Source organism: Salipiger marinus (assembly GCF_900100085.1).
Taxonomy (GTDB): domain Bacteria; phylum Pseudomonadota; class Alphaproteobacteria; order Rhodobacterales; family Rhodobacteraceae; genus Salipiger; species Salipiger marinus.
This window is the reverse complement of sequence record NZ_FNEJ01000009.1, coordinates 171,389-228,053: the sequence shown is the minus strand read 5'-3', so window position 1 is coordinate 228,053 and position 56,665 is coordinate 171,389. Positions and strand designations below refer to the sequence as shown.

The window sequence follows — 56,665 nt, the reverse complement described above, 5'->3', positions numbered from 1 at the left end:
ATCGACGAGATGAAGTCGAGCTACCTCGATTACGCGATGAGCGTGATCGTCAGCCGCGCGATCCCCGATCTGCGCGACGGCCTGAAACCCGTGCACCGGCGCATTCTTTATACGCTGTGGGAAAACGGGCAGACCAAATCCAAGTCCTACCGCAAATGCGCCACCGCCGTCGGTGACGTCATGGGCCGCTATCACCCCCATGGCGACAGCGCGGTCTATGACGCGCTGGTGCGGATGGCGCAGGACTTTTCCATGTCGCTGCCGCTGATCGACGGTCAGGGCAATTTCGGCTCCATGGATGGCGATCCGCCCGCCGCCTATCGATATACCGAGTCGCGGCTGGAGCGCACCGCCGAGGCGCTGCTGGAGGATATCGACAAGGACACGGTCGATTTTGTCGCCAACTATGCCAACGAGCGGATGGAGCCCACCGTCCTGCCCGCGCGCTATCCCAACGTGCTGGTCAATGGCGCCGAGGGCATCGCCGTCGGCATGGCGACGCGGATCCCGCCGCACAATCTGGGCGAGGTGGCCGATGCCACGCTGGCGCTGATCGAGAATCCCGATCTCAGCTCCGAACAGCTGATCGAGTATGTCCCCGCCCCGGACTTTCCCACGGGCGGCGTGATCCTTGGCCGGTCGGGGGCGCGCAAGGCCTATCTGGAGGGGCGCGGCAGCGTCATCATCCGCGCCAAGACGCGGGTGGAGGAACTGCGCAAGGACCGCTACGCCATCGTCATCGACGAGATCCCCTATCAGGTGAACAAGGCCACGATGATCGAGCGCATCGCGGAATGCGTGCGTGACAAGAAGATCGAAGGCATTGCCCATGTGCAGGACGAAAGCGACCGGTCCGGCGTGCGGGTGGTGGTGGAGCTGAAGCGCGACGCGACCCCTGATGTGGTGCTGAACCAGCTGTTCCGCTTCACCCCCATGCAGGTCAGCTTTGGCTGCAACATGCTGGCGCTGAACGGCGGCAAGCCGGAACAGCTGACGCTGCGCGCCTTCCTGACCGCTTTCCTTGATTTCCGCGAGGAGGTCATCGCCCGCCGCACCGCCTATCTGCTGCGCAAGGCGCGCGAGCGGTCGCATGTGCTTTGCGGTCTGGCCGTGGCGGTCAGCAATGTCGACGAGGTGGTGGCGACCATCCGCGGCTCCGCCGATGCCTCCGAGGCGCGCGAGAAGCTGATGACCCGGCGCTGGCCCGCAGGCGACATCCTGCCCTATATCGCGCTGATCGACGATCCGACCCACAAGGCCAACGAGGACGGCACCTATAACCTGTCCGAAATTCAGGCCCGCGCCATTCTGGATCTGCGCCTGCAGCGCCTGACCCAGCTTGGCGTCAAGGAGGTCACCGACGAGCTGGAGGATCTGGCGGGCAAGATCAAGGAATACCTTGATATCCTTGGCTCGCGCGAGCGGATCATGGAGATCATCTCCAACGAGCTCAAGGCCGTGCGCGACCAGTTCGCCGTGCCGCGCCGCACCGAGATCGCCGACTGGGCCGGCGACATGGAAGACGAGGATCTGATCGAGCGCGAGGACATGGTGGTGACCATCACCCAGTCCGGCTGGATCAAGCGCACGCCGCTGTCGGAATTCCGCGCGCAGCGGCGCGGCGGCAAGGGCCTGTCGGGCATGTCGACCAAGGATGACGACGTGGTGACCCAGCTGTTCGTGGCCAATACCCACACGCAGCTGCTGTTCTTCACCACCGACGGCATGGTCTACAAGCTGAAATGCTGGCGCCTGCCGCAGGGGGGCCGCACCTCCAAGGGCAAGGCCATCGTCAACATCCTGCCCATGCCCACGGGCGTGTCCATCGCCGCGATCATGCCGGTGGACCGCGACGAGGCCGACTGGGCCGATCTGCAGATCGTCTTCGCCACCTCCAAGGGCTCGGTGCGCCGCAACCGGCTGTCGGATTTCACCAATGTCATGCGCAACGGCAAGATCGCGATGAAGTTCGAGGGCGAGGATGCCGAGACGCGGCTGATCAACGCCCGCATCTGTTCGGAAAGCGATGACGTGATGCTGGTCACCAATTCGGGCCGCGCCATCCGCTTCCCGGTGCCGGAGGTGCGGGTGTTCAACTCGCGCAATTCCACCGGCGTGCGTGGCGTGAAGCTGTCCAATGGCGACGAGGTCGTGTCCATGTCGGTGATCCGGCATTTCGAGGCGGAGGCGGATGAACGCGCCTCCTATCTCAAGATGCGCCGCGCCATGGCGGGGCTGGCGGATGATGTCGACGCCGTCGAGGCACCCGAAGAGGACGAGGGCACCGAGGGCAATGCCAACAGCCCGCTGCCGCCCGAACGTTATGCCGAAATGTCGGCGGCAGAGAACCTGATCCTGACCATCACCGCGCGGGGCTTGGGCAAGCTCAGCTCCAGCCACGATTATCCGGTGCGCGGACGCGGCGGCATGGGCGTCACCGCGTGGGAGAAATCCATGCGCGGCGGCGAGATCGTGGCCTCTTTCCCGGTGGAAATGGACGACCAGATCATGCTGGCCACCTCCACCGGCCAGTCGATCCGGGTGCCGGTCGAGGGCATTTCCTTCCGCTCGCGCAGCGCGGGCGGGGTCCGGGTGTTCAACACCCGCGAGGGGGAGACCGTGGTCTCGGTGGCATGGATCGCCGATCAGGGCGACGAGGCGGAGCCGGAGCCCGAAGCCTGATCCGGTGCCGACAGGTGCGTAACGACAGGAAAGGCCGGACCGCAGGGTCCGGCCTTTTTGCATCCGGGGCGGCCTGCCTTACGGCCTCTCCGGTCGCGGCAGACGGTAGACGGTGACCGCGCGCCCGCAGCTTGGATCGATGGTCCTGCGGTCAAGGCGCATCCCGAGCTTCTGCATGATGCGCTCTGACGCGGCATTGCCGGTCTGGCAGATGCTCACGAGGTCTGTCATGCTCAGATCGGTGACCCCGAAGGCCAGCGCGGCGGAGGCGGCTTCGGTGGCGTAACCCCTGCCCCAGCTTGCCTTGGCGAACCGCCAGCCGATTTCGACGGAAGGCAGGATTTCGGGCAGGAACTGCGGCGATGAGAGGCCCGCAAAGCCGATCAGACCGCCGCTCCGCTTGTCGGCGACCGCAAACAGCCCGTAGCCGCGCGTGGACCATCCCCGTTCGAACGACCGGATGGCGCGCGCCGCCTCCTCCGGGCTGCGGGTGGCGCCGCTGCCGATATGGCGCATGACATCCGGATCCGCACAGAGCGCCGCAAAGGGCGCGTGGTCCTCTGGCCGCCAGCCTCTGAGCCGGAGCCGCGCGGTTTCGATCTCGGGCCGGGTCATGCGGGGGTTTAAGCACGGTTCGTGATGCCGGAACAGCCCCCGCGCGCGCGCCTCCGCACAAGGCGGGCTGCGCGGCTTTTTTCGACATCGCCGCTTCCCTCGCTGGCGCAGAACCCCCATATCTGAGCCATGCTGCGTTTTGCCCCCATCCTGCTTGCGATCCTTTATGCCGTGGTGGCCTATCACTTCTCCGCATGGCGGACGAAGCGAGAGCTGGACGCGCGGTCGACGGAGCTTGCCGATCCCAAGCTGAAGGCGCTGACCGACCGCATGGCGAAAGCGCTCGATCTGCCGCGCATCCGGGTCAACATCTATGAAATCGCCCCGGTCAACGGGCTTGCCGCGCCGGATGGCCGCATCTTCATCACGCGCGGTTTCTTCAACCGCTACAAGGCGGGCGAGGTGACGGCGGAGGAACTGGCCTCGGTCATCGCGCATGAGCTGGGCCATGTGGCGCTGGGGCATTCGCGGCGGCGCATGATCGACTTTTCCGGGCAGAATGCCATCCGCACCGCGTTGGCCATGGTGCTGGGCCGGTTCATCCCCGGCATTGGCCCGATGCTGGCGGGGCTGGTGACCTCGCTTCTGGCGGCACGGCTGTCGCGCGGCGACGAATACGAGGCCGATGCCTATGCCGCCGCCCTGCTGGCCAAGGCGGGCATCGGCACCGCGCCGCAGAAATCGCTGTTCCGCAAGCTGGGCGCGCTGACCGGCGGCGCGGGCGGCGGCACGCCCGCATGGCTGCTGTCGCATCCCAAGACCGAGGAGCGCATCGCCGCCCTCGAAGCGCTGGAAGCGCGCTGGACCCCGGCGCCCCGCACCTGACCGCTGCGGGCCCGTCCCTGCCCGCGCGACATCATCGAACTGTCATCAAAGCAAAACGGAACCGTCAAGAAGCGGGTCTATGCGTCGCGCGAAACGCATCGCCAAGGGACAAGCGACATGATGAAGACCGCAACCACGACACTTGCCTTCGCCCTGATGGGCACCACGGTCATGGCGCAGACCGAGATCAGCTGGTGGCACGGCATGGGCGGCCGCAACGGCGAGGTCATCAACGAGATCTCGCAGATGTTCAACGACGCGCAGTCCGAATGCGTGCTGACCCCGGTGTCGCGCGGCACCTACGAAGAGGCGCTGTCCTCGGGCATCGCCGCCTTCCGGTCGGGCGAACAGCCGAACATCCTGCAGGTGTTTGACGCCGGCGCGGCCACCATCATCGCCGCCGAAGGCGCCACCGTCGCCGCCGAAGACCTCATCACCGCCGCAGGCGAAGAGTTCGACCGCGAAGCGTTCATCGCGGGCGTGCGCAACTTCTACGCCGACAGCGACGGCAAGTTCATCGGCATGCCGTTCAACTCCTCGGCGCCGATCATGTATTACAATGTCGAAGCCTTCGAGAAGGCCGGGGTCGAGCCGCCGAAGACCTGGGAAGAATTCGAAGCCGTGGCCCCCGCGCTGAAGGAAGCCGGGTATCTGCCGCTCACCGCGTCGCAGCTGACATGGATGATGGTGGAAAACTTCAAGTCGCGGAACAACCAGCAGTTCGCCACCAACAACAACGGCTATGACAGCGTCGAAGGCACGCAGATCCTCGTGACCGACGAAAATCAGGTCATGATGTTCGAGAAGCTGAAGGAATGGGCCGATGCCGGTCTGTTCGGCTTCTACGGCGCAGGCTGGGCCGACAACCAGAAGCCGTTCGAGCAGGGCGAATCCGCGCTGTGGATCGGCTCCTCGGGCTCGTTCGGCGGTCTGCAGCAGACGGCCAATTTCGAATTCTCGGCCGATTTCATGCCCTACTGGGACGCCATCGAAGGCGCTGGCACCCAGAGCTTCATCGGCGGCGCCGCGCTGTTCGCCATGTCCGGCAAGCCTGAGGCCGAAAACACCTGCACCGCGAAGTTCTTCTCCTTCCTGACCTCGCCGGAAACGCAGGTGTTCTACCACAAGGCCACCGGCTATGTGCCGATCACCGAAGCCGCCTATGAGCTGGCCAAGAGCGAAGGCTATTACGACGAGAAGCCCGTGGCCGAAGTCGGCATCCAGCAGCTGATGCTGGAAGGCGGCGAATGGTCCAAGGGCTATCGCATGGGCTTCTACCCGCAGATCCGCACTGTGATGGAGCGCGAGTTCAACCGCATCTTCTCGAACGAAGTCAGCGTGCCGGACGCCTTCCAGACCATCGAGGACGAAGGCAACCAGCTGCTGGAGCGTTTCTCCAAGACCGCTGGCTGACCGCTTCACCTGCCCTGATGGCGGGGGCCCGGGCATCTGTCCGGGCCCCCGTTTGCCATAGGCGCGGCAGGCCTGCCCTGCCCGCCCGCCCCTCCGGAAAGATCGGGTTGCCTCGTGACCGACACATCGCTTCGCACCGCCGCAAGCCACCGTTCCCTGCTGGACCGCCTGCGCGCCTGGCACAGCGCCGAAACCCCGAACCCCGCCAAGCGCGTGCAGTTCGACGCGCCGCTGACGCCGTGGCTGTTCCTGCTGCCGCAGTTGGCGGTGGTGGTGGTGTTCTTCTACTGGCCCTCGGTGCAGGCCGTCACCTCCTCGTTCTATCTGGAGGATCCGTTCGGCTTTGGCGCCACTTTCGTGGGCACCGACAATTACGCCGACGCGCTGCAGTCCAGCCAGTATGCCAGCACCGCGCTTTTCACCGCCTTTTTCTGCCTTGTGGTCACCGCGCTGTCGCTGGGGCTGGGGCTGCTGCTGGCGGTCAAGGCCGACAAGGTGATCCGGGGCGCGTCCAGCTACAAGACGCTGCTGATTTCGGTCTATGCCATCGCGCCGCCGGTGGCGGGGCTGATCGGCATGATGATCTTTGACCTGCATATCGGCCCGCTGACCGATCTGGCCGCCTTCTTCGGCTATGATTTGCAGGTGGGCATCAATTACTGGGATACGGCCATCGCGCTGATCACCATCTCTGTCTGGAAACAGATCCCCTATAACTTCATCTTCTTCCTGTCGGGGCTGCAATCCGTGCCGGTTTCGGTGCGCGAGGCGGCACTGATCGACGCGCGCTCCGGCTGGCGGCGGTTCCGCGACGTGACCCTGCCGCTTCTGGCGCCCACCGCGTTCTTCCTGCTGGTCATCAACATCACCTATGCGATGTTCGACACCTTCCCGATCATCGACGTGGTGGTGAAGGACAAGCCCGCCAACAACCCGATCACGCTCGTCTACAAGGTCTATCTGGACGGCTTCAAGGGCAACGACATCGGCGGGTCTTCCGCGCAGTCGGTGATCCTGATGGTGGTGGTGGCGGCGCTGACCGTGCTGCAGTTCCGCTTTCTCGAACGCCGCGTTCATTACGGGTGACATGATGCAACGCACAAAACCTCTGGATCACCTGATCCTGATCCTTGGCACGCTGTTCCTGATGGCGCCGGTGCTGATGGCGCTGATGTCGTCGACCCACAGCGCGGTCGAGATCCACAGCAACGGCGTCTATCTCACCCCCGGCAGCGACGCGCTGGCCACCTATACCAAGGTGCTGACCCATCGCGGCGGCTTTACCGGCGACGTGACCGGGCTGCGGATGCTGACCAACTCGCTGATCATGGGCATCGCCTTTGCCGTGGGCAAGATCGTGCTGTCGATGATGGCGGCCTATGCGCTGGTCTATTTCCGCTTCCGCTTTGCCACGCTGCTGTTCTGGATGATCTTCACCACGCTGCTGCTGCCGCTGGAGGTGCGCATCATGCCCTCCTATCAGGTGATGTCGACGCTGGGCCTGCTCAACAGCTATACCGGGCTGGTCGTGCCGCTGCTGGCCTCGGCCACGGGCACGTTCTTTTTCCGGCAGTTCTTCCGCTCTGTCCCGGACGAGCTGCTGGAGGCGGCGCGCATCGATGGCGCGGGGCCGCTGAAATTCTTCATCGACATCCTTGTGCCGCTGTCGCGCACGATGATGGCGGCCATCTTCATCATCATGTTCATCTATGGCTGGAACCAGTATCTGTGGCCGCTGTTGATGACCACCGATGAAAGTTTCTACACGCTGATGCGGGGCATCAAGTCGATCCTGCAGGTCTGGATCGGCAGCCAGATCCCCGATTACAACGAAGCCTTCGCCCTTGCCGTGCTGGCCATGCTCCCCCCCGTTGCGGTGGTGGTGATCTTCCAGCGCATGTTCATCAAGGGCCTGACGGAAAGCGACAAGTGATGGCGAACCTAACCCTCAAGAATGTCGGCAAGACCTATGCGGGCGGGGCGCAGGCCGCCGTCTCGGGCGTGAACATCGATATTGCCGATGGCGAATTCATCGTGCTGGTCGGGCCTTCGGGCTGTGGCAAATCCACGCTGCTGCGCATGGTGGCGGGGCTGGAAACCATCTCCGAAGGCGAGATCCACATCGGCGACCGGCTGGTGAACCAGCTTGACCCCGCCGAGCGCGACATCGCTATGGTGTTCCAGAATTACGCGCTTTATCCGCATATGACCGTGCGCGACAACATGGCCTACGGTCTGAAGAACCGTGGCGAATCCAAGGCGGTGATCGCGGAACGGGTGGCCGAAGCCGCGCGGATGCTGGAGCTTGGGCCCTATCTGGACCGCAAGCCGCGCGCCCTGTCGGGGGGCCAGCGCCAGCGCGTCGCCATGGGCCGGGCCATCGTGCGCCAGCCCGCCGCGTTCCTCTTCGACGAGCCGCTGTCCAATCTGGATGCCAAGCTGCGCGTGTCGATGCGGATGGAAATCCGCAAGCTGCAGAAACGGCTGGGCACCACCTCGCTTTACGTCACCCATGACCAGCTGGAGGCGATGACGCTGGCCGACCGGCTGGTGGTGCTGAACGGCGGGCGCATCGAACAGATCGGCGCCCCGCTGGACATCTACCGCCGCCCCGCCTCGACCTTTGTCGCCTCCTTCATCGGGGCGCCCGCCATGAGCCTGCTCGACGCGGTCGTGACCGACGGCGCGGTGATGCTGGACGGGCACCCGCTGGGCCCCGTGGGCCGGGCCGCGGGGCCGGTCACGCTGGGCCTGCGCGCCGAGGATCTGCGGCTGGCTCCTGCAGGCGTGCCCATGGTGGTGGAGCATGTCGAGGAACTGGGCGCGCAGCGCATCGTGCATGGCAGCATCGGCGGCCAGTCGCTGGCGGTGATCGACACCGGCGACCAGCGTGTGTCGGGCGCGGTACATGTGGCGATTGATCCCGCGCGGCTGCATCTGTTCGACACCGCCACCGGGCGGCGGCTGGAGAACGCCCACCAGCGGCAGCCGGAAGCCGTGCTCTGATGTTCCGCGCCACCACCCCCGAACTGCCCGTGCCCACAGCCGCCGATCTGGCGCTGCACGACCTGCCCCGCACCATCGCCGCGCATGATGCGCATATGGCGCAGGTGCCGGGGATGTCGCTGATCGAATCCGGCGGCACAGCGGGCGCTGGCGCGCTGGCGCTGCCGGTGCGGGTGGCGGCATGGAACCTTGAACGCTGCCTGTTCCCCGAACCTGCCGCCCGGCATGTCGCCGATTGCGACGTGGTGCTGGTGTCGGAGATGGATCACGGCATGGCCCGCAGCAGCCAGCGCAACACCAGTCGCGACATGGCCGCCTCGCTGGGCATGGGCTATGCCTATGCGGTGGAGTTTCTGGAACTGGGTCTTGGCTCTCCGGTGGAGCTGGAATTCTGCACCGACGACCACAACACTCGCGGCTATCACGGCAACGGGCTGATGGCGAAGACGGCGCTTGAGGCGCCGTTTGCGCTACGGCTCTGGGGGCGGCGGCAGTGGTTCGAAGATGCCGAACAGCCGCGCCTTGGCGAACGCATCGCCGTAGGCGCGCAGGTCCAGACCGAGGCCGGGCCGGTGCTGATGGTCTCCACCCATCTGGAAAGCGCCTGCGGCCCCGATCACCGCGCGACACAGGTCGCGGGGCTGCTGGCGCAGATCGAGGCGGAATTTCCCGGCCTGCCCTGCCTGATCGGCGGCGATCTGAACACCGGCAACCATAACAATGGCGACTGGCGCGCCGAGGGGCTGTTCGATCATGCCCGCCGCGCGGGCTTCACAGCCCATGGCGGACCGGAGGAACAGACCACCACCCGGCCCAGCCTGATCACCCGCTGGCCCGACCGCGCCATGAAGCTGGACTGGTTTCTGAGCCGGGGCCTGCGCATGGGCGAGACGGTGATCCGGCCCTCACTGGATGCAGACGGGCGCCCGCTGTCGGATCACGACGCGCTGGTGACGGAAATCCTCGGCCTCGAGTAACGCATGGGGGGGGCGGTGACGCCCCCCGCCATGGATCAGCTGCAGCCGGAGGTCGCGCCGCAGGTGTTGCATTTCAGGCAGGTGCCGTTGCGGACCAGCGTGTAATTGCCGCAATCGCCGCAGGCCTCGCCCTCATAGCCCTGCATCCGCGCCTTGGTCCGCGCATCCAGCGCCATGGCCGAGCTGCTGCCTGCCAGCGTGGTGACATTGCCCGCCGCCGCGCGGGTTTCCGGCACCAGCGTGCCGAGTGCTGCCATCGGATCGGCACCGCCGCGCAGCACCACCAGTTCCTGCGGCAGCCGCTTGCGCAGATAGCCGGTGGAGCTAATCTGCTTCAGCACCTGCAGCGACCGCGACGCCGCGCCTTCGGACAGTTCGCGCAGGTTCGACACGCCCTCTTCCTCGCCCCGGCCCAGATCGTCGAAGCTTGCCCCTTCGGGCTTCACATGCGCCAGATCGGTGCGGTCCAGATAGGACACGGCCAGTTCGCGGAAGATGTAGTCAAGGATCGAGGTGGCGTTCTTGATGCTGTCATTGCCCTGCACCACGCCCGCCGGTTCGAACTTGGTGAAGGTGAAGGCATCGACAAACTCTTCCAGCGGCACGCCATATTGCAGCCCCACCGACACCGCGATGGCGAAGTTGTTCATCATGGCGCGGAAGCCCGCGCCTTCCTTGTGCATGTCGATGAAGATCTCGCCAAGGCTGCCATCGGCATATTCGCCGGTGCGCAGATAGACCTTGTGCCCGCCGATGATCGCCTTCTGGGTATAGCCCTTGCGGCGGTCGGGCATCTTTTCGCGATGGGAGCGGATGACCTCGCGGATCACCACCTTTTCCACGATCTTCTCGGCCAGCACCTGCGCCTTCTGCGCGGGCGTGCCGGTCTCCATGACCTCGGCGGCCTCGTCATCCTCCTCCACCAGCACCGAGGCCAGCGGCTGCGACAGTTTCGATCCGTCACGATACAGCGCATTGGCCTTCAGCCCCAGCGACCAGCTCAGGTCATAGGCGCGCTGGCAGTCCGCGATGGTGGCGGTGCCGGGCATGTTGATGGTCTTGGAAATGGCGCCCGAGATGAAGCCCTGTGCGGCGGCCATCATCCGGATATGCGCCTCCATCGACAGGACGCGCCGCCCGTGCTTGCCGCAGGGATTGGCGCAGTCGAAAACCGGGTAATGCGCCGGATCCAGATGCGGCGCGCCTTCCAGCGTCATGGTCCCGCAGACATGGATGTTCGCGGCCTCGATGTCGGACTTGGAAAAGCCCAGATGGCGCAGCAGGTCGAAGGTGGGATCGGCCAGTTCCTCCGCCGGGATGCCCAGCACCTCGCGGCAGAACTCCGCCCCCAGCGTCCACTGGTTGAAGACGAAGCGGATGTCGAAGGCGCCGCGCAGGGCGGTTTCGATCCGGTCGATCTGCGCCGCGCCAAAGCCATGGCCGATCAGCGCGGTGTGGTTGACGCCCGGGGCGGTGGCCAGCGTGCCATAACCCACGGCATAGCCCGCGATGTCTTCGATCTGCGCGGGCGTATAGCCCAGCCGGTCCAGTGCAGCGGGCACCGCGCGGTTGATGATCTTGAAATAGCCGCCGCCCGCCAGCTTCTTGAACTTCACCAGCGCAAAATCCGGCTCGATCCCGGTGGTGTCGCAGTCCATCACCAGCCCGATGGTGCCGGTGGGGGCGATGACCGACACCTGCGCGTTGCGGAAGCCATGGCGCTGCCCCAGCCGCAGCGCCTCGTCCCAGCTGCTGCGCGCCAGCGCCACCAGCCGCGCATCGGGGCAATTGGCGTGATCCAGCGGCACCGGCGGCACGGCCAGCCCCTCGTAACCCTCAGCCTGCCCCTCTGCCGCGCGGGCGTGGTTGCGGATCACCCGCAGCATGGCGTCGGCATTGCGGGCATGACCCGGGAAGGCGCCCAGCTCCGCCGCCATCTCTGCCGAGGTGGCATAGGTCACGCCGCTCAGGATCGCGGTCAGCGCGCCGCAAAGCGCGCGGCCTTCGGCGCTGTCATAGCCATGGCCCAGCGTCATCAAGAGACCGCCAAGGTTGGCATAGCCCAGCCCCAGCGTGCGGAAGTCATGCGACCGCTGCGCGATCTCGCGCGACGGGAACTGCGCCATCAGCACCGAGATTTCCAGCGTCAGCGTCCAGAGCCGGGTGGCATGCACGAAGCTGTCGGCATCGAACCGGCCCTCGGTCAGGAAGGCCAGCAGGTTCATCGAGGCAAGGTTGCAGGCGGTGTCGTCCAGAAACATGTATTCCGAACAGGGGTTCGATCCCCGGATCTCGCCATCCGCCGGGCAGGTGTGCCATGCGTTCACCGTGTCGTGGAACTGGATCCCCGGATCGGCGCAGGCCCAGGCCGCATGGCCGATCTGGTCCCAGAGATCGCGCGCCTTGACGGTCTTGGCCACGCCGCCATCGGTGCGGCGGATCAGCGCCCAGTCGGCATCCTCGCGCACCGCGCGCAGGAAGGCATCGGTCACGCGGATGGAATTGTTGGAATTCTGCCCCGACACGCTGGCATAAGCCTCTGAATCCCAGTCGGTGTCATAGACGGGGAATTCGATGCTGTCATACCCCTGCCGCGCGTAATCCAGCACGCGCTTCACGTAGGTTTCGGGGATCGCCAGCTTCTTCGCCTCGCGCATGGCCTGTTTCAGCGCGGGATTGGCGGCGGGATCATGGGCGCCCTCGGCGCTGCCGTCAAAGCTCCGGATCGCCGCAAAAAGACCGTTGAGCATCTTTTCATGCATCTTGGACCCGGCGACCAGCGCCGCGACCTTCTGCTCCTCGGTCACCTTCCAGTTGATGAAGGCTTCGATATCCGGGTGGTCGGCATCGACGATGACCATCTTGGCCGCGCGCCGCGTCGTGCCGCCCGACCGGATCGCCCCCGCCGCGCGGTCGCCGATCTTGAGAAAGCCCATCAGGCCGGAGGACTGCCCGCCGCCCGACAGCCGCTCGCCCTCGGCGCGCAGGCCCGAGAAATTGGTGCCGGTGCCGGATCCGTATTTGAAGAGCCGCGCCTCGCGCACCCACAGATCCATGATGCCGCCGTCATTCACCAGATCGTCGGAGACGCCCTGAATGAAGCAGGCATGCGGCTGCGGACGTTCATAGGCGGAGCGGGATTTGACCAGATCGCCGGTGACGTGATCGACGTAATAATGGCCCTGCCCCGGACCGTCGATGCCATAGGCCCAGTGCAGCCCGGTGTTGAACCATTGCGGCGAATTGGGCGCGGCCATCTGCCGGGCCAGCATCACGCGCATTTCGTCATAATAGGCCTGCGCATCGGCTTCGGTGCTGAAATAGCCGCCCTTCCAGCCCCAGTAGGTCCATGCCCCCGCCAGCCGGTCAAAGACCTGCCGGGCAGAGCTTTCGCCGCCCGTGGGCGTGTCGGCCTGCGCAGGTTCGGACCGCCACAGGAAGTCGGGCACACCCGCTTCGGGCACCGGGCGCAGCGCCTGCGGCACCCCGGTGCGGCGCAGGTATTTCTGCGCCAGCACGTCAGAGGCGACCTGACTCCAGCCAGCGGGCACCTCCAGCGCGTCGAGCCGGAACACGGTGCTGCCGTCGGGGTTGCGGATTTCCGAACTCGTGGTGACAAATTCGATCCCGGCATAGGCATCCTTGCCCGCCGTGGTGAATTTCCTCTCGATCTTCATCGCTGCCTCGCCTCAGAAATCGCACTACACCCGGACCTGCCAGCCATCCCGCAGGGCGCGGCGCGCGCCCCGGGTCATCGGATGATCTGCTGGTCCGTCCTGTCCCCGCCGAGCCCCGCCAGACAAGGCGGGCGCTGATCCGGCAGGGTCAAACTGACGCAGATCGGCAGAGAGGGTCAACGGGATTTTGAACCGCGCCTGCGATATATTTGGTAGGTCATAACCCCCTCGACCACTAGGGATATGGGTTATCCGGCGGCTATCCCCGGTTAGTCCCGGTTTCATCCACATCCCCTGCACACCCCAAGCAGGCGGCAAATCCTCACAATTCCGCCCCCGGTGCCCGGCTTATCCACAAGCCCCCCGGCCCGCGCGCGACCCGCGCCAAGGGTGCTGATCCGCGCTGCAGCAATGCCACAGCGGGTTTGCGCATTCCGACGCAAAAAAGGGGCAGCGGTCGCCCGCTGCCCCCCGGTCCCGCGCGACGTGAGTCGCGATCAGGATCAGACGATCATGAAATCGTCGGCTTCCAGCATCGCCCCGTTGGAGATGCGGGCGAACAGCATCTGGTCCATGCCACCCGCGCCATCGGCGTCGTAATAGACATTGCCCAGCTCGGCGTCGTAGATGATGCGGTCATCTGCATCCATGGCCATGCTGCCCATGGCGAACTGGTCCGCCATCAGCGTGCCGTCCATTTCGGCATCAAGGCCCGAGAAGACCTTGCTGCGCAGCACGATCATGTCGTCGCCCACACCGAAGTCGGCGATGATGTCGACGTTGGACTCGGCATTCGGGGTCATGTCGAACACGAAGCTGTCGGCACCGGCGCCACCGCGCAGCCAGTCATTGCCGCCCCGGCCCGCCAGAACGTTGTCGCCGGAATTGCCGGTGATCATGTTGTCCATGGCGTTGCCGATACCGTTGAGATCCGCTGTGGTCTGCAGCGCAAGGTTCTCGACATTGTCGGCCAGCAGGTAGTTGTTGAAGGCAAAGACGCTGTCGGTGCCCTGGCCGTCCATCTCGACGATGGTTTCGGCACCGTTGCGCACACGGTAGATGTCATCGCCCATGCCACCCACGAGGGTGTCAAGGTTGCCCATGCCGTCCAGCGTGTTGCTGCCCGCATTGCCGGTGATGACATTCGCAAGGCCGTTGCCCACACCGGTCAGATCCGCCGTACCCGACAGGGTCAGGTTTTCGATGTGCTGACGGCCCATCGCAAAGTCCACGGTGGAGATGACGGTATCGGTGCCTTCCCACTTGCGGCTTTCCATGACCATCGCCGCCGCGTCATCCACCAGATAGGTGTCCGACCCTTCGCCGCCGATCAGCGTGTCAGCGCCAAGACCACCGCCGATATTGTCATTGCCGGTGCCGCCATGCAGGTAGTCATCGCCATTGGCGCCGCGCAGGATGTCATTGCCCGCTTCGCCATAGGCCACGTCGCCCATCATGCCGGTAGAGACATTGGCCAGACCCTGATCGCCATCGGCCCAGCTGCCGGTGTGGATCTCGTCATTGCCCGCACCACCAAAGATGGTGTCGGCGCCATCAGCCATGGCATCAAAGGCGCGGCCAGTCACGGCCTGCACGCGGCTGTCATCGTCGCCGGTGATGATGTCATCGCCGTCGCGCCCGCGGATCAGGTCATTGCCCGCCCCGCCGGTCAGGCCGTTGTCATATTCCGACAGCGGCAGGTTGCCAGCAGCGGCGCCGCTTGCGGCATCCATCTGGTTGTCATCGGCGACGCTGGCATCGATGGTGTCATTGCCCAGCCCGCCATCAACGGCATCGCGGCCCGACCCGGCGATGAGCCGGTCATTCCCGGCACCGCCGGAGATCACGTCATCATCGGCGCCGCCATTCAGGAAGTCGTCGCCGCCATTGCCGAAGACCGTGTCATCACCCGGCCCGGCACCAAAGGTGTCGTTGCCGTTGCCAAGGTTGAACATATCGCTGGCGATGTCGCGCTGCACGCCCAGAAGGCGCATGGCTTCGGCCATGTCGATGGCCTCGATCTCGCCCGCAGCGGCGGGAAGGATCGGGATGAAGCCGTTTTCACCGCCATTCACCTCGCCCATCGTGCCCTCGCCGATGCCATCCGGCACGGTGACGCCGTGCAGAACGATCTCGCGCAGGGCCAGCGGCATGATGTCGGACGCTTCATACTGCGTGCCGGTCACCGGGCTCATGAACTGGCTGTCATCACCCAGATCGTAGGACTGGAAGAAGCTCAGCTGCCCCATGGCATCGCTGGGGGTGAATTCGCCGTCAGCGTCCTGCAGCGTCAGCAGCACGTCGCCATACTGCCCCACGCCTTCCAGAACCTCGACCATGCCGTCGCGGTCGGTGTCATTGGCCAGCGTCGGCGAGACCGAATTGATCGGATTGCCCGCCTCGTCGAACCGGCCATGAATGTGCTGGATATGGCCGATGCCGGGCGTCAGCCCCTCGGCGGTGATCGCGACGTTCAGATATTGGGTGCCATCCTCCTCGGTGGCCGTGGCCAGGATTGCGGTTCCGGAGACGCCGGAACTGTTGAGCGCATCGAAGTCGACTTTCCAGAACGCATCCGCCCCTTCAAGGAAGGCCGCGTAAGACGTGTAGCTGTTCGCAAGATGTGCCATGAGTCCTCCTGTAGCAACGTGGCCCCGTAGGCACGGATGGCACGCGACAGGAGTTTCAGAAGCTTTTTCAGCGCCCATGCGAAATTAGCCCAAGCCCCTGACGGGCCACGGCTTTTTCTGATACACGAAGCTGTGAACTGGCAATCCGCCTGCCGTGTCGCCCGCATGACCCCCTCTGTCCGGAGGACCGCAGGCTGCGGCAGGGAAGAAAACTGGTCGGGGCGATAGGATTCGAACCTACGACCTACGGTACCCAAAACCGTCGCGCTACCAGGCTGCGCTACGCCCCGACGCGGACCCGCTTACAACCGGGAACGCGGATTGGAAAGACACGAAATCACTCGCAGGGCCAAACAGGCTCGGCAATCGCCGGATGGCGCATCTCGCTGCCCGGCACGATGCCCAGCTGGTCCGCGAGCCCGCCGTTGATTTCCAGCACGAACTGCGACGGCGCCCCGCTGGGGATGGGGGTCAGATCGCCCGGCACCGCACGGTCATGCACGGACACCACGCGGCCCTGCGCGTCGGCAAACACCATATCCAGCGGGATCAGCGTGTTCTTCATCCAGAACGACACCGGCGCCTCGCGCTCATAGACAAACAGCATCCCCGCGCTGGCGGGCATCTCTTCGACATGCATCAGCCCCTGCGCGCGGGAGGCGGCATCATCGGCGATCTCCACGCGGAAGCTGGCAGAGCCCCAGTCGCCGCGCAGCCAGACGGTATCGTCCCGGCACGCGGCCTGCGCCCCCTGCCCGATCAGTGCCAGCGCAAGCGCGCTCAGACAGAGACGGAAAGTGCCGTTTCCCATGCCGAAACCTCCGTTGCCATCTGGCCGCGGCGCCCGTCGATCACGCGGATCGCCAGCGCTTCGCCGGGCTGCAGATCCGCCAGACCCGAGCGGCGCAACACTTCAATGTGAATGAACACGTCCTCGGATTTGCCGAAGATATTGGCAAATCCAAAGCCCTTGGCCTTGTCGAACCACTTCACCCGCGCCGGTTGCAGCGGTGCGGCGCGCATCACTTCGGGGTCGATCCCTTCGAAATCGGCCAGAGGCGCCCCCGGGGGCGCTTCGGGCGGCTCGATCTTCAGAACCTCGGTGGCCTGAATCCCGCGTTCGGTCTTTTGCACGCCAATTTCGATCCGCGCCCCGTCGGCCACCGAGCTTTGGCCGAAATTGCGCAGCACATTCGCATGCAGCAGGATGTCCGGACCACCCTCGTCCGCGATGACGAAGCCGAAACCCTTGACGGGATCGAACCACTTCACGCGGCCAAGTACGCGGCGCGTCTCGCTCTCGTTCTGTGTCAAATGCGTTTCCACTGGTAGTCTGCGTATCCCCGTCCCTCTTTCGCCAAGCGGATGCGGGAATGCAAGTCATTGCAACCTGTATTTTCTGCCTGCCAGCCGTTCACGCGACGTGAAATTCATGGATTTAACCTGTGGATAGCCCACGGATCGGCCTCGGAATTCCTACGCCAGACAAAGCGATCGTGCAACCTGAAGGCGCCGTCCGCCCAAAATTCAATCTCCGTCGGCGTCACGCGAAATCCGCCCCAGAATGGCGGCCTCGGCGGGTTCGGACCTTTGGTCGCGGTGACCTTCGCCACCTCCGCCATCAGCGCCGCGCGGGAGGACAGGGGCTGCGACTGCGCCGAGGCCCACGCCCCCAGCCGCGACTTCATCGACCGCGACGCGTAATAGGCATCCGCCTGCGGCCCCTCTTCGCGCACAACCGTGCCGCGAACACGGATCTGGCGGCGCAGCGACTTCCAGTGCATCACGAAGGCGGCCTTGCCCGCCTGCTCGATCTCCCGCGCCTTGGTGCTGGTGTAATTTGTGTAAAAGACGAAAGCTGCGGCCTCGATCTCTTTCAGCAGCACCATGCGCGCATTGGGCATGCCATCGGCATCCACGGTGGACAGCGCGATGGCATTGGGGTCGTTGGGCTCTGTCGCCTCCGCCTCGGCCAGCCAGCGGCGCGCGATGGCAAAGGGGTCGTCCCCGGCAAAAATCCCGTCCCGGTCGGTCATGATCCTGCTCCTTCTGCCTCTGGGAAGAGGCTGCTCTTGATGCCCCCCCGGCAATCGCCTAAAGGGTTCGAGAATTTCAATGCCGGGTGGAGATGCGGGATGTCAAACACTCTGATGGCGGGCAAACGTGGCCTGATCATGGGACTTGCCAATGACAAGTCCATTGCCTGGGGCATCGCCAAGGCGCTGCGCGGGGCCGGGGCCGAGCTTGCGTTCTCCTATCAGGGCGAGGCGCTGAAAAAGCGGGTCGGTCCGCTGGCGGCGGAAATGGGCTCTGACATCGTGCTGCCCTGCGACGTGGGCGACGAGGCCTCCATCGACGGGCTGTTCGACGGCCTGCGCGACCGCTGGGACAGTCTCGATTTCATCGTGCATGCCATCGGCTTTTCCGACAAGAACGAGCTGCGCGGGCGCTATGTCGACACCAGCCGCGGCAACTTCACCATGACCATGGACATCTCGGTCTACAGCTTCACCGCCGTGATGCAGCGCGCCGAAAAGATGATGACGCGGGGCGGCTCCGCCCTGACGCTGACCTATTACGGCGCCGAACGCATCATGCCGCATTACAACGTGATGGGCGTGGCCAAGGCGGCCCTGGAAGCCAGCGTGCGCTATCTGGCCGAGGATCTGGGCAAGGACGGCATCCGCGTCAACGCCATCTCGGCGGGTCCGATCAAGACGCTGGCCGCCTCCGGCATCGGCGATTTCCGCTACATCATGAAGTGGAACGAATACAATTCGCCGCTGCGCCGCAACGTGACCATCGAGGATGTCGGAGGCTCCGCGCTTTATCTGCTGTCCGATCTGGGGTCGGGCGTCACCGGCGAGACGCATCACGTCGACGCTGGCTACCACGTTGTCGGCATGAAGGCCGTCGACGCCCCCGACATCACCAAAACCTGAGCCGGAGACACGCGCATGGACCGTCTGCCCCACGAAAAAGGTTTCCACGTCAGCTGGGACCAGCTGCACCGCGACAGCCGCGCGCTGGCGTGGCGGCTGCAGGGGCAAGGCGACTGGCGCGCCGTGATCGCGATCACCCGGGGCGGCATGGCCCCGGCGATGATCGTTGCGCGCGAGCTGGACATCCGCATGGTCGATACGATCTCGGTCAAGAGCTATGACCACCAGACCCAGTCCGAACCGCGCGTCATCAAGTTTCCCGACATGGAGGTGATGGGCGATGGCGAGGGTGTGCTGATCGTCGACGATCTGGTGGATACCGGGCGCACGCTGGAAGTGGTGCGCGCCCATCTGCCCAAGGCGCATGTCGCCACCGTCTATGCCAAGCCCAAGGGGCGGCCCATGGTCGACACCTATGTGACCGAGGTCAGCCAGGACACGTGGATTTTCTTCCCGTGGGACATGGCCCTGCAATATGTGGAACCCTACCGGGGCGCCTGAGCGCCCCGGCCTTGCCCGCGCCTACAGCGCCGCGCTCAGCGTGTCGCGCCACGGTGTGGTGGGGCGCCCGATCAGCCGCGACAGCGTGTGGTCGTCGCTGTAAAGCCCGCCCTGCGCCGCGCCCGCATCGCTGTCCGCAAGCATCTCGGCCAGCGGCGCGGGCAGCCCCGCCCCGGTCAGCGCCGCCGCATAGGCCGCTTCGGTCATGTTGACGTAAGGCACGGGCTTTCCCGCCAGATCGGACAGCGCTGCGGCAAAGTCGGACAGGGTGTAGCTGTCATCCCCCGCCAGTTCATAGACCGTGCCGGACGCGGGCTGCGGCCCGGTCAGCACCGCCACGGCGGCGGCGGCGTAATCCGCCCGCGCGGCAGAGGAGATCCGCCCCTCGCCCGCCGCGCCGATCAGCGCGTCATGGGCCAGCGCGGGGGCGGCGCTCATCACGTAGTTCTCGGTATACCAGCCATTGCGCAGCACGGCATGGTCAAGCCCCGAGGCGGCAAGCGCGCGCTCCGTTTCCAGATGTTCCGGCGGCAGCACGGTCAGCGGCGAGCTGTCGGCGCGCAGGATCGAGGTATAGGCGACAAAGCCCACGCCTGCGGCCATGGCGGCCTCGATCACGCGGCCATGCTGTGCCGCGCGTTTGCCCACCTCGCTGGAGGAGACCAGCAGCAGCTTGCCCACGCCCTGCAGCGCCGCCTGCAACGCCGCGCTGTCGTCATAAGAGGCAAGCCGCACCTCAAAGCCCTGCGCCTCCAGCGCCTCGGCGGTCTCGGGGCGGCGCACCAGCGCGCCGATCCGCGCGCCGGGCTCTGCGGCGCGAAGCCCGGCCAGCACCAGCGCGCCCAGCTGTCCGCTGGCGCCGGTGACGAGATAGTCAAGCGAAGAGGTCATGGCAGCATCCTTGCATATGGTCTGCGGTTCACAGACGGTCTATGGTCTCTGATCTAGACCACCCCCGGCGATCCGTGAAGGAGGCACCTTTTGATGACCAAGGCACAGCAAGGGAACCTTGTGGCGGTGCGCGGGATGCTGGACAGCGTCGCGCAATGGACGGGGGCGCCCGCCGATGCCGGGCAATGCCCGGTGCGCGACGTGCTGGACCGGGTCGGCCAGAAATGGACGCTGCTGATCCTTGTGGCGCTGGAACCCGGTCCGCGCCGGTTTTCGCAGCTGCACCGGCAGGTCGGCGACATCTCCAAGCGGATGCTGACCCAGACGCTGCGGCAGCTGGAACGCGACGGGATGGTGGCGCGGCAGGTGTTTCCGACCAAGCCTCCTGCGGTGGAATACAGCCTGACCGATCTGGGCCGGTCGGCGCTGGATCCGATCGGTCTGCTGCTGGTCTGGGCCGACCGGCATCATGGCGCGATCCGCGCCGCCCGCGCCCGCTTTGACGCCGCCGAAGGGTGACCCCCCTTTTCCCCGCCCCCTCCCGCTGCTAGCGTCCGCCGGCATCGACAGGGAGACCACCACATGAGCCGCATGAGCCGCACCCAGACCACCTTTGCCCCCCCGGTGATGGAGGCGCGGCGCTGGCTGGCCGGGGTGGAGTTTCCCGCCGACCGTCCGCTTATCAACGTAAGCCAAGCCGCCCCGGTGGAGCCGCCGCCCGCGCCGCTTGTCGCCGCGATGGCGGAGGCACTGGCCGACCCCGCCACCCATCTTTACGGCCCGGTGCTGGGCCTGCCCGAGCTGCGCGCGGAGCTTGCCGCTCATTGGTCGGCCCATTACGGCGCGCCGGTCGCCGCCGAACAGGTGGCCATCACCGCAGGCTGCAATCAGGCCTTTGCCGCGACCATTTCGGCGATCTGCGGCGAAGACGACGAGGTGCTGCTGCCGACGCCGTGGTATTTCAACCACAAGATGTGGCTCGACATGGACGGCGTGCGCGCCGTGCCGCTGCCCGCCGATGACCACCTGATCCCGCAGCCCGAGACCGCCCGCGCCCTGTTGACCCCGCGCACCCGCGCCATCGTGCTGGTCTCGCCCAACAATCCCGGCGGCGCGGAATATCCCGCCGAGGTGCTGCGCGGCTTTCTGGATCTGGCGCGCGAGGCGGGGCTTCACCTGATCGTTGACGAAACCTACAAGGATTTCGACAGCCGCAGCGGCGCGCCGCATGACCTGCTCGCCGATGCGGGCGACACGCTGGTGCAGCTTTACAGCTTTTCCAAGGCCTACCGGCTGACCGGGCATCGGGTGGGCGCGGTGATCGGCCCCGTCTCGCTGCTGCCCGAAATCGAGAAATTCCTTGATACCGTGACCATCTGCGCGCCGCAGCTGGGCCAGCGCGCAGCCCTCTGGGGCCTGCGCAACCTTGGCGACTGGGTGGCGGGCGAACGGGCCGAAATCCTTGACCGCCGCGCCGCCATCGCCGAACACATGCCGCAGCTGGAGGCGCAGGGCTGGCGCCTGCTGGGCCTTGGCGCCTATTTCGCCTATCTGGAACATCCCTTCGCGGAAAGCTCGGCGCAGCTTGCCCCCCGGCTGGTGGCAGAGGCGTCGGTGCTGGCCCTGCCCGGCACCATGTTCATGCCCGTGGACGACCCGCGCGGCGCCCGGCAGTTCCGGCTGGCCTTCGCAAATGTGGACCGCGCGCAGATCGCCACGCTCTTCGACCGGCTCGCAGCGCTTGACTGGGCTCTTGCGACCCCGGGTCCGGCCAAGTAGACCACGCCAGAACCAAGACAACACGAGGCTTCCATGGCACGCGGCAAAAGCAGCATCACCAAGACCCTTGTCTGGGGCCTTCTGATCCTTGTGGTGATGGGCTTCGGCGCCTTCGGCACGGTCAGTTTCTCGGGCGGCGTGCGGGGACTGGGCGATGTCGGCCAGACCGAGATCACCTCCGACGCCTATGCGCGGACGCTGCAGAATGAAATGCAGGCGCTGCAGGCCCAGACCGGCCAGCCGGTCACCATGGCACAGGCGCAGCAATGGGGCGTGACCGACCGCGCGCTGGCGCAGGTGGTCACCAGCGCCGCGCTGGACGAGGAAGCGCGCCGCATCGGCCTGTCGGTGGGCGACGCGCAGGTGGCCGAGGAACTGGCGGCAATCTCTGCCTTTCAGGGCCCCGATGGCAGCTTCAGCCGCGACGGCTACGCCATGGCGCTGCGCAATGCCGGGCTGAGCGAGGCGGAATTCGAAGAGGATCTGCGCCGCGAAAGCGCGCGCTCGCTGCTGACCGGCGCGATCCTGTCCGGCACCGCCCTGCCCGACACCTATGTGGACACGCTGCTGGCCTGGGCGGGCGAGACCCGCAATTTCACTTGGGCCCGGCTTGGCCGCGACAGCCTGACCACCGGCCTGCCCGTGCCTACGGAGGCGGATCTGCAGGCGTGGTATGAGGAAAACATCGACCTCTTCACCCTGCCCGAAGCCAAGGCCCTCACCTATGCATGGATCACGCCGGACATGATCCTCGATACGGTCGAGGTGGACGAGGACACGCTGCGCGCCGCCTATGAAGAGCGGATCGCCGAATACAACCTGCCGGAGCGGCGGCTGGTGGAACGTCTGGTCTTTGGCAACGAGGCCGAGGCACAGGCGGCGCTGGACCGCATCACCGCAGGCGAGACCGATTTCGAAACCGTGGTCGACGAGCGCGGACTGGCGCTGTCGGACATCGATCTGGGCGATCTGCCCGAGGGCGCGCTGGACGAGGCGGGCGCTGCGGTCTTTGCCGCAGAGGTCGGTCAGGTCGTCGGGCCGCTGCCCTCCGATCTGGGGCCCGCGCTTTACCGCGTAAACGGCGTGCTGGAGGCGCAGGAAACCCCCTATGAGGATGCCGTGCCGCAGCTGCGCGACGAACTGGCGCTGGACCGCGCCCGCCGCGTGATCGCGGGCATGGCGCAGAGCCTTGACGACGAACTGGCGGGTGGCGCCACGCTGGAGGATCTGGCCGAGGAGACCGAGCTGGATCTGGGCCAGATCGACTGGACCGAAGCCAGCGACAGCGGCATCGCGGGCTATGACGCCTTCCGCGAGGCCGCCGCCGCGATCACCGCCGAGGATTACCCCGAGATCCGCGATCTGGGCGATGGCGGCATCTTCGCGCTGCGGCTCGACGAGATCCGCCCGCCCGCCCCGCAGCCGTTTGACGCGGTGCGCGATCAGGTCGGACAGGGCTATGACGCCGAACAGGCCACCGAGGCGCTGCTGGCACAGGCCCGCACGCTGGCGGACCGCATCGCCGCCGGGGAAAGCTTTGCGGATCTGGGGCTGGAGCCCGTCACCGAAGAGGGTCTGACCCGCGATGCCCGCATCGAAGGCCTGCCCGACGCGCTGCTGCCCGAAGCCTTCACGCTGGAGCCCGGCACCACCGCCACCCTGCCCGGCGATGGCAGCGCGCTGATCCTGCGGCTGGATGCGGTGACCCCGGTGGACCGCACCACCCCCGAGGCCGAGGCGCTGGCCGGGTTGCTGCGCGACCGCGCCGCCTCCGCCGTGGCCAATGACCTTTACCGCGCCTTCACCACCGACATCCAGAACCGCGCCGGGGTGCGGATCGACCAGCAGGCGGTCACCGCCGTCCACACCAGCTTCCAGTGATCGCCATGGCCAGCCTGTTTCCCACCTTCAACGACTTCGCCCGCGGCTACGAGGCCGGCCAGAATCAGGTGGTGCATGCCCGGCTGGCCGCCGATCTGGACACGCCCGTGTCGCTGATGCTGAAGCTGACGGGGGCCGCCAAGGATGCCTTCATGCTGGAATCGGTGACCGGCGGCGAGGTGCGCGGGCGCTATTCCATCATCGGCATGAAGCCCGACCTGATCTGGCGCTGCGACGGCACGCGGTCACGGATCAACCGGCAGGCGCGGTTTGACCCCGACGCGTTCGAGGATCAGGACCGCGACCCGCTGACCGAACTGCGCGCGCTGATCGCCGAAAGCCGGATCGCGCTGCCCGAGGATCTGCCGCAGGCGGCGGCGGGGCTGTTCGGCTATCTCGGCTATGACATGATCCGGCTGGTGGAACATCTGCCGCATGTGAATCCCGATCCGGTCGGCCTGCCCGATGCGGTGATGCTGCGCCCGTCGGTGGTGGCGGTGCTGGACGGCGTCAAGGGCGAGGTGACCGTGGTCGCCCCGGCATGGGTGCAGTCGGGGCTGTCGGCCCGCGCCGCCTATGCGCAGGCCGCCGAACGGGTGATGGACGCGGTGCGCGATCTGGAGCGCGCCCTGCCGCAGGCGGGCCGCGAACTGGGCGAGGCGCATGAAGCCGCAGCCCCGGTGTCGAATTTCACCCGCGACAGCTACAAGGCGGCGGTGGAGAAGGCCAAGGATTACATCCGCGCCGGTGACATCTTTCAGGTGGTGCCCGCGCAGCGCTGGACGCAGGAGTTTCCGCTGCCGCCCTTCGCGCTTTACCGCTCGCTGCGGCGCACCAACCCCTCGCCCTTCATGTTCTATTTCAACTTCGGCGGGTTTCAGGTGATCGGCGCCAGCCCGGAGATCCTCGTGCGGGTTTTCGGCAATCAGGTGACCATCCGCCCGATCGCGGGCACCCGCCCGCGCGGCGCCACCCCCGAGGAAGACCGCGCGCTGGAAGCCGACCTGCTGTCGGACAAGAAAGAACTGGCCGAACATCTGATGCTGCTTGATCTCGGCCGCAACGATGTGGGCCGCGTCGCGAAGATCGGCACGGTGCGCCCGACCGAAAAATTCATCATCGAACGCTATTCCCACGTCATGCACATCGTGTCGAACGTGGTGGGGGAGCTTGCCCCCGAACATGACGCGCTTTCGGCGTTTTTTGCGGGCATGCCCGCAGGCACCGTGTCCGGCGCGCCCAAGGTTCGCGCCATGCAGATCATCGACGAGCTGGAGCCGGAAAAACGCGGAGTCTATGGTGGCGGGGTCGGCTATTTCAGCGCGGGCGGCGACATGGACATGTGCATCGCCCTGCGTACCGCCATCGTGAAGGATGAAAAGCTCTACATCCAGGCGGGCGGCGGCATCGTCTATGACAGCGATCCCGACGCGGAATATATGGAAACCGTCCATAAATCGAACGCGATCCGCCGCGCCGCCGCGGATGCCGCCCGCTTCACCGGCAACGGCTGACCCTTGCCCCGGCGGGGCACGGTCGGCTCGGGCCGGCCTGCCTCCGGCGGGGATATTTGGGGTCAGAAGAAACGGCAGGTTCTGCTCTGCAGCGTCTTCTGACCCCAAATATCCCGGGGGTGAATTGGCCGCAGGCCAAGAGGGGGCAGCGCCCCCTCCCTCGCAGCCCCCAAGCCCTCAGGCATGCACGGTGGTATAGGTGCCCTCGCCGCAGAGGATGCCGCGGAAGCCGCCGGGCTCGTCCAGCGAGAACACGATGATCGGCAGGTCATTGTCGCGGGCAAGTGCGATGGCCGAGGCGTCCATGACTTTCAGGTGCTTGGCCAGACAGTCGTCATAGCTCACCCGGTCATAGCGCACCGCATCCGCATGTTTCATCGGATCCTTGTCATAGACCCCGTCCACCTTGGTGCCCTTGAAGATGACCTCGCAGGCCATTTCATTGGCGCGCAGCGTGGCCGCGGTGTCGGTGGTGAAATAGGGGTTGCCGGTTCCTGCGGCAAAGATGCAGACCCGCTTCTTTTCCAGATGGCGCACGGCGCGGCGGCGGATATAGGGTTCGGCCACCTCGTCCATGCGGATGGCGGAAATCACCCGGGTGAAGACGCCCATTTCTTCCAGTGCCGACTGCATGGCCAGCGCGTTCATCACCGTTGCGAGCATGCCCATGTAATCGGCGGTGGTGCGCTCCATGCCCTGCGCCGATCCGGCGAGGCCGCGGAAGATGTTGCCGCCGCCGATGACCATGCAGATCTCGACCCCCATGTCATGCACGGATTTGACTTCGCGGGCGATGCGCTCGACGGTGGGCGGATGCAGGCCGTAGCCTTGGTCGCCCATGAGCGCCTCGCCAGAAATTTTCAGCATCACGCGCTTGAAGGTGGTCTGCGGCTGATCGGCCATGTTGCGCTCCGTTCCGGCAGGGTTCAAAATCGCGCGCATAGATGACGGAAAACCCCCGGCGCCGCAATGGTGCACAGGCACGACAGGAAAGAACAGGCGTGACGGATCCGCTTTACAGGCTTGCGCCCGATCCCGATGCCCCGATCCTGATCGCGGGCCCGACGGCCAGCGGCAAATCGGCGCTGGCGCTGCGGCTGGCCGAGGCCACGGGCGGCGTGATCGTCAATGCCGATGCGATTCAGGTCTATTCCGACTGGCGCGTGCTCACCGCCCGCCCCTCCGCCGCCGAAGAGGCGCGCGCCCCCCATGCGCTTTATGGCCATGTGCCGGGGGCTGTCGCCTATTCTGTGGGCGACTGGCTGCGCGATCTGGCGCCGCTGCTGCGCGCGGGGCCCCGGCCCATCATCGTGGGCGGCACCGGGCTCTATTTCGCCGCGCTGACCGAGGGGCTGGCCAGCATCCCCGCCACGCCGCCTGCGATTCGCGCCACTGCCATGGCCCGGCTGGAGGCGGGCGAACGCCCCGACATGGTGGCGGAGCTTGACCCCGCCACCCGCGCCCGCATCGACGTGCTGAACCCGATGCGGGTGCAGCGCGCGTGGGAGGTGCTGCAGGCCACCGGGCGCGGCCTCGCCTGCTGGCAGGCCGACACGCCGCCGCCGATGCTGCCGCTGGCGCAGGTCCAGCCGGTGCTGGTGCAGGCGGAGCGCGACTGGCTCAACACCCGCATCGCCGACCGCTTCCGCCAGATGGTCGAGACCGGCGCGCTGGAAGAGGCGCAGGCCAACCTGACGCACTGGCGCCCCGACCTGCCTTCGGCCAAGGCCATCGGCGCGGCGGAGCTGATGGCGCATCTGCGCGGCACCCTGCCGCTGGAAGAGGCGATCGACCGCGCCAGCATCCTGACCCGGCAGTTCGCCAAGCGGCAGCGCAGCTGGTTCCGCGCCCGGATGGCCGACTGGCCCCGGATCAGCCCGGCGGATCTGCGCTGAATGACCGCGCCCGCCGGGATCAGGCTTGTCTCTCCCGGCCAGCTTCCGCCCTGGCACTACGGCCTGCTGCACGACCGGCCCGCCATGACGCTGCTCTGGCTCACGCGCGGACAGGGGCGCATCACCGTCAACGGCATCCGGCGCGGGCTTGGCACGCATAACGCTGTGTTCGTGCCGCCGGGTGTGCTCTTCGCCTTTGATCCCGGCCCGCAGGCGCTGACGCTGGTCCTGCATGCGCCCGCGTCCGAAGATGCGCTGTTCCCTGACGAGCCGCTGCATCTGCGCATCCGCGATGCCCGCGCGCAGGCCGAGCTGACCGGACTGCTGGAGGGGATGCAGCGCGAGATCACCCAAAACCGCCCGCATCTGGCCGAGGCGCTGTCCGCGCAGGTGCAGCTATCAGGCGTCTGGCTGCGCCGTCAGGAGGCGGCGGGCGCTGCCGACCATCCACCCGACTGCGCCGCATTGCGGCTGGCGGTGGCCTATGCCGGGTCGGTATCCGCCCGCTTCCGCAGCGCCGCAGGGCCCGGCGATCTGGCCGCCGAGCTGGGGGTGACCGGCACGCATCTGACCCGCGCCTGCCGCACCGCCTGCGGGCGCAGCGCGCTCGACATCCTGTCCGAACGCCGCCTGCACGAGGCACGGCGCCTGCTGGCGCAGCCTGCCCCGCCCATTGGCCAGATCGCGCGGGATCTGGGCTTCAACAGTGCCGCCTATTTCACCCGCTTCATCCGCCGCCTGACCGGACAGTCGCCCAGCGACCTGCGCGCGCTGGCGCAGCAGTCGCCCGGCACGCGGCCCGGCGGGCCTGCCCGGCTGCCACCCGCGCCGGTGCGGCGCATCTTGCGTTGACGCGGATGGCGCTTCCATGCGCAATACGCGCAGCCGATGCCCCATCACCGCAGGAGGCCACGATGACCCCATGCCATGATCCGCACTGGATCCATCCCGCCGCGCGGGCCGAGGCTGTGGCGCTGGCGCGGGGCCAGCAGAGCCGCCGCGATTTTCTGACCCGTGTCACCGCGCTGGGGGTGGGGGCTGGCGCAGCCTATGCGCTGGCGGGCCTGCCCCGCCCCGCCATGGCCCAGACCGACCCCACAGGCCCCGGACCCACCACGCTGCGCATCCAGATGGAGGTGCGCCCGCTTCGGGATCCGCGCACCTTCGACTGGTCCGAGATTGCGAATTTCACCCGGGGCTGGCTGGAATATCTGGTGGAATACAGCCATGACGGCAGCCTGCGCGGCATGCTGCTGGACAGCTGGCAGGCCAATGACGATGCCACCTCCTATCTGCTGCGGGTCCGCCCCGGCGTGGTCTGGACCACGGGCGAACCCTTTGGCAGCGCCGATGTGGCGCGCAACTTCGACTACTGGTGCGACCGCAGCGTCGAGGGCAATTCGATGGCCAGCCGGCTGCAGGCGCTCATCGATCCCGAAACCGACCGGCTGCGCGCCGGAGCTGTGGAGGTGCTGGATGACCTGACCCTGCGCCTGCACCTGTCGCAGCCCGATGTGGCGCTGATGGCGGGGCTGTCGGACTATCCCGCCGCCGTGGTGCATATGCGGCATGATCCCGCCTCGATGCTGACCGATCCGGTGGGCACCGGCCCCTATCTGCCCGAAAGTCTGGACCCCGCCCGCCGCGCCGTGCTGGTGCGCAACCGCGCGCATCGCTGGTGGGGCGACGCCGCCGAGGGCTGGGGCGGCGCCACGCTCGACCGGATCGAGTTTCTGGATTACGGCACCGATCCCGCCGCATGGCTCGCCGCCGCCGAGGCGGGCGAGATCGACATGCTCTATGAAAATGTCGGCGATTTCATCGACCTCGCCGACCAGATGGGCTGGACCCGGTCCGAAGTGCAGACCGGCGCCACCGTGGTGCTGCGCGGCAATCAGGACGCGCTGGTGGACGGGCGCGCCATCTATGCCGATCTGCGGGTGCGCCGCGCGCTGCAGCTGGCCATCGACAACGCGGTCTGTCTGGAACTGGGCGATGCGGGCCGTGGTCAGGTCGCCGAGAACCACCATGTCGCGCCGATCCATCCCGATTACGCCCCGGTGGGCGGCACCGAATATGATCCCGCCCGCGCCCGCGCGCTGATCGAGGAGGCGGATCTGGCCGGGGTCGAGCACGAGATCGTCACGCTGGATGACGGGCTGACCCGGCGCACCGGCGATGCGGCGGCGGCGATGCTGCGCGATGCGGGCATCAAGGTGCGGCGCCGGGTGCTGCCGGGATCGGCCTTCTGGCAGGACTGGCGCAGCTATCCGCTGTCGATCACCGAATGGAACCACCGCCCGCTTGGCGTGCAGATCCTCGCGCTGGCCTATCGCTCGGGCGAGGCATGGAACGAGACGGGCTATGCCAATCCGGAGTTCGACGCGCTGCTGGCCCGCGCCCTGACCATCGCCGATGCCGAGGAACGCCGCAGCCTCATGGCCGAGATCGAGCAGATGCTGCAGGACGATGCCGTGATCGTGCAGCCGTTCTGGCGCTCGCTCTACCGGCACAGCCGCCCGGGCGTCACCGGGGCGGACATGCACCCGTCCTTTGAAATCCACCTTTACCGGCTTGGGATCACCGCCTGACGCCGCCTTTTCGGGAGCCTGCCCCATGCTGATCCTGCACCACGCGCCACAGTCCCGGTCCACCCGGATCGTGCAGCTGATTGCCGAAATGGGCATCGAGGCGGAGGTGGAGCTGCGCCTGACGCAGATCCCGCGGATGGACGGATCGGGCGGGCGCGATCCCGGCAACCCGCATCCCGAAGGCAAGGTGCCGCTGCTGGAGCATGACGGCGCGCAGATCAGCGAAAGCAATGCGGTGATGCTGTATCTGACCGATCTTTATCCCGACACGGCGCTTGGCCGCCCGGTGGGCCATCCGTCGCGCGGCGCCTATCTGTCGTGGCTGGCATGGTATGGCAACGTGTTCGAGCCGGTGCATCTGCTGCAGTTCGCGCAGCTGAGCCATCCGGCGCTGAGTGCCAGCCTGCGCGACGTGCCCGCCGCCGTGGCGCGCCTGCAGGCCGCGCTGGCGGAGCGCGACTGGCTGGTGGATGACCATCTCAGTGCGGCGGACATCCTTGTCAGTTCCACCTATGGCTGGCTGCCGCAGCTGATGCCCGACGATGCCCGCATCCGAGACTGGGTGGACCGCTGCCTGTCCCGCCCCGCGATGAGGCGCGTGAGCGCGGAGGACAAGGCCCGCGCCGGCGCCTGACTGGCACGGCTGGGGCAGGCTCAGCTGCCCCAGATCACCTTGACGTAATTCTTGGTCTCGGCATAGGGCGGCACGCCCTTGTGCTTTTCCACCGCACCCGGCCCGGCATTATAGGCGGCCAGCGCCAGCCGCCACGTGCCGAATTTCTGGAACTGCTGCTTGAGATAGCGCGCCCCGCCTTCAAGATTCTGTTCGGGATCATGCGGATCCACACCCAGAAGCTGCGCGGTGAAGGGCATCAGCTGCGCGAGCCCGATGGCCCCCTTGTGCGACAGCGCGCCGGGGTTGAAGCCGCTTTCCTGCTGCACCAGCCGCAGGAACAGATCCTCCGGCACGCCATGGCGGCGCGCGGCGATGCGGGCCATATCGGCATAGACGCCGCGATATTTGCCGCGATAGGCGGGGGCTGTGCCCTCCTCCGCGCCCATCGGGCCCCATTTGGTGGGGGTGACCACGCGGGCAGGCTGCAGCTTGATGGAATTGCGATACTGCTCGGAAGCGCGGCTGTCCAGAACGCTGGTCTGTCTGGAAAACAGCATGACCCGGTTCTGGGTCGACACGACCTCGGCCAGCGCGGGGATGCCCCCGGTCGCCAGCAAAAATACGGCGCCCGAAAGCACGCGCGTTGTGATCCTGCGCATGATGTCCCTGTTCCGTTTCCTGTCCCTTGGGGCCGGACTATACATAAATTAGCGGCCGGTTCCAGCCTTCCCGCCCGCCTTGCTGCCGGGTTAGGCTTTTGTTCAGCCTGATCCTGTGGTGTAGGGTCTGCCAACCCCCGGTTCCGGGGATTCGCGATTGGACGATCAGAGAGGACGACATGGCCGGTTCCGTGAACAAGGTGATCCTGGTGGGCAACCTGGGCGCAGATCCCGAGGTGCGCACATTCCAGAACGGCGGCAAGGTCTGCAACCTGCGCATCGCCACTTCGGAGACCTGGAAAGACCGCACCACCGGGGAGCGCAAGGAGCGCACCGAGTGGCATTCGGTGGCGATCTTTTCCGAACCGCTGGCCCGCATCGCAGAGCAGTATCTGCGCAAGGGCAGCAAGGTCTATCTTGAGGGCCAGCTGGAAACCCGCAAATGGCAGGACCAGTCCGGCGCTGACCGCTACACCACCGAAATCGTGCTGCGGCCCTATCGCGGCGAACTGACCCTGCTCGACAGCCGCGCAGGCGGCGCTGGCGGCGGCGGCGGTGATTTCGGCGGCTCTGGCGGGGGCGATTACGGCTCGGGCGGCGGGCGCGATTATGGCGGCGGCTCTGGTGGCGGGCGCGACTACGGCGGCGGCTCCGGTGGTTCGGGCGGCGGGCGTCCCCCGGCCCGCGATCTGGACGACGAAATCCCGTTCTGAGCACATCCGCCCCGGCGGAAATGGCAAAGGGCCGGTCCGCGGGGACCGGCCCTTTTTCCTGCGCCGCGACCCGCTGCTAGAACAGCGCAAGCTGGTCGCCGGGCTGCGGCGGCGGGCGGAACAGGTCGCAGCGCAGCGGCGGCTGCGCGTGGTCCAGCCCCAGCCGCCGCGCCGCAAGGTCAAAGCGCTGCGCGATCAGCGCGGCATAGGCGCCCTCGCCGCGCATCCGGTGATGCCAGCGCGCGGAATAATCGGCGCCGTCATGCATCTCGCGCAGCCGCGCCATGATCCGCCCCGCCCGGTCGGGGTAATGTTCCGCCAGCCAGTCCCGCCAAAGCGGCGCCACCTCCAGCGGCAGGCGCAGCATGATCCAGCTTGCGGCACAGGCCCCCGCCTCGGCCCCGGCGGCAAGGATATGCTCCAGCTCCGGATCGGTCAGCGCGGGCACCACCGGCGACACCATCAGCCGCACCGGGATGCCCGCTTCCGACAGGCGGCGGATGGTGGCAAGGCGGCGCGCGGGCGACGGCACGCGCGGTTCCATCCGCCGGGCCAGATCGCGGTCCAGCGTGGTGACAGAGATGCCGACGCGCGCGAGGCCAAGCGCCGCCATCTCCGACAGGACGTCGATGTCGCGCTCGACCAGCGTGCCCTTGGTAACGATGGCGACCGGGTGCCGAAAGTCGCGCAGCACATCCAGACAGGCGCGCATGATGCCCCGGTCCCGCTCCACCGGCTGATAGGGGTCGGTATTGGTGCCGATGGCCAGCGGCGCGGGCTGATAGCGGCGGGCGCGCAGTTCGCGGGCCAGCACCTGCGGGGCCTGCGGGCGGGCGACCAGCCGCGTTTCGAAATCCAGCCCCGGCGACAGGCCCAGATAGGCATGGCTGGGGCGCGCGAAGCAGTAGATGCAGCCATGTTCGCAGCCGCGATAGGGGTTGATCGACCGGTCAAAGGGCAGATCGGGCGAGCGGTTATAGGTGATGATGCTGCGCGGACGTTCTTCGGCCACCTCGGTGCGCAGCGGCGGCAGATCCTCGGGAATGTCCCAGCCATCGGACACATCCGCATAGCTCAGCCGTTCGAACCGCCCGCTGTCGCGGGAGGCGGCGCCGCGTCCGGGGCGGCGGTCAGCGGTCAGGGGGCGGTCACGCTCGGGTCGGGTCATGGCGCGCAGCATACGAACAAAAAGGGAACTTATGCAACCCCTGCCGCGCCGCAGCGCAGGGGCGGTGTCGGGAGCCCGCGCGGCGGTCTTCACCAGCCGTTAGCGCTGTGTCCAGCCAATCCGGCAAATACCGGATTTCTCTTTGCCTTTGGGGGGCAGCCACCCTATCTTTATCCCAAGCGAAAGGAGACGATCATGCCGGTGACAACCTTCGTGGCGCTCATCATTGCCGTTCTCGCGTCGGCGGGTCTGACCGTCTGGGCTTTTGTCGCCTGGGGTGCGGGCAAGGTGATTCCGCTGCTTCTGGCCTTGGCCCTGCTGGGACGCTGGGCGCTGTCGAGCGCGCCTGCGGATGATGGCCGCGCCTGAGCCTCTGGCTCTGTTCCAACTATGATGCCGATGTGGCGCAGCTGACGTGGTGGCCCTGGGGGCTCTGCCCCCCTTGGCGCGTGCCGCGCCAATTCCCCCCGGAGTTTGCCAGGCAAGATGAAGACGGGCTCAGTCCTCGTTCTGGTCAGTCCGCGGTCTGGGCGGCCTGCAGGATATGCGACACCGGCACCAGCGCGACACTGGCCGCGCGGTCCTGCAGCCCCCAGAGCAGCAGCGCCGACACCGTATCGGCGCGAAGCCGCCCCAGCATCACCACAGCGCCTTCCTGCCGCGCCTTGAACGCCGCCTGATCCAGAAAGCGCCGCATCACCTCTGGCGCCTGCCCCGATCCGTCAAAATCCCGGAAGACCAAGGCCGCGCCCACACCGTCGCGCTGCGCAAAGCCAAGCGCGGAGCTGAGCCCGCCCGGCATCAGCACCAGCCCATGACCGGAAGCCGCCAGAAATCCCGCCGCCTGTTCGGCGGTGGCGCGGCTGGCCTGAAGCCCGCCCCCCGGCGCCTCCAGCACCGCGACGGCCTCGGGCACCGCCTGCAGCGCGCCTTCGAGCGTCACCTCGACATCGCTGGCACTGGCGCCTTCGGGGAGGCTCGCCAGCGCCAGCACCTCGAAGCCGCGGGCGCGATAGGCGGCGGCGGCCTCCGCCGCGCGGGGATGCGAGGGCGGGATGGCGAAACTGACCGGGAAGGGAAAAGCCTCTACCGTGTCGGGACCAAGCGGGCCTGCGCCTTCGTCCAGCAGCACCACCGACAGTTCCGGCTCGCCGTCGGTCAGATCGCCCGGATCGGCGGCAAAGCGGCGCAGCGGCGGTATCTCGGCGGCGGGCGCGGCATCTGCATCGGGGCTGGGGCTGTCGCCGTCGCGGTCCAGCAGCGACAGGCCGGGCGTGCCGATGGCGGGGCCGGAGGGGGCCGCTTCGGGCGCGGCGGCGGGATCGGGGATGCGCAGCGTGACGCGGGGGGTGTCGTCTTCCGGCTGTGGCTCTGGCTGCGGTGTGTCGGCGGCGGGCGGGGCTTCCGGCTCTGCGACAAGGCCGCTCGGCTCCGAGGGCAGCGGCGGCTGGGGCGGCTGCGCGGGATCGGTGGCAAGCGCGGGCTTTTCTTCGGCCAGCGGCGCCTCGGGCGGCAGGGCCGGGGTGCCGGGCTGCACCGGCGCCTCGCCGACCCCGCTGAGCGTGGCCGCCGCCTCGGGCGTGCCGGGCGCCTCCGGAGCCGTGGCGCGGGTTTCGGCCTCGGGCCGGGCGGCGGGCGCCGTGTCGGGGCGGCTGCCGCCGGCGGGCACGGGCGGCTCTGACAGGCCGGGCGCGGGGGCGGGCGCGGGCTGGCCTGCTTCGGCGGCGGGACGGCGGGCGGCGGGCGGGGTCTGATCTGCGGACTCCGCCGGCGCGGGCGTGACCGTGGCAGCGGGCGGCGTGGTTTCGGCGGGGGCCGGATCGGGCTCCGGCGTCTCGGCGGGCGCGGGCTCCGGCGTGGCTTCGGCAGGCGCGGGCGCGGCCTGCGGTGCCGCCTCCGGGACCGGCAGCGGCATCAGCACTGATGCGGTGCCCGCCACTGCCCCCGTCACCACCACACCCCAGATCATCCCTGCGAGGAACCCTCGTGCCATCTCGCTCTTCCCTTGTTGCCTTGGTCGCGGCGCCGGATCACCCTGCGCGGGCGCAAGCCGGACTTGCCCTTGACGCTGCACCGCCTGCGGGCGCATGTATACCCCGACCGCGGCTCCGCCCGCCAGCCCCGAGAGACCATCATGCTGCTTCTGATCGACAATTACGACAGTTTCACCTGGAACCTGGTGCATTATGTGGGGGAGCTGGGCGTCGAGGCGAAGGTGATCCGCAACGATGCCATCGACGTGCAGGCGGCCATGGCGCTGAACCCTGCGGGCATCCTGCTGTCGCCCGGGCCCTGCACGCCCTCCGAGGCGGGCATCTGCCTTGCCCTGACCGCCGCCGCCGCCGAAACCCGCACGCCGCTGCTGGGGGTCTGTCTGGGCCACCAGACCATCGGGCAGGCCTTTGGCGGCACGGTGCGGCGCCATGACGAGATCGTACATGGCAAGATGGGCACCATGCATCACGACGCGACCGGCGTCTTTGCCGGGCTGCCCTCGCCCTTCGAGGCGACGCGCTATCATTCGCTGGTGGTGGCGCGCGACGATCTGCCGAAGACGCTGGTCGCCAATGCGTGGCTGGAGGATGGCACGATCATGGGGCTGCGCCACCGCGATCTGCCCATCCATGGCGTGCAGTTCCATCCCGAAAGCATCGCCTCCGAACATGGCCATGCGCTGATCGGCAATTTCCTGCAGACCCTGAAAGTTCCGGCATGAGTGACCGCCTGAAACCGCTGATCGGGGCCGCCTGCACCCGCCCGCTGTCGCGCGAGGAGGCCGAGACCGCCTTCGAGATCCTGTTCGAGGGCGAGGCGACGCCCGCCCAGATCGGCGGGCTGCTGATGGCGCTGCGCACCCGGGGCGAGACGGTGGACGAATATGCCGCCGCCGCCGCCGTGATGCGCGCGCGCTGCAACCGCGTGGCGGCCCCGGTGGGCGCCATGGACATCGTGGGCACCGGCGGCGACGGCAAGGGCACGCTGAACATCTCCACCGCCACGGCTTTTGTGGTGGCGGGTGCGGGCGTGCCTGTGGCCAAGCATGGCAACCGCAACCTGTCGTCCAAATCCGGATCCGCCGATGCGCTGGGGCAGATGGGCATCAATGTCATGGTGCCCGCTGCCGTGGCCGAAAAGGCGCTGAGGGAGGTGGGCATCTGCTTCATGATGGCGCCCATGCATCACCCGGCGATGAAACATGTGGGCCCGCCCCGGATGGAACTGGGCACGCGCACCATCTTCAACATCCTCGGGCCGCTCACCAATCCCGCCGGGGTCACGCGGCAGCTGACCGGCGCCTTCACCCGCGACCTGATCCGCCCCATGGCCGAGGTGCTGGCGCAGCTGGGATCGGACCGGGCATGGCTGGTGCACGGGTCCGACGGCACCGACGAGCTGGCGATCTCCGGCATCAGCTGGGTCGCGGCGCTTGAAGACGGCGTGGTGCGCGAATTCGAACTGCATCCCGAGGAGGCAGGCCTGCCGCTGCACCCGTTCGAGCATATCCTTGGCGGCAGCCCCGCCGAAAATGGCGCGGCCTTCCGCGCGCTGCTCGACGGCGCGCCGGGGGCCTATCGCGACGCGGTGCTGCTGAATTCGGCGGCGGCGCTGATCGTGGCGGGCCATGCGGGCGATCTGAAGGAAGGCGTGGCACTGGCGCGCGAAAGCCTCGACAGCGGGGCGGCGCTTGGCAAGGTCACGGCGCTGGCGGCGGCGACGGCTGTGGCGGGCGCATGACCCCTCCCGCCGCATGGGCGCATCTGCCGTTCTTCCAGCGCGATCTGCCGCGCATCACCGCAGCGCTTGAGGCGGAGACGCGCCAGATCCTGCCCCCCGCGCCGCAGCGCTTTGCCGCGCTGGAGGCCTGTCCGCCCGAGCAGGTTCGGGTGGTGATCCTTGGGCAGGATCCCTATCCGACCCCGGGCCATGCGCATGGGCTGGCCTTTTCGGCAGAGCCGCATGTCCGCCCCCTGCCCCGGTCCTTGTCCAACATTTTCAAAGAGATGCAGACCGATCTTGGCGCCGCGCCCAACACCGGCGACCTGCGGTTCTGGGCCCGTCAGGGCGTGCTGCTGCTCAACACCTCGCTCAGCGTGCCCGCGGGCGAGGCCAATGCCCATGCCAAGCTCGGCTGGGCGCGGCTGACGGCGGAGGTGCTGGAGACGCTGTCGGACCGGCCCCGGGCCTTCCTGCTCTGGGGCGGCCATGCGCAGGGCTTTGCCAAACATATCCACGGCGACGGGCATCTGGTGATCGCCACCGCCCATCCTTCGCCGCTGTCGGCGCGGCGCGGCTTTTTCGGCTCGCGCCCCTTTTCCCGCGTGAACGACTGGCTTATCGCCAGAGGTGACACGCCCCTCAACTGGACCACCCCCGAGCGGAGGATGCCATGACCCAGACGATCCTCGACAAGATCAAGGCCTACAAGCTGGAGGAGGTCGCCGCCGACAAGGCCGCGACCCCGCTGGCAGAGATCGAGGCGCGCGCCCGTGCCGCCGATCCGGTGCGCCCCTTCGGGGCGGCGCTGCGGCGGGCCATGGCAAGCGGTTACGGGCTGATCGCCGAGGTCAAGAAGGCCTCTCCGTCCAATGGCCTGATCCGCGAGGATTTCCATCCCGCGACGCTCGCCCGTGCCTATGAGGACGGCGGCGCCACCTGCCTGTCGGTGCTGACCGACACGCCCTCGTTTCAGGGGGCCAAGGCCTTCCTGACCGAGGCGCGCGCCGCCACCCGCCTGCCCGCGCTGCGCAAGGATTTTATGTATGACCCCTATCAGGTGGCCGAGGCGCGCGCGCTGAATGCCGACTGCATCCTGATCATCATGGCCAGCGTCAGCGACGCGCAGGCGGCCGAACTGGAGGACGCCGCCCAGTCCTGGGGCATGGACGCGCTGATCGAGGTGCATGACGCCCCCGAACTGGACCGCGCGCTGCGGTTGAAATCGGACCTGATCGGGGTGAACAACCGCAACCTCAAGACCTTCGAGACCACGCTCGACACCACGCGGCAGCTGTCGCGGGGCCTGCCCGAGGGGCGGCTCTTGGTGTCGGAATCCGGGCTGTCGACCCCGGCCGATCTGGCGGATATGGCGGGCTATGGCGCGCGGGCGTTCCTGATCGGCGAAAGCCTGATGCGGCAGGTGGATGTGGCTGCGGCCACCCGGGCGCTGCTGGCAGATCCGGTGGCGGCATGAGCGGGCTGACCCATTTTGACGCCAAGGGCGATGCCCATATGGTCGATGTCTCCGACAAGCCGGTGACGGCGCGGGTGGCGACGGCTGCGGCATGGGTGAAGATGCTGCCGCAAACGCTTGATCTGATTACCGAAGGCCGCGCCAAGAAGGGCGATGTCGCCAGCGTTGCCCGGCTGGCCGGGATCATGGGCGCCAAGAAGACCGCCGAGCTGATCCCGCTCTGCCATCCGCTGCCCATCACCAAGGTCGCGGTGGAGATCACCGCCGATCCCGCGCTGCCCGGCCTGCGGATCGAGGCGACGGTGAAGACCACCGGCCAGACCGGCGTGGAGATGGAGGCGCTGACCGCCGCCAGCACCGCCGCCCTCACCGTCTATGACATGGTGAAGGCCGCCGACCGCGGCATGGAGATCGGCGGGCTGCGCGTTCTGCTGAAAGATGGCGGAAAATCAGGGCGGTACGAGGCGGAATGATCTCTGTATCCGAAGCCCTCGACCGGCTCTTCGCCCTTGCCCCGGTGCTGGATCCGGAACTGGTGCCGCTGCGCGAGGCCGGGGGCCGCGTGCTGGCCCGCACCGTGCGTGCGCGCCGCGACCAGCCGCCCTTTGCCGCCTCGGCCATGGATGGCTATGCGGTGACCGAGGCAGCACAGGGCCTGCGCCTGCGAGTGATCGGCGAGGCGGCGGCGGGCCGTCGCTTTGCGGGCCGCGTCGGTGCCGGAGAGGCCGTGCGCATCTTTACCGGCGCGCCGGTGCCCGAGGGGGCAAAAACCGTGGTGATCCAAGAGGATGTCGACCGCGACGGCGACACCATCCTTCTGACCGACCGGCTGGGCCCCGGCCCCAATATCCGCCCCATGGGGGGCGATTTTACCAGCGGCACCGAACTGGCAGCACCACGTCTGCTGGGCCCGCAGGAGATTGCCCTGCTCGCCGCCATGAACGTGGCCGAGGTGCCGGTGACCCGCCGCCCGCGTGTCGCGCTGATTTCCACCGGCGACGAACTGGTGATGCCGGGCGAGGATCCGGGGCCGGACCAGATCATCGCCTCCAACACTTTCGGGCTTTACGTGCTGCTGCAGCAGCTTGGCGCGGAACCGCGGCTGCTGCCCATTGCGCACGACACCGACGCGGCGCTGCGCATGGTGTTTTCGCTGGTGGAGGATGCCGATCTGGTGGTGACCATCGGCGGCGCCTCGGTGGGCGATCACGATCTTGTGGCGCGCGTGGCGGGCGATCTGGGCATGGAACAGGCCTTTCACACCGTGGCCATGCGCCCCGGAAAACCGCTGATGTCCGGACGAATTGGCGAGGCCATGATGTTGGGATTGCCCGGGAATCCGGTTTCGGCTATGGTCTGCGGGCATGTGTTTCTGGCGCCGGTGATCCGTGCCATGCTGGGACTGGGCAAAGCCCCCGCGCCGCGCCGCCAGATGGCGCTGAGCCGCGGCATCGAGGCGAATGGCCCGCGCGAACATTACATGCGCGCCCGCCTGACCCCGCAGGGGATCGAGGTGTTCGACCGGCAGGACAGCGCGCTGCTGTCGGTGCTGGGGGCCGCCGATGCGCTGGTGGTGCGTCCGCCGCGTGACGGAGCCCGCGCCGCAGGCGAGATGGTCGAGTTCGTGCCTTTGTGACAAAACTTCCTTCAGAGGATTGACACAAAAGGAGAACATGCTTAGAACAAACCCGAACGCAAAACGGGGATATAGAATATGCTGACAAAGAAACAGCTCGATCTTCTGGATTTCATCAATCAGCGTCTGCTGCATGACGGCGTGCCGCCCAGCTTTGACGAGATGAAGGACGCGCTGGATCTGCGCTCGAAATCCGGGATCCACCGGCTGATTACGGCTCTGGAAGAACGTGGTTTCATCCGCCGTCTGGCACATCGCGCCCGCGCGATCGAGATTGTGAAGCTGCCGGAAAGCCTTGGCGGCCGGGCCGCAGGATTTGTGGCACATGTGGTCGATGGCGACCGTCCCGATGCCCGCCCCGCCAAGGCGCAGGGCGTCGAGTCCGCGGTGGACGCGATGGAACTGCCGCTGCTGGGCCGGATCGCCGCCGGAGTGCCGATCGAATCCATCTCGGAAATTCCGCCGCAGGTTGCGGTGCCGGGGTCGATGCTGGCCAGCAACGCCCACCACTACGCGCTGGAGGTCAAGGGAGATTCCATGATCGAAGCCGGGATCAATGACGGCGATGTGGTCATCATCCGCGAAACCACCTCTGCCGAAAACGGCGATATCGTGGTGGCGCAGGTCGAAGGCTACGAGGCGACGCTGAAGCGGTTCCGCCGCCGGGGCGACCGCATCGTGCTGGAGGCTGCCAACCCGGCTTACGAGCCGCGGGTGCTGCCGATGGGATCGGTGCGGGTTCAGGGACGGCTTGTCGGGCTGATCCGCACCTACTGATCTTCCGCAGACCGGGGGGCGCGGCGGTCCTGCCACAGGCGCGCGCGCCCCTCTCTGGCATGGCGCAGGCGCGCACCGTCCTGCGTCAGCCACAGCGCCACGGCCCCGGTGCGCGCGAGCCGTTCGGGATCGTAGATCTCGCAGCCCGGCAGATCGTCGAGGTCAGTGCTCGCCACCACGATCTCGCCGCCGGTGCAGCCGCCAAAGGCCGCCGCCGCGCGCTTGCCCTGCAGATGTACCACCTGCAGGCCCCTCAGACCGGCCCGGGCCACCGGCCCCGGCGGTCCGGGCCACAGCGCCGCCGCTTCGGCCTGCCCCCCTGCCTGACCGTCATTTTCCAGCCATGTCTCGGCGGCAAAGCCGCTGCCCTTCGCCTTGGACAGGGCGCGCCCCTGCGGCGTCAGCAGCCCGACCAGACCACCGGTATCGGCGATCAGCAGATCGGGCCGCGCGGTCTGCGACCACAGCAGCGCCGCCAGCAGCAGGGGCGCCAGCCCGGTCCAGCGCCCATGCCCCTGCCACAGCGCCAGCATCAGCCCGCCCGCCGCCAGCAGCGGCAGCACCAAGGGACCGGGCGCCACCACCTGCCGCGAGGCGCCCTGCCAGCCCGCCACCTCCTGCGCGACGGCAAGGATCCAGTCCAGCCCCGGCGCCATCACCGCAAAGGCGATCCAGTCCAGCCCCAGCGGCATCAGCAGCGCCGCCATCACCGCCATGGGCATGATGAGCAGCCCCATGACCGGCACCGACACCAGATTGGCCAGCAGCCCGTATTGCGACAGCAGGTTGAAATGCACCATGGCGATGGGGCCGGTGGCGAGCGAGGCGGTCAGCGACGAGACCAGCAGCGACATCGCCCCCCGCGCCCAGCCCGGCACCGCGCGCTCGTGCCCCAGATCGCGCAGTGCGCCGAACACCGCCACCAGCGCCACGGTGGCGGCAAAGGACATCTGGAAGCCGGGGCCAAGCAGCGCCTCGGGACGCAGCGCCAGCACGATCAGCGCCGCCAGCGCCACCGCCCGCAGCGACAGCGCGCGACGGTCCAGCATCACCGCGCCCAGCATCACCGCAACCATGACAAAGGCACGTTCCGTGGCGACGTTGCCCCCGGACAGCGCGAGATAGCCTGCCGCCGCCGCAAGCCCCGCCGCCGCCGCGATCTTCTTGACCGGCCAGTAATGCCGGACATGCGGCACCAGCAGCAGCGCCACCCGCAGCGCGCCAAAGACGAAGCCCGCCAGCAGCCCCATATGCAGCCCGGAAATGGCCAGAAGATGTGCCAGATTGCTGCGCCTCAGCGCCTCCAGCGTCGCCTGCGACATGGCGCTGCGGTCCCCGGTGACCAGCGCTGCGGCAAAGGCGCCGGTCTCGCCCGGCAGGCGCGCCTGCACCCGGTGCGACAGCGCCATACGCGAGCGCAGCACCACCTGCCCGCCCTCGGGCTCTGCCAGCAGCAACACCGGCGTGCGGGTATAGCCCACGGCGCCAAGGCGCAGGAACCACGCATTGCGGCGGAAATCGAAGCCGCCCGGCTCTACCGCGCCACCGGGGGCGGCCAGATGGCCGGTCAGGATGACCCGCTGGCCCGGCTGCGGATCAAGCTGGTGCTGGTCGCCATGCAGCGCCACCCGCACGCGCTGCGGCACACGGTCGGGGGGCATGTCCAGCACCACCCGGTCCAGCACCAGCCGCACCGCATCCGAGGCGGAGCGGTCGATGCCGGCAATCCGCCCTTCGATCGGGCCATAATAGCGAAAGTCGATCTGCGGCCCGGCCACCAGATGCGCCCGCCCCCCCGCCAGCGCAAAACCGCAGAGCGCAAGCCCCAGCGCCACAGGCAGCGGGGCCAGCCCCGGCGGCAGACGGTGCTGCACCAGCAGCGGCAGCACGCCCGCACCACCGGCCAGCGCCAGCAGCAGCAGCGCAGGCTCTGACGGCCACAGGAAATAGACGCCGATGCCCACGCCCAGAAACACCGGCACCCAAGGAAACAGATGCCCGCGCTGGCCTTCCAGCTCCGTCCCGATCCGGCCCAGCCCGTGCCCCATGCTTGCCCCTGCGCCGCCCTCTGGTTAAGGAACGCCAGACCCTACGCCCAACACGGTTACCGGGAGGTTAAATCTATGACGGTCGTCACCCGTTTCGCGCCCTCGCCCACGGGCTATCTGCATATCGGCGGCGCGCGCACGGCGCTGTTCAACTGGCTTTACGCCCGGGGCCGCGGCGGCAAGTTCCTGCTGCGGATCGAGGATACCGACCGCGCCCGGTCCACCCCCGAAGCCACCGCCGCCATCCTCAAGGGGCTGGAGTGGCTGGGGCTCGACCATGATGGCGAGGTCATCAGCCAGTTCGACCGCGCCCCCCGCCATGCCGAGGTGGCGCATGAGCTGCTGGCCAAGGGCCGCGCCTATAAATGCTTCTCCACCCAGGACGAGATCGAGGCGTTCCGCGAAGCGGCGCGCGAGGCCGGACAGTCCACGCTGTTCCGCAGCCCGTGGCGCGACGCCGATCCCGCCAGCCATCCTGACGCCCCGTTCGTGATCCGCCTGCGCACCCCCGAAACCGGCGAGACGGTGATCGAGGACGAGGTGCAGGGCCGCGTGACCATCCGCAATGATCAGCTGGATGACATGATTCTTTTACGTTCCGATGGCACGCCGGTTTATATGCTGGCCGTGGTGGTGGACGATCACGACATGGGTGTCACGCATGTGATCCGGGGGGATGACCACCTGAACAACGCGGCCCGCCAGATGGGGATTTACACCAGCATGGACTGGCCGCTGCCGGTCTATGCCCATATTCCGCTGATCCACGGCCCCGATGGCAAGAAGCTGTCGAAGCGGCATGGCGCACTTGGCGTCGACGAATACCAGAAGCTGGGCTACCCGGCGGCGGGCATGCGCAACTACCTTGCCCGGCTGGGCTGGGGTCATGGCGATGACGAGGTCTTCACCGACACGCAGGCGCAGCAGTGGTTCGATCTGTCGGGAATCGGCAAGGCGCCCGCGCGGCTGGATTTCAAGAAACTGGAACATCTCTGCGGCCAGCACATCGCCATGGGCGACGATGCTGCGCTGCTGCACGAACTGGAGGCCTATCTGGCCGCAGCCGGTCTGCCCGCCCTGACCGAGGCGCAGCGCGACGGCATGGCCCGCGCCATGCCCTGCCTGAAGGAACGGGCCAAGACCTTCCCGGAACTGCTTGAGAAAGCGCATTTTGTGCTGACGGATACGCCGGTGGTGCCGGACGATAAGGCGCTGAAGTCGCTGGATGATGTATCCCGTGGTATACTGGCTGCGTTGACGCCGCATCTGCAAAGTGCTAGCTGGACGCGAGAAGAGCTCGAAGGGGTGACCGCTCGCTTTGCCGAAGAGCACGGCACCAAATTTGCCAAGCTGGCTGGCCCCCTGCGCGCCGCCCTTTCCGGGCGCAGCGTGACTCCGAGCGTGTTCGACATGATGCTGGTGCTCGGCCGCGAGGAATCGCTTCTCCGGCTCGGACAGGCAGCGGCCTCCGGGGCGGAATGATCCTCGCCCCGGGCCATGTGACTAGACCGACCGGGCGCGGCGCCTGGCCTTTTCAGACGAAGGGATATGACAAGCATGGCTGATACTGCGAAGACCGCGACGTTGACCATCGGCGATCAAAGCTTTGATCTGCCGATCTATTCGCCGACCGCCGGGCCGGACGTGATCGACATCCGCAAACTTTACGCGCAGGCCGGGGTCTTTACCTATGACCCGGGCTTCACCTCCACCGCCAGCTGCGACAGCACGATCACCTTCATCGACGGCGACGAAGGCATCCTGACCCATCGCGGCTACCCCATCGGCCAGCTGGCTGGCAAATCGCATTATCTCGAAGTGTGCTACCTGCTGCTTTACGGCGAACTGCCCACCGCGGCAGAGCTGGAAACCTTTGAAGGCACCATCACCCGGCACACCATGCTGCACGAACAGATGCAGTATTTCTTCCGGGGCTTCCGCCGCGACGCGCATCCCATGGCGACCATGGTTGGCGTGGTCGGGGCCATGTCGGCCTTCTACCATGACAGCACAGACATTGCCGATCCGCGCCAGCGCGAGATCGCGTCGCACCGGCTGATCGCCAAGATGCCGACCATCGCGGCATGGGCCTACAAGTATTCGATCGGGCAGCCCTTCGTCTATCCGCGCAACGATCTCGACTATGCGTCGAACTTCCTGCACATGTGTTTCTCGGTGCCGGCGGAGCCCTATCACGTCGATCCGATCCTCGCCCGCGCGATGGACCGCATCTTCACGCTGCACGCGGATCACGAGCAGAACGCCTCCACCTCGACGGTGCGTCTGGCCTCCAGCTCGGGGGCGAACCCCTTCGCCTGCATCGCGGCGGGCATCGCCTGTCTCTGGGGCCCGGCCCATGGCGGCGCCAATCAGGCCTGCCTCGAGATGCTGAAGGAAATCGGCTCGGTCGACCGGATTCCGGAATACATCGCCCGCGCCAAGGACAAGAACGATCCGTTCCGCCTGATGGGCTTCGGCCACCGCGTCTACAAGAACTTCGATCCCCGCGCGACGGTGATGAAGCAGTCGGCGGACGAGGTGCTGGATCTGCTGGGCGTCGAAGACAACCCGCTGCTGCAGGTCGCCAAGGAACTGGAGCGCATCGCGCTGGCGGATGAGTATTTCGCCGAGAAGAAGCTGTTCCCGAACGTGGACTTCTATTCCGGCATCATCCTCGAGGCGATGGGCTTCCCCACCTCGATGTTCACGCCGATCTTTGCGCTGTCGCGCACGGTGGGCTGGATTTCGCAGTGGAAAGAGCAGCTTGCCGATCCGCAGATGAAGATTGGCCGCCCGCGCCAGCTTTATCAGGGCAACACGACCCGCGATTACGTGGACATCGAGAACCGCTGATCCGAAACGCCTTAAAGACCGCAAGGGCCGCCCCAAGGGCGGCCCTTTGCCGTAACACGGATCCGCGCGCCTGCCACAACGCATAGAACAGCCAGCTTGATCTGCTGCCGGTTCCGTGGACAAAGGGTTAGGTTTGCATAACTCGGTCCTCGAAGGCCCCAGCGTCGAGTGACGTTCCCACGGGTTGTGGACGCGCCGGATCTGGCAGCCCACATCAGCTTGAGCGGGGTCAGGGGTGCCATAGCCGCGCTAGGTGCCTTCGTCAGCGCATGCTCACCACCACTGAAGATCATCCCAAGTCTGGAATTCGCGCTGATGGGCGCGGTATGTCGTGGCCTTGGATATTCGGATTTGCGCATCAAGCCTGATGCCAGCCGCAGTGCTCGCCCCCGTTGACGGACTGTAATCAAAAGCCCGCAAGCGGGATGGCGTGACCGTCCGTCCGGCAAGGGCTCGACGCCGCAGGCTGCCAGAGGGCCCCTCCGCGGATAAGCGGTCACTCCTTCAAAGACACGATCCTGTCCGGTCGAAGAGAATCGAGAAAGGCTCGGTCGTGGCTGACCGCAATCACCGCCCCATCGTAGGACGCCAGTGCTGCTTCCAGCGCGTCGACCCCTTCCATATCCAGATGGTTCGTCGGCTCGTCCAGAAGCAGAAGCTGTGGCGGTGGCGTGCCACCAAGAACGCATGCGAGCCCGGCGCGCAGCTTTTCGCCGCCGCTTAGTCCGTCCGCGCGGCGCAGGGCATCGCTCGCGCGAAACCCGAAGCGGGCCAATGCGGCGTGGGCCATCTGCGTGCTGGCCTTCGGGTTCCGGTCGCGGAACGCCTCGAGCAGGGTCCGGTCGCGAGCCAGAAACCCGACATGCTGATCCAGCACCGCCCAGGCCACGCTGACCTGCACCGCTCCAGCCGCTGGCCGGAGCGCCCCTGTGATCAACTCCAGGAGGGTGGTCTTGCCACTGCCATTCGGGCCCGCGATCACAACCCGCTCGGGTCCGGTAAGGGTGAGCGACAGGTTCTCGAGCACCGGAACTGCGGGATCGTGCCCGCCGGTCACCCGGTCCAGGGTCAGGACGGTCCTGCCCGCGGCAAGGCCGCTAGGTGCGATCTCCATGTGGATGGGGGTCAGCACCTCGACCTTCTCGCGCGCGGCGGCAAGCGCATCCTCTGCTGCGTCTCGCCGCGCGTCACGCAGGCGCGACCCCGCACCGCCAGAGGCTTCCGCGCGGCCCTTGGCGGCGTCCATGAGGATTTTCGGCTGGCCGCCCCGTGCCCGAGACCTGCGTCCGGCACTGTCCTTCTGCGCCTTTTGCTCAGCCGCTTGTTGCGCGCGGCGCGCCGCCTCGGCCTGGGTCTTTTCCGCATGGGCCAGATCCTGCGCCGCGGTGGCGCGCTCGCTCTCCCTCTGTTGCCGGAAGGCGCTGTAGTTGCCCCCATAGCGCGCTGCGCCCAGAGAGGTGAGTTCGACGATGGCGTCCATCCCCTCCAGAAGCTCGCGATCGTGGCTTGCAACGATCACGCCACCGGTCCAGCTGCGAAGGAGGTCGACAACTGCGCGACGGCCCGCCCGGTCGAGATTGTTCGTCGGCTCATCCATGAGCAAGAAATCGGGTTCCGCCAAGATCAGAGAGGCTAGGGCCGCCCTGCTGCGCTGACCGCCGGAGAGGCTCGCGAGCCGGGTCCGCGGGTCGACCGCCAAATCGCACCGAGCGAGCGCCGCCTCGATCCGGGCCGGCAGCGTCCAGTCCGCCTCGGCCAGTTCCTCGACCGTCGCTTGGCCGCGCTCTGCCCGGTCTAGCAGGTTCAGGGCGTGCCATGCGCCAAGTAGTTCAGCGACAGTCTGTTGCGGATGCTCCAGCGCCTCCTGACGCATCATGGCAACCGAGCCCGTCACGTGGATCCGCCCGGAGGCAGGGCGCGCATGGCCCGCGATCAGACGCAGAAGCGTGCTCTTTCCAGACCCGTTGCGACCGACCAAGCCGGTGCGCTCGGAGCCAAAGGTCAGGTCGAGATCGGTAAAAAGCGGTGTGCCGTCAGGTGTGGACCAAGACAGGCTGGACAGGGAAATGGATGCAGGCATGGGACAGGACTTCTCGCGACAAAACCGAAAGGGTGAAAGCGGCGGAAGTCTTGTCCATGGCGAGCATATCTCCTGTGGTAGGGCCACTACACCTAGTCAGGTTGCCACGCTTTCGCAATGTCTTGCGGGAAAATGTCCCGGAAGGGCTCGAAGCAGTCCTCACACTGCGGCCTTTTTGGTACTGGCGCCACTTACTGCAAAGGGTGGCGCATTCATCAATGCGGCAAGGATCTAGCGGCCTTCGAAGCGGGGGCTGCGCTTTTCGTGAAAGGCCACGACGCCTTCCTTGAAATCGCGGGTCATGCCGCATTCGCCCTGCAGTTGCGCCTCCAGCGTCAGCTGGGTCTGCAGGTCATTGTCGAAGGCGCGGCGCAGCGCGGTCTTGATGCGGGCATAGGCCTCTGACGGGCCCTGCGCCAGATGCGCGGCGCGGGCGCGCCAGACGGCATCGAATTCGGCATCGGGCACCGCTTCCCAGATCATGCCCCAGCGTTCGGCCTGCGCCGCGCTGATCCGGTCAGCAAAGAGCGCCGTCCCCATGGCCTTGGCCAGCCCCATCTGCCGGGGCAGCGCCCATGTGCCGCCCGCGTCCGGGATCAGTCCGATCCGGGCAAAGGCCTGCATAAAAAACGCGGAGTCCGCCGCGATGACCACATCGGCGGCCAGCGCCAGATTGGCCCCGGCGCCCGCCGCCGCGCCGTTCACCGCAGCGATGGTCGGGCGCGGGCAGTCGGCGATGGCGTTGAGCATGGGGATGTATTCGTCGCGCAGCACCCGTTCCAGATCGATGCTGGCGGCACTTTCGCGGTCGCCCAGATCCTGACCGGAGCAGAAGGCGCGGCCCTCGCCGGTCAGCACCACCACCCGCGCCTCGCGCCCGCCCTGCTGGACGGCATGGGTGATTTCGGCCCGCATCTGGCTGCTGAGCGCGTTCATCACCTCCGGGCGGGCGAGCGTGACCACCGCCACGTCCTCGGCCAGATCGTATCGGATCGTGTCGTAAATCATGCCTGTCTCCGCCTTGCCTGCCGCCCCCCGCTCTGGCGTCACGGGATCAGGACCGGCCCTCGTCAAGGATGCGCTGCAGCCGGGCCTCTTCTTCGGGGGTCAGGCGCTGTTCTTCGGGGTTGGCGCCGCGCGAGCGGCCCCGCAGATAGACCCCGGCCCCCGCCAGTGCCAGCAGCAGCAGGATCGGCCCCGCCGCCCAGAGCAGCCAGTTCCAGCCGCCGGTGGTGGGGCGCAGCAGCACGAATTCGCCATAGCGGTCGACCAGATAGGCCACCGCCTCGGCATCGCTGTCGCCCGCCACCAGCCGTTCGCGCACCAGAAGCCGCAGGTCGCGGGCCAGTGCCGCATCGCTGTCGTCGATGTTTTCGTTCTGGCAGACAAGGCAGCGCAGGTTCTGCGACAGGTCGCGGGCGCGCTGTTCCAGCACCGGATCCTCCAGCACCTCGTCGGGCTGCACCGCCAGTGCGGGCAGCGGCGCCAAGGCCAGCATCAGGGCAAGGGCTGCGTGGATCAGGGCCCGGATCATTCCGCCGGCACTCCCTTCGGCGCGGGCGTGGTCTTGCGCGCGCCTGCGGCCACACGGAAGCGGCGGTCCGACAGGCTGAGCGCGCCCCCCAATGCCATCAGCAGCGAGCCGCCCCAGATCCAGTTGGCCAGCGGCTTGACATAGACCCGCATGGTCCAGGCCCGGTCCGCCTGCGCGTCGCCCAGCACCACATAGACATCGCGAAGGAAGCCGTTGTCGATCGCGGCCTCGGTGGTGGGCATGGCGGCCACGGGATAGTTGCGCTTTTCCGGGTAGACATGCGCCACCTCGGCCCCGTCGCGGCGCACCGACACCTCGCCCCGGTCGGCGAAGTAATTCGGCCCCTGAATGCGGCTGACGCCCAGCAGTTCGATTTCATAGGCGCCGACGGTGAAGGGTTCGTTGACGCGGGCGACGCGGATATCCTCCTGCTCCCATGCCATCAGCCCCGCGACACCCAGCATGGTGATGCCAAGCCCGGAATGGGCCACGGCCTTGCCCCAGTCGGCGCGCGGCAGGTGCCGCAGCCGCCGCCAGTCGCGCGACTGGCCAAGCCGTGCCACCAGATCGGTGACGGCGCCCGCCACCAGCCAAGTGCCAAGGAAGACCCCGATGGGCCCGAACAGGCTGCGCCCGGTCTGCATGGCCCATGCAAGCCCCATCAGCGCCAGCGCCAGACCCAGAGCGGGCGCAAGCTGCCGCAGCACGCGGGCAGGCTTGGCACGTTTCCAGCCCAGCATGGCGCCCACCGGCAGCACCAGACCCAGCACCACCATGAAGGGCGTGAAGGCCATGTTGAAGAAAGGTGCCCCCACCGACAGCTTGCGGTCGAACAGCATCTCCGCGACCAGCGGCCAGAGCGTGCCGGTGAAGACCACGAAACAGGAGACGGCGAGCAGGATGTTGTTCAGCACCAGCGCGGATTCGCGGCTGACCACGCCAAAGATGCCCTTGGCCTGCATGGCGCCTGCCCGCGCGGCATAAAGCGTCAGCGCGCCGCCGGTGAAGAACACGAGGATCCCGAGGATGAACACGCCGCGGTCGGGGTCAGTGGCAAAGGCATGCACCGAGGTCAGCACGCCAGAGCGCACGATGAAGGTGCCAATCAGCGAGAAGCCGAAGGCGAGGATGGCGAGCAGGATGGTCCAGCTTTTCAGCGCCTCGCGCTTTTCCACGACGATGGCGGAATGCAGCAGCGCGGCGGCGAGCAGCCATGGCATGAAGCTGGCATTTTCGACCGGATCCCAGAACCAGAACCCGCCCCAGCCCAGTTCGTAATAGGCCCACCACGAGCCAAGCGCGATGCCGATGGTCAGGAACACCCAGGAGAGCAGCGTCCATGGCCGCACCCAGCGCCCCCATGCCGCATCGACCCGGCCTTCGATCAGCGCGGCGACGGCGAAGGAAAAGCAGATGCTGAGCCCGACATAGCCGAGATAGAGAAAGGGCGGATGGAAGGCGAGCCCGGGATCCTGCAGCAGCGGATTCAGATCCTGCCCGTCAAAAGGCGGGGTGGCGAGCCGGATGAACGGGTTGGAGGTATAGAGGATGAAGGCGAAAAACGCAGCCCCCACCCAGGCCTGCACCGCCAGCACCCGCGCGCGCAGCGTCGGCGGCAGGTTGCCGCCGAACCACGCCGCCAGCGCGCCAAAAAGCGCGAGGATCAGCACCCAGAGCAGCATCGAGCCCTCGTGATTGCCCCAGACGCCGCTGATCTTGTAGATCATCGGTTTGGCGGAATGCGAGTTTTCCACCACGATCCGCAGCGAGAAATCCGAGACCACGAAGGCATGGGTCAGCGCCGCGAAGCTGAAGGCGGTCAGCAGCAGCTGCGCCGTGGCGGCGGGTTCGGCCACCGCCATCCAGCCCGGCCAGCGGAAATGCGCGCCCACAAGCGGCACGATCCCCTGAAGGCAGGCGACGACGAAGGCGAGGATGAGGGCGAAGTGACCGAGCTCTGTAATCATGCTGCCCGTTATACGGGCGGAAAAATGCCCGGCCAAACGAAATCGCCGGCCGGGCAGGTTCACATTGTCGCAAGGGGGCGTCCGTCATGGGGGGGAAGGGCGAAGGGGGCTCTGCCCCCGTCCGCTGGCGCGGACTCCCCCGGGATATTTGGGGCCGCTGGAAACGCCGATCAGCTTCGGGAGGTCCGCCATTCCGCAAGCGCCGCGTTGTCATTGGCCGAGGGAGACGGGGTTGCCGCGCCGTCGGGCGCGGGCATCGGGTGCGGGTCCGGGACGGCGGCGGGCGGCAGGGCACGGGCGGCGGCGGCGGCGCGCAGCAGGCTTGCGCTGAACTCCTGATCCTTGAGCTGCGCGCGGCCCCCGAAATAGAAGGTCACCACCACGCCGAACACCACCCAGGCCGCTTCGGGCAGGATTGCCCAGGCCTGAAACACCTGCGACATGCGCGCCGGATCGCGGGCGGTCTGCACCAAGAGCCAGACGATGCCCAGCACCATCATCGGGCGCGGCAGCCGGTTGACCCCGTCCATGAGCCGATCAAAGGCGCCACGGTCGCGCGCGGCAAATTCCGCCGCCATCTGCTGCAAGGCCGCCGTGTCCAGATCCTGCGCGCGGGCCGCCTGCGCCTCGGCATTGGGGCGCAGGATGCCTGCGGTTTCCACCAGCACGTTGCGGCCCGAGCCGAAGAGCATACTGATTACGGTCGAGATCAGCCCCATGTCGCCACCCGGGCGCGGAACTGTGCCTCCGTGAGGTGAAAGCGCGGCGAGATGAACGTCTCGGCCCGGGTGATCCAGCCGCCCTTGCCCCCTGCCCGGCTGCGCGCATATTTGCGGCTGGCAGGACGGCGGTCGGCCAGCGCGAGATAGTAGTTGCGCCGCGCGATGCCGTAGGCATCGACCAGATGCTCTGGCGCCAGCGCAAGCGCGCGGGCGGCGGCGGCGGCGGTGACCGGCCCCACCACGCCATCCGCCACCAGATCCTCGCCCATTTCGCGCAGCAGCCCCTGCAGCAGCTTCACCGCGGTTGTCCCGGCATTGACATACATGTCAAAGACCGTGGCCTGCAGCGGTCCGGGCAGATCGCCAAGGCGGGGCCGCGTGAAGTAGTGGTCAAGCAGGATCTGCACCGCCTGCGCGTGATCAAGCCGCGCCACATCGGCGGCATCCACATCGCCGTCGCGGTCCAGATCCAGCCCGAGGCGGCGCATCGTATGCACCGTGACGCCGTGATTGGTGGCGCCGCCCGGATCGGCGGGGTCGTTCACATATCCGCCCTCGCGGGCGACGATCTCTTCGGCAAGCTGCCGCACGTCCTGTGTCATGTCCTGCATCCATCTCCTTGCACCTTGGGGCGGTCCCGGCAACGGGCGCGCGCCTTGGGCACAGGGTGGTCGGCAGCGGTTAATCAAACCCCAGCGCGGCGTGCGGGACCGCCGAAGGGCACCGGAGACAGCAGAAAAGGGCCGGGAAATCCCCGGCCCTTTGCATCCTTGTCAAAGCCCTGCGGGGCGGGGCGCGATCAGTTCAGCGCCGAGTCGCCGGCTTCGCTGCGGCCTTCCAGTTCTTCCTGGGTGTAGTTGGTCACGACGGCAAAGCGGCCATCTTCCATCGGCACCATCTTCATTTCCTCAAGCGGCACGAAGACTTGGCTTTCGCCGATGCCGAGGAAGCCGCCGATATCGGCCACGACGCCCTGCAGCGAGCCGTCGGCGTTCAGCACCACATCGGAGATGTCGCCCACATCGTCCCAGTTTTCGTCCACGGCGTCATAGCTCATGGCGTCATCCCATTCGACGCCCTGATCGCCATCGGCGTCAATGGCATAGACGTTGTTGCCGGTGATGTCGCTCGACAGCATGAACTCGCCTTCCAGACCGGCAACCACGGGGCCGCCGTCGTCCATCGGGGTGGCGGTGCTGTCCATGGCGGTGTCGGCCGGCGCGTCGCCCATGGGCGCTGCGGGGGCCATCGGCTCTGCGGCGTTGTCCTGCGCCATGTCCGAGCCATCGTCTTCGGTGGCCTCGTCCAGCGTGTCGGCGGTGTCTTCGTTCTGGGCCTGCGGCGTGGTCAGCGGCGCGCTGTTTTCAGCGGCATCGCCCCCTTCGGGCATGGCCGGGGTTTCGCTGTCCATGGTCGACTGGGCGAAGGCGGAGCCGGCGGTCAGGGCAAGCACGGCGGCGGTCATTTTCAGATGTTTCATCGTAAGTTCCTCCAGATGCTGTCATCTTCTGGAGACACAACGACAAAGGCCCGCTGCCGTTCCGCAGCGGGCCCCCGGGGCTGATCACGTTAAACTCATGGAACCTCAGGTCATATGCTGCTGCGCATATGCAAGCAGCTGCCGGGTGGAGCCATCCTTCGCTGCAGCGCTTTCGCGGCCCTCGACCATGGGGCCAAGCGCTGTGGCCAGTTCCTTGCCCAGTTCCACGCCCCACTGGTCATAGGAGTTGATGTTCAGGATCACGCCTTCGACAAACACCCGGTGTTCGTAAAGCGCCACGATCAGCCCCAGCGTGCGCGGGTCAAGCGCGGGATAGATCAGCGTGGTGGAGGGACGGTTGCCGGGGAACACCCGGTGCCGCGCCTGCCGGTCCAGCTCGTCGCCCTCGAACTTGTCCGCCACCTTGGCGCGCGCCTCGTCCAGCGAGCGGCCCCGCATCAGCGCCTCGGACTGGGCGAAGCAGTTGGCCAGCAGCAGCTCGTGATGGGCCCGCAGATGCGGCTCCTGCCCGCGCGCGCCCACAAGGAACTCGCAAGGGACCACCCGCGTGCCCTGATGGATCAGCTGATAAAACGCGTGCTGGCCGTTGGTGCCCGGCTCGCCCCAGACCACGGGGCCGGAATTATAGGGCAGGTCGGTGCCATCCATGGCGACGCTCTTGCCGTTGCTCTCCATCTCCAGCTGCTGGAGATAGGCGGGCAGGCGCGACAGGCGGTTTTCGTAAGGCAGCACGGCGCGGGTGCCGTGGCCCATGCCCTGATTGTGCCAGATCCCCACCACCGCCAGCAGCGCGGGCATGTTCTCTTCCAGCGGGGCGCGGCGGAAATGGCTGTCCATCGCCTCACCCCCCTCAAGGAAGGCGCGGAAATTCTCGGGCCCCACGGCGATCATCATCGACAGGCCGATCGGCCCCCACATGGAATAGCGCCCGCCGACCCAGTCCTCGAACCCGAAGACGCGGGAGGCGGGGATGCCCCATTCGCCCGCCTTGGCGAGGTTGGAGGACAGCGCGACAAAGCGGCCTTCGGGCGACACCCCCTGCCCCTCCAGCCAGCTGCGGGCGGTGCGGGCATTGGTCATCGTCTCGATGGTGGTGAAGGTCTTGGAGGCGATGACGAACAGCGTGGTCTGCGCGGGGCAGGATTTCAGCACATCGGCGATGTCGGCCCCGTCGACATTGGAGACGAAATGGCAGCGCGGCCCGTCATGCCACGGCGCCAGCGCCAGCGTGCCCATCTTGGGGCCCAGATCCGACCCGCCGATGCCGATATTGACCACATCGGTGATGTCGGAGCCACGGATTTCGCGCGCCAGTTCCTCCATCCGCGCCAGCGTGTCCAGCACGCCGGGCATCACGTCCTGACCGTCCACCTCCACCGGGCGGGCCTCAAGGTTGCGCAGCGCGGTATGCAGCACGGCGCGGCCTTCGGTCTCGTTGATCTTGGCGCCCGCAAACATCATGTCGCGGCGCCGCTCCACCTCGGCGCGGCGGGCCACGGTCAGCAGCGAGTCCATCACCTCGGCGTCGATCTGGGTCTTGGAATAGTCGAAGAGCATCCCCTCCGCCGTGACCGAAAAGGTTTCGGCACGGGCCGGATCTTCGGCAAAAAGCGTCTCGATGCGCCGTCCGTCGCGGGCTTCGGCAAGGCCCTTGAGGTCATTCCACATGATCTGATGTCCGTCTTTCTTGACTGGCTGGAAAAGGCAAAACGTCGCCCGGGCCCGCTATTCGGCCCAGTGCACCACCGCATCGGTCAGCACGGCGTTGATCGGCGCCTCATGGGCGGGCCGACCCTTGGCGGCCTCCAGCGCCGCGCGCTTTTCGGCGCCGAAGATCAGCACATGCTTCTTCATCGCCCCGTCCAGCACCGGCGCCCCCAGCGTGATGCGCGGCTCCGGCGCGCCGGGCGCGCGCATGGGCAGCAGGATCGGCGCGTCGGCGGCCAGCGCCTCGTCCAGACGGTCGGCCCCGGGAAAGATCGAGGCGGTGTGCAGATCAGCGCCCATCCCCAGCAGCAGCACCGACAGCGGCAGCGCGGGGGCGATGGCCTCGGCCAGCGCATCCAGCGCGCCCTCGGGGGCCGGGGCCTCGGCGTAAAGCGGCAGATAGCGCGCCGCCGCCGCCCGGTTGACCAGCAGACGCTGCCGCAGCAGCCGCGTGTTGGACCGTTCGGAGGTTTCGGGCACCCAGCGTTCGTCGGTCAGCAGCACGTCCACCCGGTCCCAGTCCAGCGACACGGCGCAGAGCGCGTCAAAGACCGGCCCCGGAGAGCTGCCGCCCGGCACCGCCAGCGCCGCGCGGTCCTGATGGCTCAGCGCCGCGCGCAGCTCGCTCGCCAGCTGGTCGGCCAGATCGATGGCCAGCATCTCCCGGTCAGGATAGCTGCGGAATTCGTAGGTCATGACTTGATCCTTCGCCAGCGACGTCCGTCGCGGTTGATCAGGAAGGCGGCGTCATCCGGCCCCGCGCTGCCTGCGTCATAGGGTTTGGGGCTGTCGCCGCGGCGTTCCCAGCCCTCGATCAGCGGATCGGTCCAGGCCCAGGCGGCCTCGACCTCGTCGCCGCGCATGAACAGCGTCTGGTTGCCGCGGATCACGTCCATGATCAGCCGCTCATAGGCATCCGCCGCCTCTTCGGCATCCGGACCCAGCGCCTCGGCAAAGGTCATGTCCAGCGGCACGTCCACCAGCCGCATGCCGCCCGGCCCCGGCTCCTTGATGGTGACCCCCAGCGTCATGCCCTCGTTCGGCTGCAGCCGGATCGACAGCACGTTGCGGTGCCGCCCCGAATCGATGCCGAAGATGGAATGCGGCGTCTCCTTGAACACCACCGCGATTTCGGACGCGCGATCCGACAGCCGCTTGCCGGTGCGCAGGTAGAAGGGCGTATTGGCCCACCGCCAGTTGGAGATGTAGCATTTCAGCGCGATGAAGCTTTCGGTCTTGGAGGCGGCATTCTCCACATCCTCGCGATAGGAGGCCATCGCCCCGTCCGAGGTATACTGCCCGCGCACGATCTGGTCGGGATCAACCGGATCCAGCGCCCGGATCACCTTCAGCTTTTCGTCGCGCACCGCGTCCGGATCGAACCGCGCGGGCGGCTCCATCGCGATCAGGCACAGAAGCTGCATCAGGTGGTTCTGCACCATGTCGCGCATCGCGCCCGACTTGTCGTAATAGCTGCCGCGCCCGCTGACGCCCACGGTTTCGGCGACGGTGATCTGGATATGGTCGACATATTGCGCGTTCCACAGCGGTTCGAACAACATGTTGCCGAAGCGCACCGCCATCAGGTTCTGCACCGTCTCCTTGCCCAGATAGTGGTCGATCCGGTAGATCTGGCTTTCGTCGAAATGCCGCGCCAGTTCCTCGTTCAGCGCG

General features: G+C 67.3%; 50 protein-coding genes and 1 tRNA gene (2 of these 51 cut by a window edge). 28 read left to right on the top strand and 23 right to left on the bottom strand.

What is annotated here, in order from left to right:
- A protein-coding gene (gyrA, locus tag BLR51_RS12515) for a DNA gyrase subunit A (protein WP_089847394.1) crosses the window boundary here: on the top strand, positions 1-2,682 show its 3' portion. Its footprint begins 87 nt before the window's first position; 2,682 of the gene's 2,769 nt are visible here — the last part of the coding sequence; its start codon lies beyond the left edge, outside the window; the stop codon is at positions 2,680-2,682.
- A 78-nt stretch (positions 2,683-2,760) separates the two neighbouring features.
- On the opposite strand, the gene BLR51_RS12510 is transcribed toward gyrA, so the two are convergent.
- The gene (locus BLR51_RS12510) at positions 2,761-3,297 is read right to left on the bottom strand and encodes a GNAT family N-acetyltransferase (protein WP_089847392.1); all 537 of its coding nucleotides are present in this window, start codon (positions 3,295-3,297) and stop codon (positions 2,761-2,763) included.
- A gap of 129 nt (positions 3,298-3,426) precedes the next feature.
- Between BLR51_RS12510 and BLR51_RS12505 the strand changes: the two genes are divergently transcribed.
- The 6 genes from BLR51_RS12505 to BLR51_RS12480 all read left to right on the top strand — a co-directional run bounded on the left by BLR51_RS12505 (position 3,427) and on the right by BLR51_RS12480 (position 9,518).
- Positions 3,427-4,122 carry a M48 family metalloprotease gene (locus BLR51_RS12505; protein ID WP_089847390.1) on the top strand — a complete coding sequence of 232 codons (696 nt, stop codon included), beginning with the start codon at positions 3,427-3,429 and terminating at the stop codon, positions 4,120-4,122.
- 117 nt (positions 4,123-4,239) lie between these two features.
- On the top strand, positions 4,240-5,535 hold the full coding sequence (locus tag BLR51_RS12500; protein WP_089847388.1) for an extracellular solute-binding protein: 1,296 nt from the start codon (positions 4,240-4,242) through the stop codon (positions 5,533-5,535).
- A 114-nt stretch (positions 5,536-5,649) separates the two neighbouring features.
- A complete protein-coding gene (locus BLR51_RS12495; RefSeq protein ID WP_089847386.1) occupies positions 5,650-6,621 on the top strand; it encodes an ABC transporter permease subunit in 972 nt (323 codons plus the stop codon).
- 4 nt (positions 6,622-6,625) lie between these two features.
- Entirely contained in the window at positions 6,626-7,468 is an 843-nt protein-coding gene (gene ugpE, locus BLR51_RS12490; RefSeq protein WP_089847449.1) for a sn-glycerol-3-phosphate ABC transporter permease UgpE, read from the top strand.
- A complete protein-coding gene (locus BLR51_RS12485) occupies positions 7,468-8,541 on the top strand; it encodes a sn-glycerol-3-phosphate import ATP-binding protein UgpC (protein ID WP_089847384.1) in 1,074 nt (357 codons plus the stop codon). Before ugpE ends, BLR51_RS12485 begins: the two co-directional genes overlap by 1 nt.
- Positions 8,541-9,518: an endonuclease/exonuclease/phosphatase family protein gene (locus BLR51_RS12480; protein ID WP_089847382.1), complete on the top strand. Its 978-nt coding sequence runs from the start codon at positions 8,541-8,543 to the stop codon at positions 9,516-9,518. The genes BLR51_RS12485 and BLR51_RS12480 overlap by 1 nt, the downstream gene beginning before the upstream one ends.
- A 35-nt stretch (positions 9,519-9,553) precedes the next feature.
- Here BLR51_RS12480 and BLR51_RS12475 read toward each other — a convergent pair whose 3' ends face one another.
- The 6 genes from BLR51_RS12475 to pdxH form a co-directional block, all read right to left on the bottom strand.
- A complete protein-coding gene (locus tag BLR51_RS12475) occupies positions 9,554-13,195 on the bottom strand; it encodes a vitamin B12-dependent ribonucleotide reductase (RefSeq protein ID WP_089847380.1) in 3,642 nt (1,213 codons plus the stop codon).
- Positions 13,196-13,698: 503 nt separating this feature from the next.
- Positions 13,699-15,825 carry a calcium-binding protein gene (locus BLR51_RS12470; RefSeq protein WP_089847378.1) on the bottom strand — a complete coding sequence of 709 codons (2,127 nt, stop codon included), beginning with the start codon at positions 15,823-15,825 and terminating at the stop codon, positions 13,699-13,701.
- Between the two features lie 213 nt (positions 15,826-16,038).
- Positions 16,039-16,115, bottom strand: a tRNA-Pro gene (locus BLR51_RS12465).
- Between the two features lie 47 nt (positions 16,116-16,162).
- Positions 16,163-16,636 (bottom strand): DUF192 domain-containing protein, encoded by a 474-nt coding sequence (locus BLR51_RS12460; RefSeq protein ID WP_089847376.1) that lies wholly within the window; start codon positions 16,634-16,636, stop codon positions 16,163-16,165.
- Positions 16,606-17,139 (bottom strand): cold-shock protein, encoded by a 534-nt coding sequence (locus tag BLR51_RS12455; protein ID WP_230794385.1) that lies wholly within the window; start codon positions 17,137-17,139, stop codon positions 16,606-16,608. Before BLR51_RS12455 ends, BLR51_RS12460 begins: the two co-directional genes overlap by 31 nt.
- A gap of 116 nt (positions 17,140-17,255) precedes the next feature.
- Entirely contained in the window at positions 17,256-17,861 is a 606-nt protein-coding gene (gene pdxH, locus BLR51_RS12450) for a pyridoxamine 5'-phosphate oxidase (RefSeq protein WP_089847373.1), read from the bottom strand.
- Positions 17,862-17,960: 99 nt separating this feature from the next.
- Between pdxH and fabI the strand changes: the two genes are divergently transcribed.
- Both fabI and gpt read left to right on the top strand, forming a co-directional pair.
- On the top strand, positions 17,961-18,767 hold the full coding sequence (fabI, locus tag BLR51_RS12445) for an enoyl-ACP reductase FabI (protein WP_089847371.1): 807 nt from the start codon (positions 17,961-17,963) through the stop codon (positions 18,765-18,767).
- Positions 18,768-18,782: 15 nt separating this feature from the next.
- Positions 18,783-19,268 (top strand): xanthine phosphoribosyltransferase, encoded by a 486-nt coding sequence (gene gpt, locus BLR51_RS12440; protein ID WP_089847369.1) that lies wholly within the window; start codon positions 18,783-18,785, stop codon positions 19,266-19,268.
- A gap of 21 nt (positions 19,269-19,289) precedes the next feature.
- On the opposite strand, the gene BLR51_RS12435 is transcribed toward gpt, so the two are convergent.
- Positions 19,290-20,159: an SDR family oxidoreductase gene (locus BLR51_RS12435; protein WP_089847367.1), complete on the bottom strand. Its 870-nt coding sequence runs from the start codon at positions 20,157-20,159 to the stop codon at positions 19,290-19,292.
- A 93-nt stretch (positions 20,160-20,252) separates the two neighbouring features.
- On the opposite strand from BLR51_RS12435, the gene BLR51_RS12430 reads away from it, so the two are divergent.
- From BLR51_RS12430 to trpE, 4 genes are all read left to right on the top strand, one after another.
- Positions 20,253-20,678, top strand: coding sequence for a winged helix-turn-helix transcriptional regulator (locus BLR51_RS12430; protein ID WP_089847365.1), 426 nt, complete (start codon positions 20,253-20,255; stop codon positions 20,676-20,678).
- 63 nt (positions 20,679-20,741) lie between these two features.
- On the top strand, positions 20,742-21,938 hold the full coding sequence (locus tag BLR51_RS12425; protein ID WP_089847363.1) for an aminotransferase: 1,197 nt from the start codon (positions 20,742-20,744) through the stop codon (positions 21,936-21,938).
- Positions 21,939-21,971: 33 nt separating this feature from the next.
- Positions 21,972-23,819 (top strand): peptidyl-prolyl cis-trans isomerase, encoded by a 1,848-nt coding sequence (locus BLR51_RS12420; protein ID WP_089847361.1) that lies wholly within the window; start codon positions 21,972-21,974, stop codon positions 23,817-23,819.
- Positions 23,820-23,824: 5 nt separating this feature from the next.
- Positions 23,825-25,333, top strand: a complete 1,509-nt coding sequence (gene trpE / locus BLR51_RS12415) for an anthranilate synthase component I (protein WP_089847447.1) — start codon at positions 23,825-23,827, stop codon at positions 25,331-25,333.
- A gap of 177 nt (positions 25,334-25,510) precedes the next feature.
- On the opposite strand, the gene pyrH is transcribed toward trpE, so the two are convergent.
- Positions 25,511-26,236, bottom strand: coding sequence for a UMP kinase (gene pyrH / locus BLR51_RS12410; RefSeq protein WP_089847359.1), 726 nt, complete (start codon positions 26,234-26,236; stop codon positions 25,511-25,513).
- A gap of 41 nt (positions 26,237-26,277) precedes the next feature.
- Between pyrH and miaA the strand changes: the two genes are divergently transcribed.
- From miaA to BLR51_RS12390, 4 genes are all read left to right on the top strand, one after another.
- On the top strand, positions 26,278-27,228 hold the full coding sequence (gene miaA, locus BLR51_RS12405) for a tRNA (adenosine(37)-N6)-dimethylallyltransferase MiaA (RefSeq protein ID WP_089847357.1): 951 nt from the start codon (positions 26,278-26,280) through the stop codon (positions 27,226-27,228).
- Positions 27,229-28,080, top strand: coding sequence for a helix-turn-helix transcriptional regulator (locus BLR51_RS12400; protein ID WP_089847355.1), 852 nt, complete (start codon positions 27,229-27,231; stop codon positions 28,078-28,080). It abuts the gene before it with no gap.
- A 62-nt stretch (positions 28,081-28,142) separates the two neighbouring features.
- Positions 28,143-29,819, top strand: a complete 1,677-nt coding sequence (locus BLR51_RS12395; protein WP_089847353.1) for an ABC transporter substrate-binding protein — start codon at positions 28,143-28,145, stop codon at positions 29,817-29,819.
- 25 nt (positions 29,820-29,844) lie between these two features.
- On the top strand, positions 29,845-30,453 hold the full coding sequence (locus BLR51_RS12390) for a glutathione S-transferase family protein (protein WP_089847351.1): 609 nt from the start codon (positions 29,845-29,847) through the stop codon (positions 30,451-30,453).
- Between the two features lie 20 nt (positions 30,454-30,473).
- Here the strand turns inward: BLR51_RS12390 and BLR51_RS12385 are convergent, their stop codons facing one another.
- Positions 30,474-31,094 (bottom strand): lytic transglycosylase domain-containing protein, encoded by a 621-nt coding sequence (locus tag BLR51_RS12385; protein WP_089847349.1) that lies wholly within the window; start codon positions 31,092-31,094, stop codon positions 30,474-30,476.
- 179 nt (positions 31,095-31,273) lie between these two features.
- On the opposite strand from BLR51_RS12385, the gene ssb reads away from it, so the two are divergent.
- Positions 31,274-31,807 (top strand): single-stranded DNA-binding protein, encoded by a 534-nt coding sequence (ssb, locus tag BLR51_RS12380; protein ID WP_089847347.1) that lies wholly within the window; start codon positions 31,274-31,276, stop codon positions 31,805-31,807.
- 76 nt (positions 31,808-31,883) lie between these two features.
- Here ssb and BLR51_RS12375 read toward each other — a convergent pair whose 3' ends face one another.
- Complete coding sequence (locus tag BLR51_RS12375) at positions 31,884-32,975, bottom strand: PA0069 family radical SAM protein (protein ID WP_089847445.1); 1,092 nt, start codon at positions 32,973-32,975, stop codon at positions 31,884-31,886.
- A 195-nt stretch (positions 32,976-33,170) separates the two neighbouring features.
- Between BLR51_RS12375 and BLR51_RS27725 the strand changes: the two genes are divergently transcribed.
- Positions 33,171-33,344, top strand: a complete 174-nt coding sequence (locus tag BLR51_RS27725) for a hypothetical protein (protein WP_165616814.1) — start codon at positions 33,171-33,173, stop codon at positions 33,342-33,344.
- A 145-nt stretch (positions 33,345-33,489) separates the two neighbouring features.
- On the opposite strand, the gene BLR51_RS12370 is transcribed toward BLR51_RS27725, so the two are convergent.
- Entirely contained in the window at positions 33,490-34,968 is a 1,479-nt protein-coding gene (locus BLR51_RS12370; RefSeq protein WP_131821815.1) for a divergent polysaccharide deacteylase family protein, read from the bottom strand.
- A gap of 141 nt (positions 34,969-35,109) precedes the next feature.
- On the opposite strand from BLR51_RS12370, the gene BLR51_RS12365 reads away from it, so the two are divergent.
- The 7 genes from BLR51_RS12365 to lexA all read left to right on the top strand — a co-directional run bounded on the left by BLR51_RS12365 (position 35,110) and on the right by lexA (position 40,579).
- Positions 35,110-35,691, top strand: coding sequence for an anthranilate synthase component II (locus BLR51_RS12365; protein ID WP_089847443.1), 582 nt, complete (start codon positions 35,110-35,112; stop codon positions 35,689-35,691).
- On the top strand, positions 35,688-36,710 hold the full coding sequence (gene trpD, locus BLR51_RS12360; RefSeq protein WP_089847343.1) for an anthranilate phosphoribosyltransferase: 1,023 nt from the start codon (positions 35,688-35,690) through the stop codon (positions 36,708-36,710). Before BLR51_RS12365 ends, trpD begins: the two co-directional genes overlap by 4 nt.
- Positions 36,707-37,366 carry a uracil-DNA glycosylase gene (locus BLR51_RS12355; RefSeq protein WP_089847341.1) on the top strand — a complete coding sequence of 220 codons (660 nt, stop codon included), beginning with the start codon at positions 36,707-36,709 and terminating at the stop codon, positions 37,364-37,366. Before trpD ends, BLR51_RS12355 begins: the two co-directional genes overlap by 4 nt.
- Positions 37,363-38,166, top strand: a complete 804-nt coding sequence (trpC, locus tag BLR51_RS12350) for an indole-3-glycerol phosphate synthase TrpC (protein WP_089847339.1) — start codon at positions 37,363-37,365, stop codon at positions 38,164-38,166. Before BLR51_RS12355 ends, trpC begins: the two co-directional genes overlap by 4 nt.
- A complete protein-coding gene (moaC, locus tag BLR51_RS12345) occupies positions 38,163-38,639 on the top strand; it encodes a cyclic pyranopterin monophosphate synthase MoaC (RefSeq protein WP_089847338.1) in 477 nt (158 codons plus the stop codon). The genes trpC and moaC overlap by 4 nt, the downstream gene beginning before the upstream one ends.
- The gene (locus tag BLR51_RS12340; protein ID WP_089847336.1) at positions 38,636-39,802 is read left to right on the top strand and encodes a molybdopterin molybdotransferase MoeA; all 1,167 of its coding nucleotides are present in this window, start codon (positions 38,636-38,638) and stop codon (positions 39,800-39,802) included. Before moaC ends, BLR51_RS12340 begins: the two co-directional genes overlap by 4 nt.
- A gap of 78 nt (positions 39,803-39,880) precedes the next feature.
- Complete coding sequence (gene lexA, locus BLR51_RS12335; RefSeq protein ID WP_089847334.1) at positions 39,881-40,579, top strand: transcriptional repressor LexA; 699 nt, start codon at positions 39,881-39,883, stop codon at positions 40,577-40,579.
- Here lexA and BLR51_RS12330 read toward each other — a convergent pair.
- Positions 40,573-42,627: a ComEC/Rec2 family competence protein gene (locus BLR51_RS12330; RefSeq protein ID WP_089847332.1), complete on the bottom strand. Its 2,055-nt coding sequence runs from the start codon at positions 42,625-42,627 to the stop codon at positions 40,573-40,575. The genes lexA and BLR51_RS12330 overlap by 7 nt on opposite strands.
- 75 nt (positions 42,628-42,702) lie before the next feature.
- On the opposite strand from BLR51_RS12330, the gene gltX reads away from it, so the two are divergent.
- Together gltX and gltA are read left to right on the top strand one after the other, a co-directional pair.
- Complete coding sequence (gene gltX, locus BLR51_RS12325; RefSeq protein WP_089847330.1) at positions 42,703-44,109, top strand: glutamate--tRNA ligase; 1,407 nt, start codon at positions 42,703-42,705, stop codon at positions 44,107-44,109.
- 75 nt (positions 44,110-44,184) lie between these two features.
- A complete protein-coding gene (gene gltA / locus BLR51_RS12320) occupies positions 44,185-45,480 on the top strand; it encodes a citrate synthase (RefSeq protein ID WP_089847328.1) in 1,296 nt (431 codons plus the stop codon).
- A gap of 496 nt (positions 45,481-45,976) precedes the next feature.
- On the opposite strand, the gene BLR51_RS12315 is transcribed toward gltA, so the two are convergent.
- The 10 genes from BLR51_RS12315 to zwf form a co-directional block, all read right to left on the bottom strand.
- The gene (locus tag BLR51_RS12315; protein ID WP_089847326.1) at positions 45,977-47,560 is read right to left on the bottom strand and encodes an ABC-F family ATP-binding cassette domain-containing protein; all 1,584 of its coding nucleotides are present in this window, start codon (positions 47,558-47,560) and stop codon (positions 45,977-45,979) included.
- A gap of 231 nt (positions 47,561-47,791) precedes the next feature.
- The gene (locus tag BLR51_RS12310; protein ID WP_089847324.1) at positions 47,792-48,568 is read right to left on the bottom strand and encodes an enoyl-CoA hydratase-related protein; all 777 of its coding nucleotides are present in this window, start codon (positions 48,566-48,568) and stop codon (positions 47,792-47,794) included.
- Between the two features lie 46 nt (positions 48,569-48,614).
- Entirely contained in the window at positions 48,615-49,094 is a 480-nt protein-coding gene (locus BLR51_RS12305; protein WP_089847322.1) for a cytochrome c-type biogenesis protein, read from the bottom strand.
- Positions 49,091-51,061, bottom strand: a complete 1,971-nt coding sequence (locus tag BLR51_RS12300) for a heme lyase CcmF/NrfE family subunit (protein WP_089847320.1) — start codon at positions 51,059-51,061, stop codon at positions 49,091-49,093. Before BLR51_RS12300 ends, BLR51_RS12305 begins: the two co-directional genes overlap by 4 nt.
- 170 nt (positions 51,062-51,231) lie before the next feature.
- A complete protein-coding gene (locus tag BLR51_RS12295) occupies positions 51,232-51,780 on the bottom strand; it encodes a 3TM-type holin (protein WP_089847318.1) in 549 nt (182 codons plus the stop codon).
- The gene (locus BLR51_RS12290) at positions 51,771-52,385 is read right to left on the bottom strand and encodes a holin-associated N-acetylmuramidase (protein ID WP_089847441.1); all 615 of its coding nucleotides are present in this window, start codon (positions 52,383-52,385) and stop codon (positions 51,771-51,773) included. Before BLR51_RS12290 ends, BLR51_RS12295 begins: the two co-directional genes overlap by 10 nt.
- A 197-nt stretch (positions 52,386-52,582) precedes the next feature.
- Complete coding sequence (locus tag BLR51_RS12285) at positions 52,583-53,263, bottom strand: PRC-barrel domain-containing protein (protein ID WP_089847316.1); 681 nt, start codon at positions 53,261-53,263, stop codon at positions 52,583-52,585.
- A 105-nt stretch (positions 53,264-53,368) separates the two neighbouring features.
- Positions 53,369-54,952, bottom strand: coding sequence for a glucose-6-phosphate isomerase (gene pgi, locus BLR51_RS12280; protein ID WP_089847315.1), 1,584 nt, complete (start codon positions 54,950-54,952; stop codon positions 53,369-53,371).
- A 57-nt stretch (positions 54,953-55,009) separates the two neighbouring features.
- Complete coding sequence (gene pgl / locus BLR51_RS12275) at positions 55,010-55,687, bottom strand: 6-phosphogluconolactonase (RefSeq protein ID WP_089847313.1); 678 nt, start codon at positions 55,685-55,687, stop codon at positions 55,010-55,012.
- Positions 55,684-56,665, bottom strand: partial view of a glucose-6-phosphate dehydrogenase gene (zwf, locus tag BLR51_RS12270; RefSeq protein WP_089847311.1) — the 3' portion only. Its footprint extends 476 nt past the window's final position; 982 of the gene's 1,458 nt are visible here — the last part of the coding sequence; its start codon lies beyond the right edge, outside the window; it ends in the stop codon at positions 55,684-55,686. Before zwf ends, pgl begins: the two co-directional genes overlap by 4 nt.

Coding starts and splice junctions, on each gene's coding strand:
- BLR51_RS12510 (WP_089847392.1), bottom strand. CDS start 3,297: ATGACCCGGCCCGAGATCGAAACCGCGCGGCTCCGGCTCAGAGGCTGG.
- BLR51_RS12505 (WP_089847390.1), top strand. CDS start 3,427: ATGCTGCGTTTTGCCCCCATCCTGCTTGCGATCCTTTATGCCGTGGTG.
- BLR51_RS12500 (WP_089847388.1), top strand. CDS start 4,240: ATGATGAAGACCGCAACCACGACACTTGCCTTCGCCCTGATGGGCACC.
- ugpE (WP_089847449.1), top strand. CDS start 6,626: ATGCAACGCACAAAACCTCTGGATCACCTGATCCTGATCCTTGGCACG.
- BLR51_RS12485 (WP_089847384.1), top strand. CDS start 7,468: ATGGCGAACCTAACCCTCAAGAATGTCGGCAAGACCTATGCGGGCGGG.
- BLR51_RS12480 (WP_089847382.1), top strand. CDS start 8,541: ATGTTCCGCGCCACCACCCCCGAACTGCCCGTGCCCACAGCCGCCGAT.
- BLR51_RS12475 (WP_089847380.1), bottom strand. CDS start 13,195: ATGAAGATCGAGAGGAAATTCACCACGGCGGGCAAGGATGCCTATGCC.
- BLR51_RS12470 (WP_089847378.1), bottom strand. CDS start 15,825: ATGGCACATCTTGCGAACAGCTACACGTCTTACGCGGCCTTCCTTGAA.
- BLR51_RS12460 (WP_089847376.1), bottom strand. CDS start 16,636: ATGGGAAACGGCACTTTCCGTCTCTGTCTGAGCGCGCTTGCGCTGGCA.
- pdxH (WP_089847373.1), bottom strand. CDS start 17,861: ATGACCGACCGGGACGGGATTTTTGCCGGGGACGACCCCTTTGCCATC.
- fabI (WP_089847371.1), top strand. CDS start 17,961: ATGTCAAACACTCTGATGGCGGGCAAACGTGGCCTGATCATGGGACTT.
- gpt (WP_089847369.1), top strand. CDS start 18,783: ATGGACCGTCTGCCCCACGAAAAAGGTTTCCACGTCAGCTGGGACCAG.
- BLR51_RS12435 (WP_089847367.1), bottom strand. CDS start 20,159: ATGACCTCTTCGCTTGACTATCTCGTCACCGGCGCCAGCGGACAGCTG.
- BLR51_RS12430 (WP_089847365.1), top strand. CDS start 20,253: ATGACCAAGGCACAGCAAGGGAACCTTGTGGCGGTGCGCGGGATGCTG.
- BLR51_RS12425 (WP_089847363.1), top strand. CDS start 20,742: ATGAGCCGCATGAGCCGCACCCAGACCACCTTTGCCCCCCCGGTGATG.
- BLR51_RS12420 (WP_089847361.1), top strand. CDS start 21,972: ATGGCACGCGGCAAAAGCAGCATCACCAAGACCCTTGTCTGGGGCCTT.
- trpE (WP_089847447.1), top strand. CDS start 23,825: ATGGCCAGCCTGTTTCCCACCTTCAACGACTTCGCCCGCGGCTACGAG.
- pyrH (WP_089847359.1), bottom strand. CDS start 26,236: ATGGCCGATCAGCCGCAGACCACCTTCAAGCGCGTGATGCTGAAAATT.
- miaA (WP_089847357.1), top strand. CDS start 26,278: ATGACGGAAAACCCCCGGCGCCGCAATGGTGCACAGGCACGACAGGAA.
- BLR51_RS12400 (WP_089847355.1), top strand. CDS start 27,229: ATGACCGCGCCCGCCGGGATCAGGCTTGTCTCTCCCGGCCAGCTTCCG.
- BLR51_RS12395 (WP_089847353.1), top strand. CDS start 28,143: ATGACCCCATGCCATGATCCGCACTGGATCCATCCCGCCGCGCGGGCC.
- BLR51_RS12390 (WP_089847351.1), top strand. CDS start 29,845: ATGCTGATCCTGCACCACGCGCCACAGTCCCGGTCCACCCGGATCGTG.
- BLR51_RS12385 (WP_089847349.1), bottom strand. CDS start 31,094: ATGCGCAGGATCACAACGCGCGTGCTTTCGGGCGCCGTATTTTTGCTG.
- ssb (WP_089847347.1), top strand. CDS start 31,274: ATGGCCGGTTCCGTGAACAAGGTGATCCTGGTGGGCAACCTGGGCGCA.
- BLR51_RS12375 (WP_089847445.1), bottom strand. CDS start 32,975: ATGACCCGACCCGAGCGTGACCGCCCCCTGACCGCTGACCGCCGCCCC.
- BLR51_RS27725 (WP_165616814.1), top strand. CDS start 33,171: ATGCCGGTGACAACCTTCGTGGCGCTCATCATTGCCGTTCTCGCGTCG.
- BLR51_RS12370 (WP_131821815.1), bottom strand. CDS start 34,968: ATGGCACGAGGGTTCCTCGCAGGGATGATCTGGGGTGTGGTGGTGACG.
- BLR51_RS12365 (WP_089847443.1), top strand. CDS start 35,110: ATGCTGCTTCTGATCGACAATTACGACAGTTTCACCTGGAACCTGGTG.
- trpD (WP_089847343.1), top strand. CDS start 35,688: ATGAGTGACCGCCTGAAACCGCTGATCGGGGCCGCCTGCACCCGCCCG.
- BLR51_RS12355 (WP_089847341.1), top strand. CDS start 36,707: ATGACCCCTCCCGCCGCATGGGCGCATCTGCCGTTCTTCCAGCGCGAT.
- trpC (WP_089847339.1), top strand. CDS start 37,363: ATGACCCAGACGATCCTCGACAAGATCAAGGCCTACAAGCTGGAGGAG.
- moaC (WP_089847338.1), top strand. CDS start 38,163: ATGAGCGGGCTGACCCATTTTGACGCCAAGGGCGATGCCCATATGGTC.
- BLR51_RS12340 (WP_089847336.1), top strand. CDS start 38,636: ATGATCTCTGTATCCGAAGCCCTCGACCGGCTCTTCGCCCTTGCCCCG.
- lexA (WP_089847334.1), top strand. CDS start 39,881: ATGCTGACAAAGAAACAGCTCGATCTTCTGGATTTCATCAATCAGCGT.
- BLR51_RS12330 (WP_089847332.1), bottom strand. CDS start 42,627: ATGGGGCACGGGCTGGGCCGGATCGGGACGGAGCTGGAAGGCCAGCGC.
- gltX (WP_089847330.1), top strand. CDS start 42,703: ATGACGGTCGTCACCCGTTTCGCGCCCTCGCCCACGGGCTATCTGCAT.
- gltA (WP_089847328.1), top strand. CDS start 44,185: ATGGCTGATACTGCGAAGACCGCGACGTTGACCATCGGCGATCAAAGC.
- BLR51_RS12315 (WP_089847326.1), bottom strand. CDS start 47,560: ATGCCTGCATCCATTTCCCTGTCCAGCCTGTCTTGGTCCACACCTGAC.
- BLR51_RS12310 (WP_089847324.1), bottom strand. CDS start 48,568: ATGATTTACGACACGATCCGATACGATCTGGCCGAGGACGTGGCGGTG.
- BLR51_RS12305 (WP_089847322.1), bottom strand. CDS start 49,094: ATGATCCGGGCCCTGATCCACGCAGCCCTTGCCCTGATGCTGGCCTTG.
- BLR51_RS12300 (WP_089847320.1), bottom strand. CDS start 51,061: ATGATTACAGAGCTCGGTCACTTCGCCCTCATCCTCGCCTTCGTCGTC.
- BLR51_RS12295 (WP_089847318.1), bottom strand. CDS start 51,780: ATGGGGCTGATCTCGACCGTAATCAGTATGCTCTTCGGCTCGGGCCGC.
- BLR51_RS12290 (WP_089847441.1), bottom strand. CDS start 52,385: ATGACACAGGACGTGCGGCAGCTTGCCGAAGAGATCGTCGCCCGCGAG.
- BLR51_RS12285 (WP_089847316.1), bottom strand. CDS start 53,263: ATGAAACATCTGAAAATGACCGCCGCCGTGCTTGCCCTGACCGCCGGC.
- pgi (WP_089847315.1), bottom strand. CDS start 54,952: ATGTGGAATGACCTCAAGGGCCTTGCCGAAGCCCGCGACGGACGGCGC.
- pgl (WP_089847313.1), bottom strand. CDS start 55,687: ATGACCTACGAATTCCGCAGCTATCCTGACCGGGAGATGCTGGCCATC.